This window comes from Lentzea sp. NPDC004782 (genome assembly GCF_040609115.1).
In the GTDB taxonomy this organism is placed as follows: domain Bacteria; phylum Actinomycetota; class Actinomycetes; order Mycobacteriales; family Pseudonocardiaceae; genus Lentzea.
The window spans coordinates 55112-96162 of sequence record NZ_JBEXJN010000037.1; the positions used below are offsets into that span (position 1 = coordinate 55112).

General features: G+C 69.8%; 39 protein-coding genes and 1 pseudogene (1 of these 40 cut by a window edge). 13 read left to right on the forward strand and 27 right to left on the reverse strand.

Annotated elements, in window-relative coordinates:
• Nucleotides 1-1411: the 5' portion of a tetratricopeptide repeat protein gene (locus ABZV40_RS29885; RefSeq protein WP_355448719.1), read on the reverse strand. It extends 1016 nt beyond the left edge of the window; only the first 1411 of its 2427 coding nucleotides appear in the window; the start codon lies at nt 1409-1411; its stop codon lies beyond the left edge, outside the window.
• A gap of 452 nt (nt 1412-1863) precedes the next feature.
• Between ABZV40_RS29885 and ABZV40_RS29890 the strand changes: the two genes are divergently transcribed.
• Entirely contained in the window at nt 1864-2508 is a 645-nt protein-coding gene (locus ABZV40_RS29890) for a transglycosylase family protein (RefSeq protein WP_355448722.1), read from the forward strand.
• A 90-nt stretch (nt 2509-2598) separates the two neighbouring features.
• Here ABZV40_RS29890 and ABZV40_RS29895 read toward each other — a convergent pair.
• The 4 genes and pseudogenes from ABZV40_RS29895 to ABZV40_RS29910 all read right to left on the reverse strand — a co-directional run bounded on the left by ABZV40_RS29895 (nt 2599) and on the right by ABZV40_RS29910 (nt 5751).
• Nucleotides 2599-3491 (reverse strand): annotated as a pseudogene (locus tag ABZV40_RS29895) (molybdenum cofactor biosynthesis protein MoaE).
• Nucleotides 3488-3961 (reverse strand): cyclic pyranopterin monophosphate synthase MoaC, encoded by a 474-nt coding sequence (gene moaC, locus ABZV40_RS29900; RefSeq protein ID WP_355448725.1) that lies wholly within the window; start codon nt 3959-3961, stop codon nt 3488-3490. The pseudogene ABZV40_RS29895 and the gene moaC overlap by 4 nt, the downstream one beginning before the upstream one ends.
• Nucleotides 3962-4009: 48 nt before the next feature.
• Nucleotides 4010-5392, reverse strand: a complete 1383-nt coding sequence (locus ABZV40_RS29905; protein ID WP_355448728.1) for an NAD-dependent malic enzyme — start codon at nt 5390-5392, stop codon at nt 4010-4012.
• 173 nt (nt 5393-5565) lie between these two features.
• A complete protein-coding gene (locus ABZV40_RS29910) occupies nt 5566-5751 on the reverse strand; it encodes a hypothetical protein (RefSeq protein ID WP_355448731.1) in 186 nt (61 codons plus the stop codon).
• A gap of 86 nt (nt 5752-5837) precedes the next feature.
• Between ABZV40_RS29910 and ABZV40_RS29915 the strand changes: the two genes are divergently transcribed.
• Nucleotides 5838-8090, forward strand: coding sequence for a helicase-associated domain-containing protein (locus ABZV40_RS29915; protein ID WP_355448734.1), 2253 nt, complete (start codon nt 5838-5840; stop codon nt 8088-8090).
• Nucleotides 8091-8207: 117 nt separating this feature from the next.
• A complete protein-coding gene (locus ABZV40_RS29920) occupies nt 8208-8828 on the forward strand; it encodes a hypothetical protein (protein WP_355448737.1) in 621 nt (206 codons plus the stop codon).
• Nucleotides 8829-8970: 142 nt separating this feature from the next.
• Here the strand turns inward: ABZV40_RS29920 and ABZV40_RS29925 are convergent, their stop codons facing one another.
• The 4 genes from ABZV40_RS29925 to ABZV40_RS29940 are packed head-to-tail and all read right to left on the reverse strand — an operon-like array spanning nt 8971 to nt 14100.
• On the reverse strand, nt 8971-9576 hold the full coding sequence (locus tag ABZV40_RS29925) for an ATP/GTP-binding protein (protein WP_030470877.1): 606 nt from the start codon (nt 9574-9576) through the stop codon (nt 8971-8973).
• Nucleotides 9557-10327: a DUF742 domain-containing protein gene (locus tag ABZV40_RS29930; protein ID WP_355448740.1), complete on the reverse strand. Its 771-nt coding sequence runs from the start codon at nt 10325-10327 to the stop codon at nt 9557-9559. Before ABZV40_RS29930 ends, ABZV40_RS29925 begins: the two co-directional genes overlap by 20 nt.
• A 30-nt stretch (nt 10328-10357) precedes the next feature.
• Complete coding sequence (locus ABZV40_RS29935) at nt 10358-10777, reverse strand: roadblock/LC7 domain-containing protein (RefSeq protein ID WP_030470879.1); 420 nt, start codon at nt 10775-10777, stop codon at nt 10358-10360.
• On the reverse strand, nt 10774-14100 hold the full coding sequence (locus tag ABZV40_RS29940) for a nitrate- and nitrite sensing domain-containing protein (RefSeq protein ID WP_355448743.1): 3327 nt from the start codon (nt 14098-14100) through the stop codon (nt 10774-10776). The genes ABZV40_RS29935 and ABZV40_RS29940 overlap by 4 nt, the downstream gene beginning before the upstream one ends.
• Nucleotides 14101-14691: 591 nt before the next feature.
• On the opposite strand from ABZV40_RS29940, the gene ABZV40_RS29945 reads away from it, so the two are divergent.
• A complete protein-coding gene (locus tag ABZV40_RS29945) occupies nt 14692-15561 on the forward strand; it encodes an ABC transporter substrate-binding protein (protein ID WP_355448746.1) in 870 nt (289 codons plus the stop codon).
• A gap of 52 nt (nt 15562-15613) precedes the next feature.
• Here the strand turns inward: ABZV40_RS29945 and ABZV40_RS29950 are convergent, their stop codons facing one another.
• The 4 genes from ABZV40_RS29950 to ABZV40_RS29965 form a co-directional block, all read right to left on the reverse strand.
• Nucleotides 15614-16384, reverse strand: a complete 771-nt coding sequence (locus ABZV40_RS29950; protein WP_355448749.1) for a hypothetical protein — start codon at nt 16382-16384, stop codon at nt 15614-15616.
• A gap of 221 nt (nt 16385-16605) precedes the next feature.
• On the reverse strand, nt 16606-17121 hold the full coding sequence (locus tag ABZV40_RS29955; protein ID WP_355448752.1) for a hypothetical protein: 516 nt from the start codon (nt 17119-17121) through the stop codon (nt 16606-16608).
• A 50-nt stretch (nt 17122-17171) separates the two neighbouring features.
• Nucleotides 17172-17651 (reverse strand): hypothetical protein, encoded by a 480-nt coding sequence (locus ABZV40_RS29960; RefSeq protein WP_355448755.1) that lies wholly within the window; start codon nt 17649-17651, stop codon nt 17172-17174.
• A 59-nt stretch (nt 17652-17710) separates the two neighbouring features.
• On the reverse strand, nt 17711-18364 hold the full coding sequence (locus ABZV40_RS29965) for a hypothetical protein (protein WP_355448758.1): 654 nt from the start codon (nt 18362-18364) through the stop codon (nt 17711-17713).
• 109 nt (nt 18365-18473) lie between these two features.
• On the opposite strand from ABZV40_RS29965, the gene ABZV40_RS29970 reads away from it, so the two are divergent.
• Together ABZV40_RS29970 and ABZV40_RS29975 are read left to right on the forward strand one after the other, a co-directional pair.
• Nucleotides 18474-20114: a DNA repair helicase XPB gene (locus ABZV40_RS29970; RefSeq protein ID WP_355448761.1), complete on the forward strand. Its 1641-nt coding sequence runs from the start codon at nt 18474-18476 to the stop codon at nt 20112-20114.
• Nucleotides 20111-20539, forward strand: coding sequence for a hypothetical protein (locus ABZV40_RS29975; RefSeq protein WP_355448764.1), 429 nt, complete (start codon nt 20111-20113; stop codon nt 20537-20539). Before ABZV40_RS29970 ends, ABZV40_RS29975 begins: the two co-directional genes overlap by 4 nt.
• On the opposite strand, the gene ABZV40_RS29980 is transcribed toward ABZV40_RS29975, so the two are convergent.
• Nucleotides 20536-21969, reverse strand: coding sequence for a trypsin-like serine protease (locus ABZV40_RS29980; protein WP_355448767.1), 1434 nt, complete (start codon nt 21967-21969; stop codon nt 20536-20538). The genes ABZV40_RS29975 and ABZV40_RS29980 overlap by 4 nt on opposite strands.
• 129 nt (nt 21970-22098) lie before the next feature.
• Between ABZV40_RS29980 and ABZV40_RS29985 the strand changes: the two genes are divergently transcribed.
• Genes ABZV40_RS29985 through ABZV40_RS30000 form a run of 4 tightly spaced genes read left to right on the forward strand, consistent with a single transcriptional unit; the run spans nt 22099 to nt 25590 of the window.
• Nucleotides 22099-22779, forward strand: coding sequence for a response regulator transcription factor (locus ABZV40_RS29985; protein ID WP_355448770.1), 681 nt, complete (start codon nt 22099-22101; stop codon nt 22777-22779).
• Nucleotides 22776-24149, forward strand: a complete 1374-nt coding sequence (locus ABZV40_RS29990; protein ID WP_355448773.1) for an ATP-binding protein — start codon at nt 22776-22778, stop codon at nt 24147-24149. The genes ABZV40_RS29985 and ABZV40_RS29990 overlap by 4 nt, the downstream gene beginning before the upstream one ends.
• Nucleotides 24146-24655: a hypothetical protein gene (locus tag ABZV40_RS29995; RefSeq protein WP_355448776.1), complete on the forward strand. Its 510-nt coding sequence runs from the start codon at nt 24146-24148 to the stop codon at nt 24653-24655. Before ABZV40_RS29990 ends, ABZV40_RS29995 begins: the two co-directional genes overlap by 4 nt.
• Before the next feature lie 8 nt (nt 24656-24663).
• Nucleotides 24664-25590 carry an o-succinylbenzoate synthase gene (locus ABZV40_RS30000; protein WP_355448779.1) on the forward strand — a complete coding sequence of 309 codons (927 nt, stop codon included), beginning with the start codon at nt 24664-24666 and terminating at the stop codon, nt 25588-25590.
• Here the strand turns inward: ABZV40_RS30000 and ABZV40_RS30005 are convergent.
• The 8 genes from ABZV40_RS30005 to ABZV40_RS30040 form a co-directional block, all read right to left on the reverse strand.
• Nucleotides 25580-26695, reverse strand: a complete 1116-nt coding sequence (locus tag ABZV40_RS30005; RefSeq protein ID WP_355448782.1) for a CapA family protein — start codon at nt 26693-26695, stop codon at nt 25580-25582. The two genes, ABZV40_RS30000 and ABZV40_RS30005, sit on opposite strands and share 11 nt — an antisense overlap.
• A gap of 5 nt (nt 26696-26700) precedes the next feature.
• Nucleotides 26701-27297, reverse strand: coding sequence for an SRPBCC family protein (locus ABZV40_RS30010; protein WP_355448785.1), 597 nt, complete (start codon nt 27295-27297; stop codon nt 26701-26703).
• A complete protein-coding gene (locus ABZV40_RS30015; protein ID WP_355448787.1) occupies nt 27294-28112 on the reverse strand; it encodes a xanthine dehydrogenase family protein subunit M in 819 nt (272 codons plus the stop codon). Before ABZV40_RS30015 ends, ABZV40_RS30010 begins: the two co-directional genes overlap by 4 nt.
• Nucleotides 28109-30535: a xanthine dehydrogenase family protein molybdopterin-binding subunit gene (locus ABZV40_RS30020; protein ID WP_355448790.1), complete on the reverse strand. Its 2427-nt coding sequence runs from the start codon at nt 30533-30535 to the stop codon at nt 28109-28111. Before ABZV40_RS30020 ends, ABZV40_RS30015 begins: the two co-directional genes overlap by 4 nt.
• Nucleotides 30532-31077, reverse strand: a complete 546-nt coding sequence (locus ABZV40_RS30025; RefSeq protein ID WP_355448834.1) for a (2Fe-2S)-binding protein — start codon at nt 31075-31077, stop codon at nt 30532-30534. The genes ABZV40_RS30020 and ABZV40_RS30025 overlap by 4 nt, the downstream gene beginning before the upstream one ends.
• A 78-nt stretch (nt 31078-31155) precedes the next feature.
• On the reverse strand, nt 31156-32247 hold the full coding sequence (locus tag ABZV40_RS30030; protein WP_355448793.1) for an XdhC/CoxI family protein: 1092 nt from the start codon (nt 32245-32247) through the stop codon (nt 31156-31158).
• Nucleotides 32240-33214 carry a VWA domain-containing protein gene (locus ABZV40_RS30035; RefSeq protein WP_355448796.1) on the reverse strand — a complete coding sequence of 325 codons (975 nt, stop codon included), beginning with the start codon at nt 33212-33214 and terminating at the stop codon, nt 32240-32242. The genes ABZV40_RS30030 and ABZV40_RS30035 overlap by 8 nt, the downstream gene beginning before the upstream one ends.
• Entirely contained in the window at nt 33211-34041 is an 831-nt protein-coding gene (locus ABZV40_RS30040) for a MoxR family ATPase (RefSeq protein ID WP_355448799.1), read from the reverse strand. Before ABZV40_RS30040 ends, ABZV40_RS30035 begins: the two co-directional genes overlap by 4 nt.
• A gap of 79 nt (nt 34042-34120) precedes the next feature.
• Here ABZV40_RS30040 and ABZV40_RS30045 point away from each other — a divergent pair, with 79 nt between their 5' ends.
• Complete coding sequence (locus ABZV40_RS30045; protein WP_355448802.1) at nt 34121-34351, forward strand: PspC domain-containing protein; 231 nt, start codon at nt 34121-34123, stop codon at nt 34349-34351.
• A 12-nt stretch (nt 34352-34363) separates the two neighbouring features.
• Here the strand turns inward: ABZV40_RS30045 and ABZV40_RS30050 are convergent, their stop codons facing one another.
• The 5 genes from ABZV40_RS30050 to ABZV40_RS30070 form a co-directional block, all read right to left on the reverse strand.
• Entirely contained in the window at nt 34364-35731 is a 1368-nt protein-coding gene (locus ABZV40_RS30050; protein WP_355448805.1) for a beta-N-acetylhexosaminidase, read from the reverse strand.
• The gene (locus ABZV40_RS30055) at nt 35728-36549 is read right to left on the reverse strand and encodes a carbohydrate ABC transporter permease (RefSeq protein WP_355448837.1); all 822 of its coding nucleotides are present in this window, start codon (nt 36547-36549) and stop codon (nt 35728-35730) included. The genes ABZV40_RS30050 and ABZV40_RS30055 overlap by 4 nt, the downstream gene beginning before the upstream one ends.
• A gap of 8 nt (nt 36550-36557) precedes the next feature.
• Nucleotides 36558-37442 carry a sugar ABC transporter permease gene (locus ABZV40_RS30060; protein ID WP_355448808.1) on the reverse strand — a complete coding sequence of 295 codons (885 nt, stop codon included), beginning with the start codon at nt 37440-37442 and terminating at the stop codon, nt 36558-36560.
• Nucleotides 37443-37444: 2 nt separating this feature from the next.
• Nucleotides 37445-38722: an extracellular solute-binding protein gene (locus ABZV40_RS30065; protein WP_355448810.1), complete on the reverse strand. Its 1278-nt coding sequence runs from the start codon at nt 38720-38722 to the stop codon at nt 37445-37447.
• 78 nt (nt 38723-38800) lie between these two features.
• Complete coding sequence (locus tag ABZV40_RS30070; RefSeq protein WP_355448813.1) at nt 38801-39460, reverse strand: copper homeostasis protein CutC; 660 nt, start codon at nt 39458-39460, stop codon at nt 38801-38803.
• A 332-nt stretch (nt 39461-39792) separates the two neighbouring features.
• Between ABZV40_RS30070 and ABZV40_RS30075 the strand changes: the two genes are divergently transcribed.
• Both ABZV40_RS30075 and ABZV40_RS30080 read left to right on the forward strand, forming a co-directional pair.
• Nucleotides 39793-40398, forward strand: a complete 606-nt coding sequence (locus tag ABZV40_RS30075) for a sigma-70 family RNA polymerase sigma factor (protein WP_355448816.1) — start codon at nt 39793-39795, stop codon at nt 40396-40398.
• Complete coding sequence (locus ABZV40_RS30080) at nt 40395-40880, forward strand: carboxypeptidase regulatory-like domain-containing protein (RefSeq protein ID WP_355448819.1); 486 nt, start codon at nt 40395-40397, stop codon at nt 40878-40880. Before ABZV40_RS30075 ends, ABZV40_RS30080 begins: the two co-directional genes overlap by 4 nt.
• The last annotated feature ends 171 nt before the right edge of the window (nt 40881-41051 follow it).

The following is a 41051-nucleotide window of genomic DNA, read 5'->3' on the forward strand; positions in this document are numbered from 1 at the left end:
GCCCGATCTGCGCCGTGGCGACCCAGTCGACCAGGTGGCTGTGGAAGTAGAAGTAGGCCCGCATGGCGTCCGCGAGCAGCCAGGCCACCGGTTCGCCGGGCGTCGCGAAGACCGCGGCCACGACACCGGCCCGTTCCGCGTCGAGCCACGCGAGGGCCTCCGGCGTGGCGCCGAGGTCGTGCCGGGGCACGCCGTCGGCGATCGGGGGCAGCGGCAGCCGGCGGAACTCCGGGTGCAGCGCACGGCCGGCCGCGTCCGCGTTGACCAGGTAGTAGTCGTACAGGCGGCCGAGCTCGGCGGTGCCGAGCCGCATCGCGTAGATGCGGAGCAGGTCGTGCAGCGAGTACCGGTCCCCCGCACGGTGCACGAGGTTCGCGTCGACCAGCTGCCCGAGCGCCGCCGTCGCGTCCTCGCCGAGCAACGCCGTCGCGCCCGCGGCCCCGAAGTCCGGGCCCGGCACGTGCCCGAGCAACCGGAACAACCGCCGCGCGGTCGCGGACTGCGCGCGGTAGGACAGCTCGAAGGTCGCCCACACCGCCGCGTCGCCCTCGATCTCCAGCGCGCCCAGCCGATCGTCGCCGCGCAGCTCGGTGAGGTAGTCGGGCAGGTGGCCCTCGGTGACGTTCGCGGCGGCGATGCGCAGCGCCAGCGGCAGGTGCCCGCAGAGCCTGGCGAGCTCGGCCCGCTCGAACCGGCTGCCGCCGATGCGCAGGTGCGCCAACAGGTCCTGCGCCTCGCCGTCGTCGAAGACGTCGACCTTGAGCTGCTCGTGCTCCGGCAGGTCGGTCCGGCTGGTGACGATCACCCGGCACGAGGGTCCGGCCGGCAGCAGCGGGCCGATCAGCTCGCGGGTGGCGTTGTCGATCACGACCAGCACCGCGAGGTCCGCGGTCATCCGCCGGTACAGCTCCGTTTGCGCGGCCAGGTCGACCGGGACGTCCGCGGCACCGAGCGCACGCAGGAACCGCGCCACGGCCTGTTCCGGCGTGACGGGCGCGCCCGGAGAGAAGGCGCGGAGGTTCACGTAGAGCTGGCCGTCGGGAAACCGCTCGCTCAACCGGTGCGCGAGGTGGACCGCCAGCGACGTCTTGCCGACACCGGGCGGACCGGTGATCGCGAGCACCGGCGCGGCCGAGTCGAGCGCGGCCTCGATCTCGGTCGTGCGGCCGACGAAGTCCGGGAGGTCCGCGGGCAGCTGGCGGGGCCCCGGCTTGCGCGGCACGAGCCGGTAGCCGGACGGTTCGGTGATCACCTGGTCGGTCACGCGCAGCCGTTGCACGAGATTGCGCAACGCACCCCGCGGGTTCGACGGCCGGTCGTCCCCCCAGACGGCCTCGATCAGCTCGTCGAACGACACCGGCTGGCCGGGCCTCGCCGCGAGCGCGGCGCGCAACACGTCGATCTTGGTCATCTGCCGCTTTCGGGTTTCTCGTGTCGTTGTCCCCCGGTCGAACGGTAGTCGCGGGAGCGTCCCTCGACCGTGAGGGGCGTGTCCCCGATGGCCCAACGCGCGTGAGCCACGCCTCACTTTGCGTGATAGATCTCGACCGATCTCAGAATGGAAACGGACCGATAACGACGGGTCTGAGCTGCTGTTTTGTAGGCTCTGCACAACGTTCCAAAACGTTACTGTGATGCGCCTCACACAGCCAGACGTTTGGTGGGCCCGCCGTCGGTTACGTACCGTCGCTCCTCGGCTGGCCCCGACCGGCCACGAGCTAGACCGGAGAACCGAGCACCGAACCCAGTCCGAGGGTTCTCCGGAACAACCCCGAGCGAGAGACACCGCCGGACTGGGACGCAGGGACGTACCGGGCCCCGAACCCGAGTCCCTGACCGCAGGTGCGGTGGACCGAGAGGCACATGGCTTTCAACCGAGGCAAGCAGGGCAAGCAGGGTTCCGCCGCTCGCACTATCGCCAAGGTCGCGGCTGTCGGCATCATCGCCGGCGCCCCTCTGGGCCTGGCCGTTGGCACCGCCAACGCCGCCCCTGGAATGGACTGGGACGCACTCGCACAGTGCGAGGCCAGTGGCAACTGGGGTGCCAACACCGGCAACGGCTTCTACGGCGGCCTGCAGTTCACGCAGGGCACCTGGAACGCCAACGGCGGTACTGGCAACCCGGCCAACGCCTCCCGCGAGGAGCAGATCCGCGTCGCAGAGAACGTGCTCCGCACGCAGGGCGCCAGGGCGTGGCCGGTCTGCAGCCAGCGCGTCGGCGCCTACGTGGGCAAGACCGCGCCGGCCCCGAAGCAGGCCCAGCCGCAGCGCAAGGCGCAGCCGCAGCAGCGCCAGGCCGCCGCGCCGGTGCAGCAGGCGCCGGCTGTCGTCCTCGCCGGTTCGACCTCGAACCCGAACGGCAACTACGAGATCAAGCCGGGCGACACCCTGTCGAAGATCGCCGACGAGAACAAGGTCGCCGGCGGCTGGCAGGCCATCGTGGAGAAGAACAAGGACTTCCTCACGAACCCGGACCTGATCTTCCCGGGCGCCAAGATCCTGATCTGATCGTGGTCGGCCCGTTCTCGGGCTGACGCAGGAACCAGGGATCTCACCGCTACCCCCCGGCGGTGAGGTCCCTGCCTGCGTTTTCGGGTGTCAGGGGCAGTTGACCCACTCGTCGTTGCCGTCCGAGAAGACCTGGCGCTTCCACACCGGAAGGCGGGCTTTGACCTCGTCGACGAGGTCTGCGCACAGCGAGAAGGCCTCCTTGCGGTGCTCGGCGGCCACGGCGCAGGCCAGGGCCACGTCGCCGATCTTCAGCGGACCCACGCGGTGGGAGACGGCGATGCCGTGCACGCCGGAGTAGCGGTCGGCCAGGGAGGCGACCACCTCGGCCACCACGTCCCCGGCGGACGGGTGCGAGTGGTATTCCAGCTCCAGGACCGAGCGGCCGCCGTCGTGGTCCCGGACCACGCCGGAGAAGGTGACCACGGCGCCTGCTCGGTCCGAGGTCACCAGGGCCGCGTGTTCTTCCACCGAGAGGGGGTCCTCGGTCACGACCGCCCTCAGCACGACACTCATTTGTGGTCACCTCCGCGCAACTGGTCCAGGGCATGCTCCACGACGGTGGCCAGGACGTCCAGGCCGTCTCGGACGCCGCCCGTCGAGCCCGGCAGGTTGACGATCAGGGTTCTGCCCGCGACACCGGCGACGCCTCGGGAGAGGACCGAGCCGGGGACGCGCGGCCAGCCGGACATGCGGATGGCGTCGGCCAGGCCTGGGACCTCGTAGTCCAGGACTGACCGGGTGGCTTCCGGGGTGCGGTCGGTCGGGTTGATGCCGGTGCCGCCGGTGGTGAGGACGAGGTCCGCACCCGACGCGACGGCGGAGACCAGTGCCTCGCGGACCGGATCACCGTCCGGCACGACCACCGGGTCCGAGACCTCGAAGCCGCGGTCCTGCAGCCAGGAGACGATCAAGGGGCCGCTGCGGTCGGGGTAGACGCCGGCGGCGGCTCGGTTGGAGGCGGTGACGACCACTGCCTTCACGGACGCTCCCACAGGCCCGACTTGCCGCCTTCCTTGCGTTCGACGCGGACGGCGTCCAGGGTGGCGGCCGGGTCCACGGACTTCACCATGTCGTGCAGGGTCAGGCCCGCCACGGAGACGGCGGTGAGGGCTTCCATCTCCACGCCGGTGCGGTCGGTGGTGCGGACCGTGGCCGTGATCAGGACCGAGTCCGAGGCCAGGGCCAGGTCCACCACCACCGACGACAGCGAGATCGGGTGGCACAACGGCACGAGCTCCCAGGTGCGCTTCGCGGCCATGATGCCCGCGATGCGGGCCGTGGCCAGGGCGTCGCCCTTGGGCAGGTCGTCGGTGCCCAGCAGCGCAACCACCTCGGCGGTCGTGTGCAGGATTCCGGTGGCCACGGCCGTCCGGGTGGTCTGCTCCTTGCCTGAGACGTCGACCATGCGGGCCGCGCCTTGTGAGTCCAGGTGGGTGAACTGCTTGGTCATACGGCGATCGTATGCCTGCCCACAGTGCGCGGCCCGTGCCGAAATCCCTTACGAAGTCGCCGCCTTGCGGACTGCTTCCGCCACGGCCGGAGCAACCGTGTTGTCGAAGACCGACGGGACGATGAACGACGCGTTCAGGCGGTCGCCGTCCACCACGTCGGCGATGGCCTGCGCGGCGGCCAGCAGCATCGCGTCGGTGATGGTGCGGGCGTGCGCGTCCAGCAGGCCGCGGAACACGCCGGGGAACGCCAGCACGTTGTTGATCTGGTTCGGGAAGTCCGAGCGGCCGGTCGCCACGACGGCGGCGTGCTGCTGGGCCTCCATCGGGTCGATCTCCGGGTCCGGGTTGGCCAGGGCGAACACGATGGCGTCCTTGGCCATGGTCGCGACCTGCTCCGCACCGAACAGGTTGGGCGCGGAGACGCCGATGAACACGTCGGAGCCGACCAGGGCGTCGTGCAGGCGGCCGGACTGGTTGTCCTTGTTGGTCGACGCGGCGATGGACTTGAGGTTCGAGTCCAGGCCGGGGCGGTCGCGGTGCACGATGCCGTCGACGTCCACGGCGATGATGTCGCCGGGCTCCTGCGCCAGCAGCAGGCGGATGATCGCGGAACCGGCCGCGCCGACGCCGCAGACCGTGATGCGGCAGTCCTTGATGTCCTTGCCGACGACGCGCAGGGCGTTGCGCAGCGCCGCGACGACGACGATCGCCGTGCCGTGCTGGTCGTCGTGGAAGACCGGGATGTCGAGCTTCTCGCGCAGGCGGGCCTCGATCTCGAAGCAGCGCGGCGCGGAGATGTCCTCGAGGTTGATGCCGCCGTACACGGGAGCGATGAGCTCGACCGCGCGGATGATCTCCTCGGTGTCCTGGGTGTCCAGGCAGACCGGCCAGGCGTCGACGCCCGCGAACTTCTTGAACAGGGCCGCCTTGCCCTCCATCACCGGCAGCGCGGCGGCGGGACCGAGGTTGCCCAGGCCCAGCACGGCCGAACCGTCGGTGACCACGGCGACGGTGTTGCGCTTGATCGTCAGGCGGCGCGCGTCGTCCGGGTTCTTGGCGATCGCCTCACACACACGCGCCACACCGGGCGTGTACGCGCGGGAGAGGTCGTCGCGGTTGCGCAGCGGCACCTTCGAGGAGATCTCGATCTTGCCGCCGAGGTGCACGAGGAACGTGCGGTCCGACACCTTGCGGACGACGATGCCGGGCAACGTCTCCAGGGTGTCGGTGATGTCCTTCGCGTGGTTCGCGGAAAGGGCGTTGCAGGTGAGGTCGATGACGACGCGGTCGTTGTGCGACTCCACGACGTCGAACGCCGTGATCACCCCGCCCGCGCGGCCGACGGCCGTCGTGAGGTCACCCGCGGCGCTCGCTGACGGCGGCGCCTCCAGGCGAACGGTGATCGAGTAACCAGGGCCGGGGACCGGCATCGTCTTCCTCCCACGAAGTGCAGCTCAAGCGGGAAGAGAGCCTATCCCCGGCTTCTTTGCGGTACTCATCCGACTCGACACTCTTAAGACCGCCCTGACAATGTGCACGCGGGGAGCTTTCGTTCACTCTGACCACACGAAAGGGCCCCGCGTGCGACAAAGCAAGCAGGGGGTCAGGACTTGTTGATCTCGGTGACCGGGTGCGTGTAGCCGAGGTCCTCGACCGGCAGCGGGAACGTCACCGAGCCGAACGGGGAGAGCGCACCCTGCGAGTCGCTGGTCAGTTCGGTGACGGGGTGGCCGCCGTCCGGGCCTTCCGGCCAGTGCGGGTCGACCCGTCCAGGGCGTCCTTTCGCCACGTTCTCCTCCTCGGTGGTGCCCAATGACGCGCACAAGTGTGACAGAGCACGATGAGATCTCCAGCGGCCCATATACCGTGGTGAGAATGTCCGGCATCACACTCGCCGACTGGCTGCGCGCCCGGGACGACGCCGCTCTCGTGGCACTGCTGCGCGCGCGTCCTGACCTGGCAACACCGCCACCTGCCGATATGTCCGTGCTCGCGACACGGGTCGGCACCAGGGCGTCGATCGCGCGTGCCTGCGAGGACCTCGACACGTTCACGCTGGCCGTGCTCGAAGGCCTGGTCGTGCAGGGTGCGGACACCGAGCCCGTGGCGTTGCCCACACTCGGCGCGGTGCTCGGGCCGGACGTGAAGCCGAAGCCGCTCAAGCAGGCCCTGGCGAAGCTGAGGTCCCTCGCGCTGGTGTGGGGTGACGACGACGCGTTGTCGGTCCCTCCGGTCACGCGGGAGGCGTTCGGCACGTATCCCGGCGGGCTCGGACGCGCGACCGGGCAGACGTACGACCTGCAGGGCATCACCGAGGGCGAGCAGCGGGTGCTGCAGAAGCTCGCCGCCGGGCCGCCCATCGGTGACACCAAGGACGCCTCACGGGTCGTGCCGCTCGACAAGGCGGAGACGCCCGTCCAACGGCTCCTCGCCCGCGGTCTGCTGCTGCGGCGCGATCCCGGCACCGTTGAGCTGCCACGAGAGATCGCGCTGCAGTTCCGCGGTGACAAACCACTCGGCCCGATCCAGGTCGCCGAACCGAAGCCGAAGACGAGCACCCTCCAGCAGTCAAGCATCGACGCCACCGGCGGCGGCGAGGCGCTGGAGCTCGTCCGGCACGTCGAGAACCTGATCACGAGCTGGTCGGCCGAACCGCCACCGGTGCTGCGGACCGGTGGCCTGGGCGTGCGCGAGCTGCGCAAGACCGCCAAGGACCTCGACGTCGACGAACGCCGCGCCGCGCTGCTGATCGAGCTGGTCGTCGGCGCCGACCTGGCCGCGAACACCGAGGCCGCCGAGCCGGAGTGGGTGCCGACGACGAAGGCCGACGTGTGGCTCGCCGCGACCGCCGAGGTCCGCTGGGCCACGCTCGCGCACGCCTGGCTGGAGCTGCCGCGGCTGCCCGCGCTGGTCGGCCGGCGCGACGAGAAGGACAGGCTCTTCACCCCGCTCGCGGACGAGATCCGCCGTGCGCAGGCACCCCGCGACCGTCGCTGGGTCCTGGAGGCGCTGGCCGCGTTCGGCAAGGGCACGGCGATCGCGGACCCCGCCGACCTGGCCGCGCTGCTCGGCTGGCGGGCGCCGCGCCGGGGCGGGCGGCAGCGCGACGAGCTGGTGCGCTGGACGGTCGAGGAGGGCACCGCGGTCGGCGTGCTCGCCCTCGGCGCGATCACCAGCGCGGGCCGCGTGCTGCTCGACGAGGGTCCCGGCCACGCCGCCAAGTCGCTCGGGGACGCCTTGCCGGCGCCGCTCGACCACGTGCTGGTGCAGGCCGACCTCACCGTCGTCGCGCCAGGCAGGCTCGAGCCCGAGCTCGCGGACGAGATGGCGCTCGTCGCGGACGTCGAGTCGGCGGGCAGCGCGACCGTCTACCGGATCAGCGAGGCCACGGTCCGCCGCGCCCTCGACGCCGGGCGCACCGCCGACGAGCTGCACGAACTGTTCAAGATCCGCTCACGCACGCCCGTTCCGCAGTCGTTGACCTACCTGATCGACGACGCCGCACGGCGCCATGGGAGGCTGCGCGGCGGCGCTGCCGGTTCGTTCCTGCGGTGCGACGACCCGGTGCTGATCAGCGAGGTCCTCGCGCACCCCGAGGCCGCTCGGCTGGAGCTGCGCCGGATCGCACCGACGGTGCTGGTCAGCCCGCTGCCGCTGGCGGACGTGCTGGACGGGCTGCGCTCGGCCGGGTTCGCCCCGGCGGCGGAGGGCCCGGACGGCCAGGTCCTCGACCTGCGACCGGGCGGCCGCCGGACCACGCCGCGGCAGCGGACCGCCCGAAAAGTGGCGTCACCCGCCGTGCCCGCCGACGAACGGTTGGGTGAACTCGTCCGGCTGGTCCGCGCGGGTGATCGTGCCGCCGCGACACCACGGGGTGAACGCGTGGCCGTCCCCGGACACCTCGGCGCCGGGCCGTCCGCCACCCTGTCGTTGCTCCAGCAGGCCGCGCGGGCGCGACGGAGAGTGCTGGTCGGGTTCGTCGACTCGCACGGCACGGCCGCACAGCGCGTGGTCGAGCCGCACGTGGTCGGCGGGGGTGTCCTCGAAGGCTACGACCACAGCTACGGAGAGGTGCTGAGGTTCCCCCTTCATCGCATCACGTCCGCCGCATTGGTTGACGAGGACTGACCGACCGTCATCCCCCGGTCGAACCGCACGTCCACCCTTGCGTGGCCAGAGCGCGACCTAGCGTCGAGTGGCGTGAGCGTTTCACGACGCTCGCTCGACGAAGGAGGAGCAGCGCAAATGGCCATCACCCGGTGGGCGCGTAGAGCCGTCCTCACCGCAACGGCACTGGCATTCGCCCTGCCGTTCACAACCGGAACAGCTCAGGCCGAACCGATCATCCAGGCCCTGGAAGACAACAACGTCAACGTCACGATCGGTCTCAGCAACAACAACGTCGACTCGGTGCCGGTCAGCCTGGGCACCCTGAACGTCCCGCTGTCCACCGGCGAGGGCTTCGACGTCAACGCCGGCGCACAGGCCGCGCTCGACATGGCGGCCGCGATGAAGGAAGCCATCCACTCCGGTCAGATCCCCGGCGTGAACATGGGCGCCGCGCACGTCCAGGCGGTCAAGGAGGTCGAGGCCGCGCCGCCACCGGCGGCTCCCGCCGTTGCCGCGCCACCGCCCGTTGCCGAAGTGGCGGCACCAGCGGCCGCACCGCAGGCCGCACCCGAGACCGCACCGGTCCTCGAGTCCGCCGTCACGGTCACCGACGAAACGGTGACGGTGACCGACGAGCCCAAGGGTGACGACGAAGGCGACGACGACGAAGCCGCCCCGTCGGGCTGCCCCAACATCACGGCCCTGGGCATCCTCAGCGTCTGCCTGCTGCCGAACCTGGTCCAGCTCCACATCTGACGAGCCGCACGCGGTGCCGGAAGGAGGTCATCACGACGGAGGCAACCCAGATCTGATCAGACCGCAACGACGAGGCGAGCGCCGCACCCGAAGGTGGCGCTCGCCTCGTCGCACGTTCTGCGGTTGTCCCGGCGAAGGGGTGTCAGCCGGCGCGGACGGACATCCACTGGCGCATCGCGTGCTCCACCAGTGTGATGAGCGTCTGCTTCGTCGACTGCCGGTTCCGGGCGTCACACGTCACGATCGGCACCGACTCGTCGATCGTCAACGCCTCACGCACGTCCTCCAGCCTGTGGTGCAGGAGGCCGTCGAAGCAGTTGACGCCCACGACGTACGGCAGCTGCCGGTCGTCGAAGAAGTCGATCGACGCGAACGCGTCCGCCAGCCTGCGGGTGTCGACCAGCACGATGGCGCCGATGGCACCCCGCACCAGGTCGTCCCACATGAACCAGAACCGGTGCTGACCCGGCGTACCGAAGAGGTACAGGATCAGGTCGCTGTCGAGCGACACGCGGCCGAAGTCCATCGCGACCGTCGTGGTGACCTTGTTCGGCGTGGCGGAGAGGTCGTCCACCCCCGCACTGGCCTCGGTCATCACCGCCTCGGTGGTCAACGGGACGATCTCGGACACCGAGCCGACGAACGTCGTCTTGCCAACACCGAAGCCACCCGCCACCACGATCTTGGCGGAGGTCGTCGGCTTCCGTGCGCCCTCGGCGCCCTGGGGACTAGAGCCTGCGAAGCCCACTGAGCACCCTCTCCAGGAATTCCATGGAAGGCCGGTCCCCCACGACCAGACCGCCCTGGTGAATCAAAACCAATCCCATGCTTGCCATGTCGCCGATCAACACCCGCACGACGCCAAGAGGCAAGCGTAGGAGTGCCGCGACCTCGGCCACCGACCGAGTGTCCACACACAGCCCGCAGATCGACCTGTGCTCGGGAAGCACCGCGGCGTCCCGTTCCAGGCCGCGCTCGCTCGTCGAGATCAGCGCCTCGATGGCGAGGTCGTAGTCGGGCCGTGTGCGTCCACCGGTGCGCGTGTAAGGCCGCACCAGTGAACCCGAGTCCGCAGAAGAATTCTCCTCCGGACGCACCACAGGCTGCGCACCGGTGCTGTACGCCGGCTGTGCACCGGTGGTGTACACCGGCTGGGGGCCGGTGGTGTACGGCAGCTGTTCCGGTACGGCATCCGGCATCTCGTGCTGGCCGAAGAGGTCCGCACCGGGGCCACCGAACAACCCGGTGCCGTAGCCGTCGATGTCGAACCGGTTCGGCACGTCGTCGTACGGATACGACGACGAGTCATCCACCTCACGCTGAGACATATCGCCTAGCCCTTGCCCTGTAACCCGCTCATCGTGGGGTGCGTCCTCGGCTTCCTCTGGTTCTTGGGGAATCGCGTCAGGCTCGTCGAACTGGAACCCACCAGCGGCCCACTCCTGGTAGTTGAAGTTCCTACCGAAGCCCCGGCCTCTAGCGCCAGATCTTCCAGCCATCTCTTCTCACCCCTGAACTGCCAGTGAGGTCTAGCGACGGACCACGCCCTGAAGCTGCGCGCGCAGCTCAGGGGTGAGTTGTTGACCGACTCTCTCCACCAAAAGCGTCATCTCGTAGGCCACCAGGCCGATGTCACAGTTTGGTGCCGCCAGGACGGCGAGGCACGAACCGTCACTGATCGACATGAGGAACAGGTAGCCCCGCTCCATCTCGACCACGGTCTGGTTGACCCCGCCTGCCTCGAAGCAGCGGGCAGCACCCTGTGTGAGGCTGACCAGCCCGGACGCGACAGCGGAGAGCTGCTCTGCACGGTCCCTGGGCAGGCCCTGGGACCCCGCGAGCAACAGCCCGTCCGCGGACACCACGACGGAATGTGCCACGCCGGGCACCCTCCGCACGAAGTCGGTGATAAGCCAACCAAAGCTGCCTGGCTGCGCTGCGGTCGTCACTCCTGCTCCTCGTTCTGCCGGCTCGACTGGTCACCAGCGTATGCCTCGATCAATGCGTGCCGGCCTCGCCGGACACCACTCTGAAGGCTCGACATCCGTCCGCGCACCGCGTCAGCGGAGCGTGGCGGCAGCGGGGGCCGCTGCGCGGTCTGTGTCACGGCCTGCGGCTTGGGTGCCGCAGATCCTGGCACGAGTTGGGCCTTCGGTGTCCGTTTCGGCAATCCTGCCGCTGTCTTCGACTCCGGCGTCTTGTTCAACAACGCCTGAGCCGCCTGCCATCCCTCGTCGGCAGGCGATTGCCAAGCCGACTCGGAAGTGGGTGCCGCCGCTGGAGTCTCCTCCACAACGGGCTCCGGTTCCACAACTCGCTCCTGCTCGGCGGGTGCGGTCACTTCTTCCTCGACCGCCTGCTTCACCCTGGAGCGCGGTTGGCGCACGGGCAGGCCGGCTGCCGACGTGGTGGTGGGTGCCACCGCCGGGACGGGCTTCGGGGTGCGGGTCGGCAGTTCCGGCTCGGGCCCGTCCGAGAGCGGAGGGGTCGTCACCGGCTCGTCGATGTAGTCGACGCCGGACTTGTCCGCCTTGTCCATGCCCAGGCCACCCGGCCTGGACTCGGCCCGTCCGTTGGCCTGCGCGGGTTCCGGGCTCTCGGCGGCCGGTGGGACCGGCGCCGCCGTGGACGCGGACGTCTCGCTGCCGACGGCCTGGAACCACTGCGACAGCACCGCCTCGTAGATCGGCAGGCGCTCGGTCGGTGCGTCCAGGTCGTGCTCGACCTGCTTGCGGGAGGCCTCCGAGGTGCCGTTGCGGTGCGCGAGCTCGGTGTCGACCGGGGCCCGCGAGACACCGTTGCTGGAGGCCGGTTCCGCGTCGATCGGGGGGATCGGCACGAACTGCGTGGTCTCGTAGCCGGGCTCGAAGGAGATCTCGCCGTCCTCTTCGTGCCGGTCCTCGTAGGCCGTGAAGAGGGTCGGTTCGCCGAAGGAGCCCTCCGGCTCCACGGCCGCCAGCTGGTCGCGCCGCCACCGCTCGGACGGCGTCGAGTCCTGCGCCGGAACCTCGTCGTGGGCGGACGTCTCGTTGTAGACGGGGACCGCCGTCGCGCCCGCACCGGTGTCGGTGAGCGGGCTCGGGACGAAGCTGACCGGGATGCTCGGGCTCGACTCGTCGATGCGCGGCACGGCGCCGGTGGCACCGCCGAACGCGCCCGCGATGCCGCTCGCCCTGGTGGCCGTCGTGCCGATCTCGGTGGTGAGCTCGGTGCCGGTCTGCGCGGGCGCCGACATGCCGAACGCCGAGGCCAGCGACCCGGAACCGGACGGAGGGGTCGAGGTCGCGGCACCGGGTGCCGCGACGAGCGTCTCCGGGACGATGACGAGTGCGGTCGTGCCGCCCTCGATGTCCTCGTTGCCGCGCAGGCGGACCTTGATGTCGTGGCGCTTGGCCAGCCGCGCGACCACGTACAGGCCCATTCGGCGGGAGACCGCGACGTCGACGTCCGGCGGGTCGGCCAGCCGCTCGTTGGCGTCGAGGATTTCCTGGTCGCCCATGCCCACGCCGCGGTCCTGGATCTCGATCGCCAGCTCGCCCTTGCGGGTCTTGGCCGTGCGAACGGTGACCTTGGTGACCGGGTCGGAGAACGCCGTGGCGTTGTCCAGCAGCTCGGCGATGAGGTGCACGAGGTCGTTGACCGCGCGGCCCTGGACGGTGAGGTCCGGGGTCTGGCCGACCTGCACGCGGGCGTACTGCTCGACCTCGGAGACCGCGGCGCCGAGGACCTCGGCGGCCGGGACGGGCCTGGTGAGCCGCCGCGAGAGGTCCGTGCCCGAGAGAACCAGCAGGTTCTCCGAGTTGCGGCGCATGCGGGTGGCGAGGTGGTCCAGCTCGAACAGCGAGGCCAGCTGGTCCGGGTCCTGCTCGTCCTGCTCCAGCCGGTCGATCAGGTTCAGCTGGCGTTCGACCAGGGCCTGCGAACGACGCGACAGGTTGACGAACATCGCGTTGACGTTGTCACGCAGGAGGGCCTGCTGGGCGGCCAGTCGCACCGCTTCACCGTGCACCGCGTCGAACGCGCGCGCCACCTGACCGACCTCTTCACGCGTGTGCACCGGCACCGGCTCGACGGCGGTCTTGGCCGCGTCCTCCGGGTTCGGGTCCGCGAGGATCCGCTCGACCGCGTCCGGGAGACCGTGGTCGGCGACGTCGAGGGCGGTGCGGCGCAGCGTGCGCAGCGGGTTGAGGATCGAGCGGGCGACGAACAGCGCCATCACCAGCGCGAGCGCGAGGAACGCGAGGACCAGGGCGGACGCGAGGTACGCCTGGGTCCTGGTGGCGCCGGCGAGGCTGTCGGTCTTGTTCTGCAGCTGCTCGACCAGCAGGTTCTCGACGTCACGGGTCAGGTTGACCGTCAGCGTGGCGGCGATGTCCCACTTCTCGGACGTCAGCTGCGTGAAGTCCTTCTTGCCGGCCTGCTGGTTGATCGCCGATTCCTGCATGTCGTTCGCGGTGTCGACGATGAGACCGGTGACGGTGTCGTCGTAGATCTTCGCCTGTTCGGGCGTCGCGGACTTGCGGAAGTCGTTGCGGGCGGCCGCCAGCTCGGCGTCGGCGGACTGCAGGGCGCGCAGCTGGGACGGCGTGAACGCCTTGCGCTGGAAGACGTCGAGCAGAATCGCCCGCTTGAGCGACTCCTGCTCCTTGATCCGCGCGATGGCGTTCGTGGTCAGGTGCAGTCGCACCAGCTCGGGGTCGTTGATCTCGGAGATCGTCTGCTCACCGAGGTTGATGAGCGTCTCGATCGACTCCGAGTAGGTGCGCTGGACGGCCTCGGCGGGGTACTGCGTGTCGCGCACCGAGTTGCGGAGGCTGTTCAGGCGGTTGAGCTGGTTGAACGCGACCTGGAAGCGTTCGACGGCCGCCGGGTTCAGGTCGGAGCTCAGTTCGGCGATCTTGTTGCTGAAGGCCTCGCTGGTGTCGTTCACCCGGCGCAGCTGGCGCTCCAGGACGACCCGGTCGACCTTCTTGTTCGACGCGACGTAGCTGACCGACAGGTCGCGCTCGCGCTGAAGCTGCTGCACCAGGTCCGCGACCGCGGTCTCCAGGCGGATCTGGTTCGCGAGGTTGTTGAGCTCCGTCGCCGCCTGGAGGTCGGTGCGCACGCGCAGACCACCCAGGACGAGCGCACAGACCGTCGGGATGAGCAGAACGGCTAGCAGCTTGGTCCGCAACCGCCAGTTGCGCAGCCGCCACCCCGCAGACCGGGCAGGTCCTGAACCGGGTCCGGCCGCGACGTCTGCTTTCACCGCGTTCGGTGTCACATTCATCGTGCCGTCACCCAGCGCAGCCAGTCCGTCACCCGATTCGGGCCTTTCGGAGCGTGTGGTGTCACCCACGCCAAACTGGCTGGGACCTCTCTCACGTCGGGCCACTCTGGGCTTCCTCTTCCAGCAGCAGTGTCCCGGTCTCTCCCCAGGACCGAGCATGGACTCGTCAAACGGGCCGAATTGCAGCACAGAGGTTGTTCGCCCGGTGAGGCGACCTACCCCGTCTGAAGACACGTCGGTCTACTACGACCTGTGCCACCCGGCGGGGAGCGTAATGGCCACCCCCTCCTCGGGGGAAGTCTCCAGAAGCACTCACCGTATCGAGATGGGGTGTCCTTTCATACGTTCAGGTGGTTAACATCCCCGGTCGTCGGCATGCCTCATGTCCGTCCGAACGCGCAGTTCGGACAGCGGACCACCTGGCCTGTGGCGACACTCACTGATCAACTCGATGCTACTCAAGGCCTACCGGCGAGAGGTGCCATGGCTACCCGAGCCAAAGCTCTGCGACTTGTCGCAGTGCTCATCACGTGTGTTCTGACCGCGAGCTGCAGCGTGTTCGGAAGTTCGTCGAACAGCGGCACTGCGGACGTGGAGCGCAACATCCTGCGCATCGGCGTGCTGCCGGTCGTCGACGTCGCCCCGCTGCGGATCGCGCTGACCGAGAAGCTGTTCGAGAAGGCCGGCTTGCAGGTCAACCTGGTCACGCAACCCAGCGAGGCCGAGGCCATCAAGCAGCTGGACACCACGCTGGACATCACGTGGGCCACGCACGTCAGCCTCTTCCGCTCCGTTGCCGAGGGCACCGAGCTGCAGCTGCAGGGCGAGGCCTACCAGGCAGGCCCGAACTCGATGGCACTGGTCACGTCCGCGACGTCGGACTACGACGACCCCGGCAAGAAGCCGAACCCGACCATCGCGGTGAACAGCGAGACCGACATCGGCGCGCTGACCACGCGTGCCGTGCTGGACACGGCCGCGGTCGAGAAGGGCAAGATCAGGTTCAAGCCGATGCCGTTCGCCGACATGGCGACCGCGCTGAAGGCGGGCCAGGTCGACGCGGCGTTCATGATCGAACCGTTCATCACGAAGGCGCAGCGCGACATCGGCGCGAAGATCCTCACCGACACCGCGCGCGGCCCGACACTGGACTTCCCGATGTCCGGCTACGCGTCGTCGAAGAAGTTCGCCGAGGCGAACCCCAAGACGCTCAAGGTGTTCCGCGACGTGCTCCGCGAGGCCCAGCAGCGCGCGCAGGCCAACAAGCTGGCCGTGCAGGACTCGCTGACCAGCTACGCGGACGTCGACCAGCCGACCGCGGCGCTCGTGTCCGTGGGCACGTTCCCGCTGTCGCTGAACCCGATCCGGCTCCAGCGGGTCGCCGACATGATGGACACCGAGGACGTGCTGTCCGGCCGTCTCGACGTGCAGCAGCTGTTGCCGCCGGGCACCACGAATTAGCTGTCACCGGACATGAAAAAGGCGGGCCGTTTTTTCGGCGGCCCGCCTTTTTTCACTTCCCGGACACGGCCGACACGCAGTAGGTGATTCCCGGCGCCGGTTCCGCGTACGAAACGGCGGTCGCCTCACCGCATTCGGCGGTCGCGGCCTTGACCATCTTTTCGATCTTGACGACCTTCTGGACGACGACCTCGTTGGCGCCCTTCGAGCAGTCGACGACCTTCATGCCCTCCATGTTGATCTTGACGAGCTCCTCCTCGTAGCACTTGCCCTCCTCGAGCTTCTCGACGAGGCAGAGCTTCATGCCGGAGCCGCGGCGGCCCTTCTCGGTGTACTCGGCGTAGTCCTGGCTGGGGCAGGCCTCCGAGGTGTTGTTCGAGGCCTTGGCGACGAAGTAGTTCGCCTCCGCCGCACCGCAGTCGACCTTCTTGTACTTCGGGCTGATCGTCGTGCCCGTGACGCTCGCGCAGTCGCCCGCCTTGGCCGACGGCTCGGTGATGGCGCTCAGGCCACCGCTGATCAGGACCTTCACCAGGATGCCGACGCCCACCAGCACGACGATGCCGACGATCGAGCCGATGGCCTTGCCGGCGCCGCTCTTCTTGGGCGGCGGCGCGTACGGCATGGGCTGGCCGGGCGGCATCTGACCGCCGGGCGGCGGGCCGTACGGGTCACCGGGAGGCGGACCGTACGGGCCGGGCTGACCCGGCTGTCCCTGCGGCGGCGCGTACGGGTTGGGCTGCTGACCGTACGGCTGCTGCGGCTGCCCACCGGGAGGCGGGCCGTACGGCCCTGGCTGCTGCGGGTAGTTGGGGGTGGTCACTGGATTCCTCTCCGATGGGACTTGCGAAAGACGGCGAAACCGGAGCCGTCGGGACGGGCTCCGGTTTCGGGATGCCTGACAGGCCGGTCCATTCGCGTGCGCACGCCTGCGCCGAACAGCCCACGCCCCCCGGCACGGCCGGAGGATGAGGTTGCCACGCAGGCGAGGAATCCGCCGGGGCTTTACGGAAACGTTACGGCCGCTTGGTAGTCGGGCGATCGCTATCGGCGACCGAGGCAGTAGGTCAGCTTCACCGCGGGGTAGGCGAGGGTCTTCTCCCCCGGCCCGCAGGCGGGCGCCGGCACGTCCCTGCTGATCTTGTTCACCCGGAACGCGTTCTGGTCGGCGCAGTCGGCGGTGGTGAGGTCGTAGCCGGACCTGGCGTCGCGGTAGCACTCGCCCTCCGCGTAGAGCGGGGCGAAGCAGAACCGGACGTTCGGGTCGATGCCCCGCGAGGGCACCCAGTCCCACGCGCTCGCGTCGGGGCACGCCGCCGACTTCGCGACCGTGCCCAGCGCCACGAAGTTCGCGGTGGAGGCGTCGCACTCGACGGCCTGGTAGCGGCCGTCCTTCGGGTTGCCGGTGAGGAACGCGCAGGCACCCTGCTTCGGCGGTTGCACCGGGGTCAGGAACTCGGAGAGGCCGTAGATCGCGATCGCGGCGACGATCACCGTCGCCGCGTAGGTCAGCACCCGCTTGCCCAGGCTCGTCCTGGGCACGGCCTCCTCGTTCATCACGCCGCAGAGAATCCCACGCGGACGCTCGGCGGCGGGCACTTACCGCGAGATCACTGCTTGCTGCCGCGTTCGAGGCAGAACGTGACGGCGGGTTCGGGGAAGACCGCCGCGCGGGCGTCTCCGCAGGCCGCGCGGTCGGTCTTGCCGCTGAGCACCTTGGCGACCTTCACCGAGTCCTTGGTGGCGCAGTCGACCTTGGCGATGCCGCTGTCCGGGTCCTGGCCGTAGCAGGCGCCCTCGACGAAGTTCGGCATGAGGCAGAGCGTGGACTCGCCCGTGAACGTCGAGTAGTCCATGCCGCCGGACGGGCACCGCTGCTCGTTCCACGGCAGGATCTTGGCGATCTTGACGGTCGCCTTCTCCGAGGCGCAGTCGAGGGCCTGGTACTTCGGGTTGTCGTGCGAGCCGGAGATGCGCGCGCAGTCGCCCACCCGTGCCGCCGTGGCCACGTCGCCGAGCTGGTTCAGCACGATCCCGCCGAGCAGGACGAGCGCGAGAACAACGGCGATACCCAGGCCGACCTTCTTCATGGCCTGGGTATCGGCGTCAGTCGATGATCAACTCAACCGAGTTCACCCGATCAGGACGATCAAGAGCCCTCGTGCACACCCATGCAGTAGACCGAGGCCGGTTCGCTGAAGCGCAGCTCGCTGGAGCCCTCCGGGCACGTCTTGCCCTCCTCCGGCAGGCCGTCGACCTTCTTCACGATCTTCACCGGCGACTCGGTGGTGCACGCCTCCTTCTTGAAGGCGCCGTCGTCACCGGAGGTGTAGCAGTTGCCCTCGGCGAGGTTCGGCATCAGGCACATCGAGTCGCCGCCGGACTTGACCGGCTCGTAGATGCCCTCGTCCGGGCACGGCTCGTCGGAGCTCTTCAGCACCTTGGCGACCCGGTGCGTGGCCTTCGCGTCGCCGCAGCTCTGCGACGAGACGTTCCACTCGCCGTCCGGCTTGTCGACGTCCTTCGGCGAGGCGCTGACGCAGTCGCCGACCTTGGTGCCGTTGAGGGCGGTGAACGCCCACACGCCGCCACCGATCAGCACGACCGCCAGCACGGCCACGATGACGGGCTTCAGCCAGTTGTTCTTCTTGGGCGACTCGTCGGTCTCGGTCTCCGCTGCGGTCACGGCCGGGGCCTCGGCCTCGGCCTCAGCCGCGGGCTCGGCCTCGACGGGCTCGGCCTCCGCGGCCGCCGGTTCCACCGCGGCCGGTGGCTCGACGGGATCAGTCGACTCGGTGCTCATGCGCGAGAACGTACGACACGGCGTGTTGGCTGGGTGTGTCGCCTCTCACTTCTCGTCGCCAGTTGACGCAGGTCGAACGCATTTGGCGTCGTCAGGGAGACTTGTACGCGTGACCGATGGCCCCCTGATCGTCCAGTCGGACAAGACGCTGCTGCTCGAGGTCGACCACCCGCTCGCGGACGACGCGCGGACCTCGATCGCGCCGTTCGCCGAGCTGGAGCGCGCGCCCGAGCACGTGCACACGTACCGCGTGACGCCGCTGGCCTTGTGGAACGCCCGCGCGGCCGGGCACGACGCCGAGCAGGTGGTGGACGCACTGGTGCGGTTCAGCCGCTACCCGGTGCCGCAGCCGTTGCTGGTGGACGTGGTCGACACGATGAGCCGGTTCGGCAGGCTCGTGCTCACCAACAACCCGGCGCACGGCCTGGTGCTCAGCTCGAACGACCGCGCGGTGCTCGAGGAGGTGCTGCGCAACAAGAAGATCGCGCCGATGTTCGGGGCGCGGATCGACGACGACACGGTCGTCGTGCACCCCAGCGAGCGCGGCCGGCTCAAGCAGCTGCTGCTCAAGGTCGGCTGGCCGGCCGAGGACCACGCCGGGTACGTCGACGGCGAGGCGCACCCGATCGAGCTGGAGGAGAACGACTGGAAGCTGCGCGACTACCAGCGGCTCGCGGCGCAGGCGTTCTGGGCGGGTGGCTCCGGGGTCGTCGTGCTGCCGTGCGGCGCGGGCAAGACGCTCGTGGGCGCGGCGGCGATGGCCGAGGCGCAGGCGACCACGTTGATCCTGGTCACCAACACCGTGGCGGGCCGGCAGTGGAAGCGGGAGCTGATCGCGCGGACGTCGCTGACCGAGGACGAGATCGGCGAGTACTCCGGTGAGCGCAAGGAGATCCGGCCGGTCACGATCGCGACCTACCAGGTGATCACCCGCAAGTCGAAGGGCGAGTACAAGCACCTGGAGCTGTTCGACTCGCGCGACTGGGGCCTGATCGTCTACGACGAGGTCCACCTGCTGCCCGCGCCGGTGTTCCGGATGACCGCCGACCTGCAGAGCCGTCGCCGCCTGGGGCTGACGGCGACCTTGGTGCGCGAGGACGGGCAGGAGGGCGACGTCTTCTCGTTGATCGGCCCCAAGCGGTACGACGTGCCGTGGCGCGACATCGAGGCGCAGGGCTGGATCGCGCCCGCCGAGTGCACCGAGGTCCGCGTGACGCTGACGGACAACGAGCGGCTGCAGTACGCGACGGCCGAGCCGGAGGAGCGCTACAAGCTCTGCTCGACCGCGCGGACCAAGATCCCGGTGGTCAGAAGGGTGCTCGACCAGCATCCCGACGAGCCGGCTCTGGTGATCGGTGCTTATCTGGAGCAGCTCGACGAGCTGGGTGAGGAGCTGGGGGCGCCGGTGATCAAGGGATCGACGAAGAACAAGGAGCGCGAGGAGCTGTTCGACCAGTTCCGCCGCGGTGAGCTGCGCACGCTCGTCGTGTCGAAGGTCGCGAACTTCTCCATCGACCTGCCGGAGGCGTCGGTGGCCATCCAGGTGTCGGGCACGTTCGGCTCGCGTCAGGAGGAGGCCCAGCGGCTCGGCCGGATCCTGCGTCCCAAGGGTGACGGGCGGCAGGCGCACTTCTACTCGGTCGTCGCGCGGGACACGCTCGACACCGAGTACGCGGCGCACCGGCAGCGGTTCCTGGCCGAGCAGGGCTACGCGTACAAGATCGTCGACGCGGACGACCTGGTCGGATGACGTTCTGGTGGATGTGGGACCCGGCGGGGACGGTGCCGGTGCGCCGGTTCCGGTCGGAGGAGTCGCTCGCCCGGTCGGCGCCCGACGCGCAGGTGGTCCGGTCGACCGACTTCACGTGTCCTGACCAGCGCCGCCGGGCCACGGCGGTGCGCTCGGACTTCCTGCGGGTGACCGGTGACCCGGTGCAGGTGGCGCTGGTCGAGCAGCGGCTGTGGACGTTGCTCGTGGCGCTGCGCCGGGCTCAGCCGCTGCGGGACGCGCTGGCGACCGCCGTGCCCAGGGCGGGACGGGCGGCGCTGGTGGCGGAACCGTCGCGCGAGCTGGCCGAGTTCGACCGCCGGTTCGACCGGTTCGCGGCCGCGCTGAGCGTGCTGGTGGCGGACCCGACGCCCGAACAGCTCCGCCACACCGCCGCTCTGGACTAGATGCGTGAGCCGTAGCGGACGCCCTGGTGCACCGACACCGTGCCGTCCGCCGCGACCTCGCACGGGTTGTTGGCCGTGCACTGCTCGCCGTTGTCGTTGCCGGTGCTGTGCACGCCGACGACCGTGACGCCGTCGCGCAGCACGATCGGTGAACCCGAACCGCCGTGCGAGGGCTTGCACTCCGGGTCGTACCGGTAGGCGTCGTCCTGCGTGTAGCCCTCTTCGCGCAGGTGCGGCACGACAGCTTCGATCGTGCACCGGAAGCGGTCGCCGTTGCCCGCCGAGACGATGTCGACCTGCTCGCCCGGCCTGGCGGAACGGCCGGCCAGCCGGAAGATCTTCACGCCCTTCGCGCGGAGCTGGGCGTAGGTCTGGTCCAGGCGGTAGAGCGCGGTGTCGGTGCCGGTCATGGTGGCGTGGACCAGCGTGGTGGTCCTGGCCTTGGCCTGCGGGTAGCCCTGCCGGTCGCCGATGGTCACCGGGACGTCGACGGGCACGTCCGTCAGCGTCTGGCCGGGGGCCGGGCGTTGCGGGACGCAGTGGCCGTTGGTGAGCAGGAGCGCCGGGTCGCCGGGCCGCGTGCGATCGGTCCTGACCACGGACGCCGAGCAGACACCGCCGACGATCGCGCCGCCTTCGAGGTTCGGCACCGGGGTGTCCGGCGGGTCGATCTTGCCCGTGACGACGTCGTTGATCCACGCCTTGAAGTAGCTGAGATCCGTGTACATCACCGGCCGGTCGTCACCTCCGGAGCCGCTCACCACCCCGGCGATCAGCCAGCCGTCGCCGTCGCGGACGAGCCCCGGCCCGCCGGAGTCCATGTTGGTCGCGGCGACGCTGCCGTCGAGCGCCCCGACGCAGAGCTCGCGTTCGGCGTGGATGCCGTCGCAGGCCTGCACGGGCTGCATCACGGTGTCCGCCTCGCGCAGCTTCTTCGGATAACACTCGGGCGCCCGCCGGTCGCAGGTCATGCCCCAGCCCAGGATCCGCACCCGCGTGCCCTCGGCCGGCCGGGCCGACGGCAGTGCGACGGGCTTGGTCTTCGCGGGTTTCTTCAGCTTCAGCAGTCCGACATCGCCTTCGTGGACCGGGTACGGCGAGTAGGTGATGAACCGTTCGACGGCGATCACCTCGCCACCGCTGCCCGCGTCGGTGGTGCCGAGGCGGACCGTCCAGTCCTTCGGCCTGCCGACCTGCGCACCGCTGGGGTTGTTCTTGGTGCAGTGGCCCGCGGTGACGGCCCAGCTCGGGGCGATCAACGTGACGCCGCAGGTGTGACCGTCGTCGCGCGGGGAGTCGGGCCGCTGCAGCGAACCCGAGAACGCGTACGGCGCGGGCGCTTCGACACCGCCGCGGATGGCCTGCGCGGGCACGACGGCGGTGATCGTCGCGACGACCGCGAGGCTCGTCGTCAGTAGCACTTTTCGCATGCCGCAGAGGTTTTCGGTCGCATGTCCGCGTTCGGTGATGGCTGGGCAACAACCGCGCACGGATGGTCGTTACGCAACGATGACGCGCCAAGGACGTCCTCATGAGACCCGTCGGGAAGGCTGGAGGGCATGCCGCGCGTACTGCTGATCGAGGACGACGAGGCGGTCCGGGAGGGACTGTCGCTCGCCCTGACCTACCAGGGACACACCGTGGACGCGGTGCGCACGGGCGAGGAGGGTCTCGAGCTGCTGATGAGCGTCGCGCCGGACGTGGTCGTGCTGGACCTGATGCTGCCGGGCGTGGACGGGTTCGAGGTGTGCCGCCGGATCCGCGCGTCCGGCGACCTGCCGATCATCATGCTGACCGCGCGCAACGACGACATCGACGTGGTGGCCGGGCTGGAGGCCGGTGCCGACGACTACGTGGCCAAGCCGGCGCAGGCCCGCGTGCTGGAGGCCAGGATCCGCGCGGTGCTGCGGCGGTCGTCCGTCCCCGCGCCCGAGGTCGTGACCGAACGCCACGGGAGTCTGACGATCGACCGCGAAGGGCTCGTGGTGACACGGCTCGGCCAGCCGGTCTCGCTGGCACCGACGGAACTGCGGTTGCTGCTGGAGCTGTCCTCGTCGCCGGGCCGGGTGATGTCCCGGCAGCAGCTGCTGGAGTCCGTGTGGGACCAGGGCTACCTCGGCGACTCGCGGCTGGTCGACGCGTGCGTGCAGCGGCTGCGGTCGAAGATCGAGGACGACCCGGCGGCGCCGCGGTACGTGCAGACCGTGCGCGGCTTCGGTTACCGCTTCGGACCGCTGTGACGCTGCGTCTGCGGCTGCTGCTCGCCTTCGCGCTCGTGAGCGTCGTGACCGCGGTGGCCGTGGCGGGTGCCGGGTACGTGCGGGCGCGGGACGCGATCGTGCAACGGGCGCAGGACAACGCGGTGATCGAGACGACCAACCGGGTGGAGCAGCTGTACCCGTTGCCCGCCCGTCCGGCGGACACGGCGGCCCTCGAACGGATCGCGGGGCGGGTGTCCGGACGCGAGGGCCAGGCATTGGCCTCGGCGAACGGGTTGTCGGCCGGTGGCATGGATCCCTCGGTGATCACGCAGGAACTGCGCGCGCTGGTGTCGACCGGACGTGTCGGCTGGCAGCGCGTGCCGTACGCGGGCGGGGTGTGGCTCGTCGTGGGCATGCAGCTGCGGGTGTCCGAAGGCGGGTCGTCCGGCATCGAGGTGTTCGTGCTGCGGCCGTTCACCTCGGAGATCGAGGTCGTCGACGAGCTCGCGCGCAACGCGTGGCTGATCGGCGGTGCGGGCCTGCTGCTGGCGCTGGGAATGGCGTTCCTCGCGGCACGCGGGGTGCTGCGACCCGTCCGCGACCTGCGGATGGCGGCTTTCCGGCTGGGACAGGGCGACCTGGCCGCGCGGGTGCCGGTGCGCGGGCGCGACGAGCTCGCCGCCGTGGCCACCACGTTCAACAGCACGGCCGCCTCGCTGGAACACCACGTCGGTGAGCTGCGGCGGATGGAAGCCGACGCACGGCGGTTCGTCGCGGACGTGTCGCACGAGCTGCGCACGCCACTGGCGGCCATGACCGCGGTGACGGACGTGCTGGACGCCGAGACCGCTGCCCTGCCGGGCGTCGCCGGGCAGGCCGCGCGGCTGGTGAACCGGGAGACGCAGAACCTGGCGCGGCTGGTCAACGACCTGATCGAGGTGACGCGGTTCGACTCGGGGACGGCGGCGCTGGCGCTGGACGACGTCGACGTCGCGGAGGTGGTGGCGCGGACGCTGCGGATGCGCGGGTTCGACGTGACGGCCTCGCTGCCCGAGGGCGTGCGGGCCCGGCTGGATCCGCGACGGCTGGACGTGATCGTGGCGAACCTGGTCGGCAACGCGTTGCGGCACGGCACCCCGCCGGTGACCGTGTCGCTCTCGGTCGCGGACTCGTCGCTGGTGATCGAGGTGGCGGACGCGGGACCGGGGCTGCCGGCGGACGTGCTGCCGCACGTGTTCGCGCGCTTCTACAAGGCGGACTCGGCGCGCGGGCGGTCGGAGGGGTCCGGGCTGGGGCTCGCGATCGCGTGGGAGAACGCCCGGCTGCACGGTGGCACGCTGGTCGCCGCCAACCGTCCGGGTGGCGGGGCGTTGTTCACGTTGCGGCTGCCGCTGGGAGGTGAGCGGTGAGGCCGAAAATTGTCGGTGCTGCCTGGGAGAATGGTTTTAGGGGGACCCCCTGGAGGGGACCCCTGCGCAAGCTCGCCCTCGGCCTGGTCCTCTTCGTGTCGGCGTGCGGGATCCGGCCGACCGACCCCATCCCCGGCCTCGAAGCACCGAGCGGACCGGTCGAGAACACCTCGCCCGCGCTGTACTGGGTGTCCGGAGGCTCGGTCGTCCCGGTCAAGCGGTCGCAGGGCAGTCTGAGCGGCTACGACGTCGTCGCCCTGCTCGCCCAGGGCCCCACCACTTCCGAGCAGAACCGCGGCCTGGCCACCGAGGTCCCGTTCGACGCCGCCCCCGCCACCGTCGACCGCGTGGCCGACGGCCTCGACGTCACGATCTCCACCGACGTCTCGCTGCTCAGCAAGGCCGCCGTTCAGCAGATCGTGTGCACGTTGCTCGGCCTGCAGAACGTCGGCGCGGTCAACCTGCGCGGCGGCGGTCATTCGCTGGAGCTGCAGAAGTGCGCTTGAATCGGCGCGTGCACGTCTACTCCATCCCGATGCGCGCCCGGTTCCGCGGCATCACCCGGCGCACCGGACTGCTGTTCGAGGGACCGGCCGGGTGGGGCGAGTTCTGCCCGTTCGAGGAGTACGACGACGACGAAGCCATGCCGTGGCTCGCCTGCGCGTTGGAGGCCGCCAACGACGGCTGGCCGGCACCGGTGCGCTCCCGGATCCCGGTCAACTGCACCGTTCCGGTCGTCGGGCCGGAGAAGGCGCACGAGATCGTGGCGCGGTCGGGCTGCTCGACGGCCAAGGTGAAGGTCGCCGAGTCCACGCTCGCGGAGGACTGCGCGCGGCTCGAAGCCGTCCGGGACGCGTTGGGGCCGACCGGGTTCGTGCGGGTCGACGCGAACATGATGTGGGACGTCGACACGGCCGTGACCGCGATCAAGGCCATGGACCGGGCGGCCGGTGGCCTCCAGTACGTGGAACAGCCGTGCCACACGCTGGACGAGCTGGCCGAGGTCCGCAGACGCGTCACCGTGCCGATCGCCGCGGACGAGTCGATCCGCAAGGCCGAGGACCCGCTCGAGGTCGCCGTGTCCGGTGCCGCGGACATCGCCGTGATCAAGGTGGCGCCGCTCGGCGGCGTCCGCAAGGCGCTGGAGGTGGCCGAAGCGTGCGGGCTGCCGTGCGTCGTCTCGTCGGCGCTGGAGACGTCAATCGGCATGGCGGCCGGGGTCGCGCTGGCGGCGGCACTGCCCGAGCTCGACTACGCGTGCGGGCTCGCGACGCTGCAGCTGCTGGACGGTGACGTCACGAGCGACTCGCTCGTGCCGGTCGACGGGTACCTGCCGGTGCTCGCCGAGCCGCCGGTACCGGACCGCATGACGCAGTTCGAGAGCGCGGACCCGGCGTGGATCGCGAGGTACGAACGGGTGCTGGCCAAGCTCAGGGCTTAGCCCTGGTCAAGCCCTGCCCGTTCGCGCCCATGCTGAACACCACGCCCTCGGTCCGGTTGATCGCCTCGGTCCGCCGCGCCGTGGCGGGCACCCGGGTCAGGTCCACCAGCCGGATCGGCGGTCCCAGCTCGACCAGCGTCGGCGTGTAGGACGCCTCGACGACCGACCAGCCCTCCGGCCCCTGCTCGAACTTGAACCGCGCGATCAGGCCCTCCTCGGTGACTCCGCGCGGCTCCGAGTGGCGGGCGACCTCGTTGCCCATGCCGTACACGACCCACTTCTTGCCGATCTTCTCGAACGGCTGCACCACGTGCACGTGCGTGCCGATGATCAGGTCCAGCGCCGGGTCGGCGAGCAGCTGGCGGGCCAGGGCCTTCTGCTCCTCGGTCGCCTCGTGCTGGTACTCGTTGCCCCAGTGGATCGACAGCACGACGACCTCGGCGCCCGCCTCGCGGGCCTTGCGCGCGTCGGCGAGGATCTTGGCGACGTTGATCTGGTTCGCGCGCCACGGGTCGGGCAGCGGGATGCCGTTGAAGCCGTAGGTGAACGACAGCTGGGCCACCTTCACGCCGCCCGCGTCGAGGATCAGCGGTGCGGCGGCCTCCTCCGGCGTGCGGAACGAGCCGGTGTGCTTGAGGCCGACGGCGTCCAGCGCGTCCAGCGTCGTCTGGATCGCGCCGACACCGCGGTCCAGCGTGTGGTTGGACGCGGTCGAGCACGAGTCGTACCCCACGTCGACGAGCGCCTTGGCCACCTCGGGCGGGGCGATGAAGGCCGGGTAGCCGAAGAACGGCCCGTCCTTCGTGCCCAGCGGGATTTCCAGGTGGCAGATGGAGAGATCGGACTTCAGGGTGTCCTTGATGCCCGCCAGGAGCGGCAGGAAGTTCCGGCCGGCGGCACCGCCGTCCGCGACGGCCTGGTCGGTCAGCGCCGGGTGGATCAGGATGTCGCCGCCCGCGGTCAGCGTGAACGACCGCGCCGGAGGCGGGCCCGACGAGGTGGTCGACGACGGCGTGGGGGCCGCGGTGGTGACGACCACCGGCGAGCCCGTGCACCCGGCCAGCGCGAGGCCGGTGGCCAGCACGAACGCCGGCCACCGGACCACACGCCTCAGCGCTGCCGCCTGCGTCGCAGGACCACGAACAGCACGACGGCCAGCACGACGGCCGCGATGGGCAGCACGCGCTTCAACACCGGAACGCCTGCTGTGTCGATCAGGTCGATCGGCTCGTCGGGAACCACTCGGAGATGCTGCTGTTGCGCCACCTCGTCAGGATCCACTGAACCCAGCGTGCCCGCCAGGCATTCCGCGAACTGGGCGACGAGCTTGCCGCTGACCTCGGCGATCAGGCCGCGACCGAGCTGGGCCGGGCGGCCCGTCACGCTCAGGTCCGTCTCGATCTCGACCGTGTCGCCCACCTGGAACGTCACCAGAGCCGACGCCGTGCCGTTGCCGCGGGTGTCCTTGCCCGCGGCTTTCAGGACCGCTCTGCGCAGCACCGGGTCGATCTCCACGAACTCGCCGCTGCCCCGGTACAGCAGCTGCACCGGGCCGAGCTTCACCTTCACCTCCCCGCTGAACGTCTTGTCGTCGACCGAGGTCAGCGTGGCGCCCGGCAGGCACGGCGCCACGCGTTCGGGGTCGAGCAGTGCCTCCCAGACCTCCTCGGCCGGGGCGGGCGCGACGAACGAGTGCGTCAGCTTCATCCCGTGACCGCCGCCGTCAGCGCACGGCCGGTCAGCACCCGAGCCAGGTTGTCCTTGTAGCCGTCACCGGTGGACGCCCACCGGGCCGCCTCGGCGATCGCCGACACGGGCTGCCCGACCAGTGCCGATTCCACGTCGACCGCGCGCACCGGCCCGGACCCCACGTTCGTCAGGCCGATCCGAGCGGCGGCGATCGTGCCGTCGCGGACCTGCACGGCCGCCGCGACCGCGACGATCGCCCACGCCTGCGCGACCCGGTTGAGCTTCTCGTAGTGCGCGCCCCACCCGGTGTACTTCGGCACCCGGACGTCGATCAGGATCTCGTTCGGAGCCAGTGCCGTTTCGAAGTAGTCGACGAAGAACTCCGACGCGGGCACCTCACGACGGCCGTCAGGCCCGGCGATGATCATCACCGCGTCCAGCGCCAGCACGGGTGCGAGCAGGTCGCCCGCCGGGTCCGCGTGACACAGCGAGCCGCCGAACGTGCCGCGGTGGCGGACCTGCGGATCTGCCACTGTGTCCGTGACCAGCTTCAGCAACAACGCGTGGTCCTGGATCAGATGGTCGCGCTGCACCTCGTAGTGCGTGGTCATGGCACCGATGAGCAACGAGTCGCCGTCGTCCCGCACGCCCGTCAGCTCGGTCAGCCCGCCGATGTCGATCAACGCCGTGGGTGCCGCGAGCCGCATGCGCAGCACCGGCACGAGCGACTGGCCGCCCGCGATGATCTTCGCGTCCTCGCCCTCCTCTGCGAGCATCCGCACGGCTTCGTCCACAGAGGACGGTGTGAGGTACCGGAACTCCGCGGGGATCACGACTGTCCTCCCTGCGCGTCGATGGAGCCGAGACCACCGGCGGCCACGTCGCCCGAACCGTCGGCCGACCGGCCTTGCAGCGCGTTCCACACCCGTTCCGGCGACAACGGCATCTCGATGTCCTTCACACCCAGGTGCCGCACGGCGTCCAGCACGCCGTTCACCACCGCGGGCGTCGAGGCGATCGTGCCCGCCTCACCGACTCCCTTGGCGCCCAACGGGTTCGAGGTCGCCGGTGTCGAGGTGCGCGCCGTGATGAACGCGGGCAGGTCCGCCGCGGACGGCACCAGGTAGTCCGCGAACGTGGCCGTCGTCAGCGTGCCCGTCTCGTCGTGGACCGCCTCTTCGTACAACGCCTGCGCGATGCCCTGAGCCAGTCCGCCGTGCACCTGACCGTCGACGATCAACGGGTTCACGACCGTGCCGACGTCGTCCACCGCGACGTAGGACCGGATCCGGACCACACCTGTCTCCGTGTCGACTTCCGTTGCGCACAAATGGGTTCCGTGCGGGAACGAGAAGTTGTCGGGGTCGAACGTGGCGTCTGCGTCCATGCCGGGTTCCATGCCCTCGGGCAGGTCGTGCGCCACGTGCGCGGCCAGCACGACATCGCCCAGCGACCGGACCGTCGAAGTGCCGCGCACGGAGAACGACCCGGACGCGAACTCCACGTCCGCCTCGTCGCACTCCATCATGTGCGCGGCCAGCCGCCGGGCCTTGGCGAGCACCTTGTCCGCCGCGTGCACGAGGGCGGTGCCGCCGACGGCCAGCGAACGCGAGCCGTAGGAGTCCATGCCCTTGTGCGACGAGGCCGTGTCGCCGTGCAGCACCTCGACGTCCTCGAACGGCACGCCGAGCTTGTCGGCGACGATCTGCGACCACACCGTCTCGTGGCCCTGCCCGTGCGGCGAGGTCCCGGTGATCACCTCGACCTTGCCGGTGGGCAGCATGCGGATCGACGCGGTCTCCCATCCTCCCGCGCCGTACCGCAGAGCGCCGAGCACGCGGGACGGCGCCAGGCCGCACATCTCGGTGTAGGTGGAGATCCCGATGCCGAGCTGCACCGGGTCACCCGAGGCACGGCGGCGTTGCTGCTCCTCGCGCAACGACTCGTAGTCGAACAGCTCCAGTGCGCGGGCCGTCGCGGCCTCGTAGTCGCCGGAGTCGTAGGTGAGACCGGCGACCGTGGTGAACGGGAACTCGTCGTGCCTGATCCAGTTCTGCTCGCGGATCTTCAGCGGGTCCACGCCCAGCTCGGCCGCGAGCTCGTCCATCATCCGCTCGATCGCGAACGTGGCCTCCGGCCGTCCGGCACCGCGATAGGCGTCCGTGGGCACCTTGTTCGTGAACACGTTGGTGCACACGAACCGGTAGGCCGCGAACTTGTAGATCGCGTTGAACATGAACGCGCCCAGGATCGGGATGCCCGGCGTCACCAGCCGCAGGTACGCGCCCATGTCGGCGAGCAGCTCGACCTTCAGCCCGGTCACCGTGCCGTCGCGGCGGGCGGCCAGCGTGATCTTCTGGAGCTGGTCGCGGCCGTGGTGGCCCGACAGCATCGACTCGGTGCGCGACTCCGTCCACTTCACCGGACGGCCCATCCGCCGCGCCGCCAGCAGGCAGAGCAGCTCCTCCGGCGTGACCTGGAGCTTGCCGCCGAACCCGCCACCGACGTCCGGCGCGATCACCCGGATCCTGTGCTCGGCGATGCCCGTGACGGCCGAGAGCATCCAGCGCAGGATGTGCGGGATCTGCGTCGCGGACCAGACGGTGAACATGCCGGCGCTCGGGTCGACGACGACCGACCGCGGTTCCATGAACGCCGGGATCAGCCGCTGCTGCCGGAACGTTCGTTCCAGCACGACCTCGGCGGCGGCGATCTCGTCCTCGACGTCGGTGCCGCTGCCCGCCTCCGCGGAGTCGTAGACCCACGTGGCGCACTTGTTGGTACCGAGGTCCGGGTGCACCAGGTCGCGGTCCCGCAAGGCTTCTTCCAGGTCGAGCACGACCGGCAGCTCGTCGTAGTCGACGTCGATCGCGGCCAGCGCGTCGGCGGCGCGGTAGGCGTTGTCGGCGATCACCAGCGCGACCGCCTCACCGGCGAAGTTGACCTGGTCGACGGCCAGCGCGGGTGCCGGCGGTGACTTCATGTCCTCGGTGATCGGCCACGCGCACGGCAGCGAGCCCTGCTCGGCGGCGAAGTCCTGACCGGTCAGCACGATCGCCACGCCGGGCATCGCGGTGGCGCGGCTGCAGTCGATGTTGCGGATTCGGGCGTGCGCGACGGGACTGCGTAGCACGGCCATGTGCAGCATGCCGGTCAGCTGCAGGTTGTCGGTCCACCTGGTCTGACCGGTGATCAGGCGGGCGTCTTCCTTGCGGAGCCGGGCCTTGCCGACCTCCGGCTCCGCGGTGGCGGTCATTCGCCACCTACCGGTTGTTCGGCCACAACGGATTCATCCCGAAGAGAGTCGCTGTGTTGTTCCATCTTCGGACCGGCGCCGGGCCGCATCCGGTGCGCGGCGTCCTGGACCGCGCGGACGATGTTCTGGTAGCCCGTGCAGCGGCAGAGGTTGCCCTCCAGGCCTTTTCGCACGGTCTCGTCGTCGGGATCCGGCTCGTCGGCGAGCAGGTCGATGGCCTGCATGATCATGCCGGGCGTGCAGAAACCGCACTGCAGAGCGTGGTTGTTGCGGAACGCCTCCTGCACCGGGTGCAGCTTGCCGTCGCGGGCGAGGCCTTCGATCGTGGTGATCTCGTGTCCGTTCGCCTGGACGGCGAACATCTGGCACGACTTGACGCTGTGACCGTCCAGATGCACCGTGCAGGCCCCGCAGTTGCCGGTGTCGCAGCCGACGACGGTGCCGGTCTTGGCCAAACGTTCCCGCAGGTAATGGACGAGCAGGAGCCGGGGTTCGACTTCGTCGGCGTACGTCACTCCGTCGACGTTGACCGAGATGTGCATGAACCCTCCCAGGGGTGGGGACAGCATGTGACGAGGGCCACCCCAGCCTCCTCCCCTGTTCGGCGTTCAACAACCCGATCAGTGGTGGATCGGTTCACCAAGATCGACCAACCGGCGACCGCTTCCCTTCCACCGCAAGGAAATGATCTCGGCGGCGATCGACACCGCGGTCTCCTCCGGCGTCCTGGCGCCCAGGTCCAGGCCGATCGGCGAGGCCAAAGCCCCCAGCTCGCTCTCGGTCAAACCCGCTTCCCGCAACCGTTGCAGCCGATCTTCGTGCGTACGGCGGGACCCCATCGCACCCACGTAGCCGACCTTCAGTCGCAACGCGACCTCCAGCAGCGGCACGTCGAACTTCGGGTCGTGGGTCAGCACCGCGATCACCGTCCGCTCGTCCAGTTTGGACGCTTCGCCTTCGAGATACCTGTGCGGCCAGGCCACGACGACCTCGTCGGCCTCGGGAAACCGGCTGCGGGTGGCGAACACCGGCCGTGCGTCGCAGACGGTCACGCGGTAGCCGAGGAACGCGCCGAGCCGGGCCATCGCGGCCGCGAAGTCGATCGCGCCGAACACGAGCATGCGCGGCGGCGGTTCGAACGAGTTCACGAACACGCTCATGCCCTCGCCGCGCCGCTGACCGTCCGGCCCGTACCGCAGCACGCCGCTGCGCCCGGAAGCCAGCATGCCGCGCGCGTCGTCCGTGACGGCGTCGTCGGCACGCGCGGAACCGAGGGTCCCCGCCCGTCGATCCGGCCAGACCACCAGACGGCGGCCGATGCCGTCCGGGTGCTCGATCACCGTCGCGACGGCCACCGGCTGCTCGGCCCTGACCGTCTCCACGACCTCGCCGAGCTGCGGAAACGTCTCGGCGTTGATCTTCTCGACGTAGATGTCGATGATCCCGCCGCAGGTCAGCCCGACCGCGAACGCGTCGTCGTCGCTCACCCCGTACCGCTGCAGCACCGGCGCATCGATCTCCTGCGCCAGGTCGTAGACGGCACCCTCGACGCACCCGCCGGACACGCTGCCGACCGCCTCGCCGTCCTGCGTCACCAGCATCGCGGCGCCCGCCGGCCGCGGTGCCGAGCTGAAGGTCGCGACCACGGTGCCGACACCGACCGTCTCGCCGTTCGCCACCCGTTCCGCGAGCTCGAACAGGACGTCACGCACGACGCACCTCCTTCAGCAGTTCCTCCAGCGCGTGCACGCTGTGCCCGGCCACCATCCTGTCGACGTGCGGCAGCGCGGCCACCACACCCTGCTGGACCGGCCGGTAACCGGGTTTGCCGGCGTGCGGGTTGGCCCAGATGACCTGGTGACTCACCCGTTTCAGCCTCGCCATCTCCGCGGCCAGCAGCGCCGGGTCGCCGCGTTCCCAGCCGTCGCTGAACAGCACGACCACCGCACCCCGTTGCCGCCACTGCTGGTTGAACCGCCGCAGCGCCTCGCCCAGCCTGGTGCCGCCCTCGTAGTCCGGGATGGCCCGCCCGGCGGCCCGCAACGCCCGTTCGGGATCGCGTTCGCGCAGCTGTCGGGTCACGCGGGTGAGCCGGGTGCCGATCGTGCGGACCTCGACGGGCATCGCGTGCGCGATCACGTGCGCGAACCGCAGCAACGCGTCCGAATACGCCGCCATCGAGCCGGAAACGTCGATCAACAGCACCAGCCGGCGGGCTTTCTCGCCCCGCCGGCGGTGGCGTGGCCGGGCGATCTCGCCGCCCGTCTCGATCATCGCGCGGACCGTTCTGGCCAGGTCGATGCGGCCGCGGCGGGCCTTGCGGAGCCTGCGGGACCGCCGGCGCGGCGGGACCGGTTTCAGGCGCTGAATCAGCGGTGCCGCGTTGAACTCGGAGATGTCCTTGTGGCGCAGCACTTCCACTTCGGAGGCCGCGACACCGACCGACACCGATTCGAGCTCGATCGACGTGCGCGGCCGTGGTGGTGTGCCACCGAAGTACGCCCGGTAGGCGGCGTCGTAGCGCGGCAGGTCGTCCGGATCGGAACAAAGCGTGAGGCGCCCGGCCCAGTAGAGGTCGACGTGCGCGGTGGCCCGCAGATAGGCCTGGACGCGATCGGGGCCGCACGCGAGCCCGGCGCCCCGCAGGACGCGCGTGAACCCCACGCAGGCTTCCGTCACCCCACGATTGTGCTCCCGATCACCCGTTCCGCGTCTTCCCGGTACTTCAGCACGGCACCGAGCGTCGCCACGTCCGGCTCGGTGCGCCCCAACGCCTGCAACGCCCGCGCCCAGTCCAGCGACTCGGCGACACCGGGCGGCTTCAGCAGGTCGAGCCCGCGCATCTTCCGCACGGCCTCCGCGACCTGCCGCGCGAGCCGTTCGTCGAGACCGGGCAGGGTGCGGCGGAGGATCGCGACCTCCCGTTCCAGACCGGGGTGTTCGAGCCAGTGGTAGAGGCAGCGGCGCTTCAACGCGTCGTGCACCTCGCGGGTCCGGTTCGAGGTCAGCACGGTCAACGGCGGCGTCGAGGCCCTGATCTCACCGAACTCCGGGATGCTGACCGCGTTCTCGGACAGCACCTCCAGCAGGAACGCCTCGAACTCGTCGTCGGCCCGGTCGATCTCGTCCACGAGCAGCACGCACGGCGCGTTCTCCAACGCCTGCAGCAACGGCCTGGCCAGCAGGAACCGCCGGGTGTAGAGGGAGGCCTCGTCGGCCTCACCGCGGGTCTCCAGCACCCGCAGGTGCATGAGCTGGCGCGGGTAGTCCCAGTCGTACAGGGCCTGGGTGGCGTCGATGCCCTCGTGGCACTGGAGCCTGATCAACGGCACGTCCAGCGCCTTGGCCAGCGCCAGCGCGAGCGAGGTCTTGCCGGTGCCGGGTTCACCTTCGAGGAACAGCGGCCGTCCCATCGCGACCGCGAGGAACGCCGCCGTGGCGATCCCGTCGTCCGGCAGGTACCCGGCGCGGTCGAGCCCTGACGCCAGTTCCTCAGGGGACTCCATGACCCTCAGCCTACGACTCAGGGTCGGATTCCGGGTGGTCACCGATGTGCCGAGCCCTCGAAACGACGACTCTTGAGCCATGACGAACAACGTGTTCAACGAAGCCACTGACCAGGTCAAGAAGCTCCGCCGCAGCCGGAGCGACAAGATGGTCGCCGGCGTCTGCGGCGGTGTCGCCAAGATGATCGGTGTCGACGCCGCGATCCTGCGGATCATCCTCGTGGCGGCCACGCTGCTGGGCTTCGGCGCCGGCGCGGTCCTCTACCTCGCCGCGTGGATCATCATGCCCGAGGAAGACGCTGCCGTGTGATCCGGGACGTGATCACCGTGGGAAACCGGGAACGCCAGGTAGCCGTTGCCAGGGGTGGGGACCGCTGAGGGGTCGGTACTCCACCCCCAGAGCATCGAGCCTGGGCAGGTGATGTTCCGCCAGCCGTTGCACGAAACCGGGATCCTTCTCCGCCGGGGACCACATGACCTCGGCGAACGCGGCCAGCCTCGGAAACGCCGCGTAGTCCACCCGCCGGGCCGAGTCGAGGTGCTCGGTCCAGATGTTCGCCTGCGCCCCCAGCAACCGGCCGGGCTCCGCGCCGGTCAGCCCGGCAGGCACCGGATCCCACGCGTAGACGTCCTCCAGCGTCGTCACCGTCCCCACCGGAATCGGCTCGTCCGGCGAGTCGCTCTGCCGGTAGTCCAGGTACACGTGCTGCTCGGGGCACATCACCACGTCGTGGCCCTCGCGCATCGCCGTGACGCCGCCCTCGACACCGCGCCACGACGCGACGATCGTGCCCACCGGCAGCGGACCGGACTCCAGGATCTCGTCCCACCCGTACGGTCGCCGGCCGTTGCGCACGACGTGCCTGGCAACGGCCCGCACCAGTTCACCGTCGTGGCCGGGAGCCTCGTCACCGCCGATTCCGATGATCTCGCCCGGGAACACGTCCATCAGCTCGTCGAACACGTTCCGATAGAAGTCCACAGTGGACTCCTCGGTGTTCAGCACGCGTTCGTTGATGCCCCAGTCCGTCCACACGCCGCCGCCGTGCACACCCAGTTCCGGGTAGGCCGCTATCGCCGCCTGCGAGTGACCGGGGAGGTCGATCTCGGGAATCACGACGATGTGCCTGGCCAGCGCGTACTCGACGATCTCCCGCAGGTCGTCCTGCGAGTAGAAACCGCCGTGCGGACGGCCTTTCATGCCCGCCGAGCGCCGGTCGCCGAACCGCGAGTCCTCCCGCCACGACCCGATCTCGGTGAGCTTCGGGTAGCGCCTGGACTCGAACCGCCAGCCCTGGTCGTCGGTCAGGTGCAGGTGCAGGACGTTGAGCTTGTGCGCGGACAGCAGTTCCACCCACCGCAGCACCTCCCGTTTGGGCAGGAAATGCCGTGCCACGTCGAGCATGACGCCGCGCCACGGGAACCGCGGGTGGTCGACGATCTCGCACGCGGGGATGACCGCCGGCCTCTCCCCCGCCATCCGGAACGCCCGCGGCCCGAGCAGCTGCCGCAGGGTCTGCAACGCGTTCATCTCACCGGCCGCGTCGTGCGCCTCGATCAGCACGCCGTCGTCGGACGAGATCAACCGGTAGCCGCCGGGCGGCCCGTCGACGAGAACCGCTTCCCAGCCCTTGTACTCGCACAGTCTTCCGCCATCCACATAGGACACCGGGCGCGGGAGGAGGTTCATCCCTTCACCGCCCCGGCCAGTCCGGACACCAGACGGCGCTGCACGAGCACGAAGAAGATCAGCACAGGGATGGTCATCAGGGTGGAGCCCGCCATGATCGCGCCCCAATCGTTCTGGTCGGGTTTGACGAACACCTGGAGAGCCAGCGGCAGGGTCTGGTTCTCCACGGCCGAGATGATGAACGTCTTGGCGAACAGGAAGTCGTTCCAGGCGTGGATGAACGACAGCACCGACGTGGCGACGAGCCCCGGCGCCACCAGTGGGAACAGCACCTGCCACAGGAACCGGAACCGCGAGGCGCCGTCGAGGGTCGCGGCCTCCTCCAGTTCCACCGGCACCGCCGCGACGAACCCGCGCAGCATCCAGATCGCGAACGGCAGGCTGAACGCGAGGTGCACCAGCACGAGCGAGCCCAGGTGGTTCAGGCCGAACGCGGGCACCGAGTCACCGACCGACCGCATCAGGAAGAACAGCGGCACGGTCAACGCCTCGACCGGCACCATCTGCACGACCAGCAGCATGATCAGCAACGTGGTGCGGCTGCGGAACCGGAAGCGGGTCAGCGCCGTGGCCGCCAGGAACGAGATGAGAATGCTCAGCGCCACCACGATCAGGGCGACGATGAGGCTGTTCCCCAGGTAGCGCCCGAAGTTCGCGACCGTGAGCGCCCGCGTGAAGCTCGCGAGCGTCGGCCTCGTCGTCCACGGCACCGGATCGGCCGAGATGATCTCGTCCTCCGGTTTGAAGGCGCTGAGAACCATCCAGAACAGCGGGAACGCCACGACCGCGGCGATCACGAGGACGAGCGCCTCGGTCATCCATCGCCTCACAGCGCCTCCCCGGATCGGCGCAGCGCGCGCAGGTAGAACAACGTGATCACCAGCAGCAGCACGGTCATCACGACACCGATCGCCGCGCCGAGCCCGTACTCCGACGCCGCGAACGCCTGCTGGTAGGCGTAGACGTTGAGCACGAGGTTGCGCCCGGCGATGCCACCGCCGTTCGTCATCACGTAGATCTGCGTGAAGATCTTGAAGTCCCAGATGATCGACTGGATCGTCACCACGAGGATGATCGGCCGCAGCAACGGCAGCGTGACGCTCCACGCCGTGCGGAACGCCGACGCGCCGTCCAGTGCCGCCGCCTCCAGCACCTCGCCCGGAATCGCCTTGATGCCCGCGTAGAGCGTCACCATGACGAACGGGAACGAGCACCAGATCACCTGTGCCGCAACGAGTCCGAACGCCGTCCACTTGTCGAACGTCCAGGAGAAGCCCTCCAGGCCGAGCACCTCGTTGACGAACCCGAAGTTCGCGTCGAAGAGGAACAGCCAGATCGTCGACCCGGCGACGGCGGGCGTGGACCACGCGCCGAGCGCCGCCAGGAACAACGTCATCCGCACCCACGTCCGCACGCGGGTCGCGAGGATCGCGAGGAACGCGCCCACCAGCAACGTGCCGGCCACGCAGACCGCCGCGAACGCGACGGTCTGCCCGAGCACCGTCCAGAACTGCCGGTCCCCCAACAGCTTCCGGTAGTTCCGCAGGCCCAGGAAGTGCAGCGGCGCACCACCGCTGACCTGCTCCTGGCCGTAGTCGTAGAGCGAGATGAGCACCAGCTGGTAGATCGGGTAGGCCAGCAGGCCCGCCAGCACCAGCAGCGCCGGTGTCAGGTAGGCGAACGCGGTCCGCCCCTGACCTCTGGCCGTCATGCTCACGACGCGAAGGCCGCGTTCATCGCCTGGGCGGCACCGGCGGTGGCCGCGTCGACGTTCTTCGCGCCGGTGGCGACCTCCTGGATCATCGTCGGCAGCACGGCCTGCGCGTCGATCTTCGCCCACGCCGGGGTGACCGGGACGAACCTCGTACCGGCCTGCAGGGTCCTGGTGAACGGCTCCAGGAACTTGTCCGAGTCGCCGACCTGCTTCTGCACGTCGGTGAACGTCGGCAGGTTGCCCATCGCCGTGTACATCTTCTGCTGGTACTTCTTCGACGCGAGCAGCTGCACGAACTCGTTCGCGAGCGTCCTGCGCTGGGTGCCCTTGAGCACGCCGAGCAGGTTGCCGCCGGCGAACGCGGGTGCGATCGAGCCCGCGGTCTTTCCGGGCAACGGCACCACGCCGTACTTGCCCGCGGCACTCGACGCGTCCACGGACTTGCGGTTGAAGTCGCCGCCGATGGTCATCGCGGCCTTGCCCGCGCGGAACTGCTCGACGCTCGCGTCACCACCGTTGCCGGCGCAGGTGGCGGGCGGGCAGATGTCGTCCTTGATCAGCTCGGTGTACTTGGCGACACCGGCCTTGGCCTCCGCGCTCTCGATGGCGGCGGTGTACTTGCCGCCGTCCTGCTCGGCGATGTCACCGCCCTGCGCCCAGATGAACGGCAGCGCGGCGAACACGTACTTGCCGCCGACCGAGATGCCGAGCAGTTCCGGTTTCTTCTGCCGGATCTCGCGCGCCGTCGTGGCGATCTCGTCGAGCGTCGTCGGCGGCTTCAGGCCGAGCTCGGTGAAGACGTCGGTGCGGTAGTAGAGCGCGCGGACGCCGACGAACCACGGCACGCCGTAGGTCTTCCCGCCGACCTTGGCCGTGTCGAGGATCGTCGGGACCAGGTCCCTGGACTCGGCCCACCCGCTCAGGTCGAGCTCGGAGAAGCCACCGGCGGAGACGTAGCCCGCGAGGTCGGTGTTGCCGAACTCGGCGACGTCCGGCGCGCTCTTGGGGTCGCTGAAGGCGGCCTTGAAGCGTTCCGCCCGGCTGGCCACCTGGATGTACTGGACGTCGACGGTGACGCCGCTGTGCCTGCCCTGGAACTCGGAGATCGCCTCCTTCACCACGGCTTCCTTGGGACCGCGGTTGACCTCGTCGAACAGCCACACCCGCAGCTGCCCGGACTGCTCGTCCGTGCCCGAGGTGGTCGGTCCGGACTGCACCGGTGCGCAGGCGACCACCGCGCCCACACCCAGCACGGCCACGAGTGCCTTCAGCCTCATCGCGCCCTCCGATTGCACATGTTGCAACGGCTATTTCACAGGAAGCAACGTGACTGTAGAACGGTCCGGGTCAAGGGTCTAGACCAGCCGGTCGACCCATTCCCGAACCGATGCGCTGTCGACCGGCCCGTCCCACCCGCCGGGCCGCACCGCACTGCCGACGTGGAAGCCGGTCACGCCCGCTGCCAGCAGTTCCGCGACGTGGCGTTGCTGGAGGCCGCCGCCGACGAGCAGCGCGGGAGGCGCCTGGGCGACGAGCTTCTTCAGGTTGTCGAGACCGTCCTCGACCCCCTTGGCGCTGCCCGCGGCGAGCACCGTGTCGCAGCCGAGCCCCTGAACGGCCGCCCACGAGCGGAAGACGTCGTTGGAGTTGTCGAGCGCGCGGTGGAACGTCCAGGCCGCGCCTTCCAGCTCGGCGACCAGGTTCAGCGTGACGCCCTCGTCGATCTCGCCGCCGGCGTCGAGGAAGCCCAGGACGAACTCGGTCGCGCCCGCTTCCCCGAGGTCGCGGGCCTGACGGCGGAGCTCCTTGAGGTTGCCGGGCGCGAAACCCGTGGCGTCCCTGAGCATCACGCGGACCGGGAGGTCGACCGCACTGCGCACCTCCTTGAAGGTGGCGACGGACGGAGTGAGGCCGTCGGAGGCCATGTCCGCGACCAGTTCCAGCCGGTGCGCGCCGCCCGCCTGCGCGGCCTCGGCGTCCCGTGCGTCCAGTGCGATCACTTCGAGAATAGGCATGGTCTAGACCATAACGCCGACGGAACCCGCGGCGGCAGTTTGTGCGTCAGAGGTGTATCTGCTCGCCGGAGTTCCGCTCTTTCCGAGTAAGCGCTCTGTTCAGTCGTGGAGCACGCGTCGGCCGGTTCGAGGGGTGCCGGCCGACGCGACTCCCACCATGGCGGCCCGTGATGCGGAGGGGGAATCACGGGCCGTCGGCGTACCCAGGGAAAGATGAAGGCGGCTGCGGCGGTGACACTGCTCCAATCGAGTGAATTTTGTATCTACCGCCCAGTCAGCCCTTCATGAGTTGGCGGACGGCGCTGACTGGGGCGGCCGATCGGAGGTGCTGCGTGGACGAGCTGCACACGGCGGATGACCGTCCGCCGTGGGACGGACTTGAAGGCACCGAACGGCACGCGGTGTGTGTGGCCGCCGCGCGCGAGGGCAACCGCGACGCACTGGACGTCCTGGTGACCGAGCTGAACCCGCTCCTGTGGCACGTGGCCCGAGGTCAGGGCCTGGACCGAGCCGCCGCGGAAGACGTCGTCCAGACCGTGTGGCTCGCGTTCTTGAAGAACATCGAGAACATCAACGAGCCGAAAGCCCTGGTCGGCTACCTGGTGGTCACGACGAGGCGTGAAGCACGCCGAACGTGGACACCCAACAAGCGTGAGACCCACCTGTCCGACGAATTCGCCGAGCAGCTCGAGTCCAACACCGGCCTGCCCGAGGACGTGACGCTGATGGACGACCGCGACCGCAGGCTGTGGCTCGCGTTCGGCCGCCTGACCACGAGGTGCCAGGAACTGCTCCGACTCACCGTGCTCGCGGGGCGCGCCGAGTACCGAGCGGTCGCCGAGGCACTCGCCATGCCCCACGGCAGCATCGGTCCGACCAGGGGACGGTGCCTGAACCTGCTGCGCAACTACCTGGAAACGGAAGGAGGATCGCGGTGAACGAGATCGACCCGCGCGACGACCGCAGGGGCCTTGAGGACACCGCCGTCCTCTCCGAACTGAATCGCCTGGTCGACGAACTCGACCCGCCACCCGCCGATCTGGTGGACCGGGTGAAGTTCGCGATCGCTCTGGAATCCCTGGACGTCGAGGTCGCACGCTGGGAGCGGGCCGGATCGTTCGCCGGCGTGCGTGGGGGGCAGACCGGCACCATCACGTTCACCGTGGACAACCTGACCCTGATGGTGAACTTCACCTCCACCGGGTCGCGCCACCGGATCGACGGCTGGCTGGTGCCTGCCGGAGAGCACACGGTCGAGGTGCGAGTGGCCGATCATCAGTCTTCCTGCACGCGGGCTGATGACGGCGGGCGGTTCGTGCTGCCGGACGTGCCTGCCGGGACCACCCAGATTCTGGTGCACCTGGTGAACTCGCGCGGGGAGCCTGGGCGGACAGTGGTGACACCGACGATCATGCTGTGACTTGTTGACTGGGGTTCTGGGGTTTGGTTGCGATGGATGACGAGACGGGTCATTTCATCGCCGCTTCGCGACGATAGCGATCGGGGCTTGACTTCGAGCCTCTGGCGAGATGCTTGTCGGCCTTCAAAAGCCGGGCACAGTAGCATCTCGCACTCAAAGTCAAGCCCCAAT

Bases quoted from the DNA above. Each gene is read 5' to 3' on its own strand.
- ABZV40_RS30050 (WP_355448805.1), bottom strand. From the start codon at position 35,731: ATGAACCTCCTCCCGCGCCCGGTGTCCTATGTGGATGGCGGAAGACTG.
- ABZV40_RS29985 (WP_355448770.1), top strand. From the start codon at position 22,099: ATGCCGCGCGTACTGCTGATCGAGGACGACGAGGCGGTCCGGGAGGGA.
- ABZV40_RS29980 (WP_355448767.1), bottom strand. From the start codon at position 21,969: ATGCGAAAAGTGCTACTGACGACGAGCCTCGCGGTCGTCGCGACGATC.
- moaC (WP_355448725.1), bottom strand. From the start codon at position 3,961: ATGACCAAGCAGTTCACCCACCTGGACTCACAAGGCGCGGCCCGCATG.
- ABZV40_RS30020 (WP_355448790.1), bottom strand. From the start codon at position 30,535: ATGACCGCCACCGCGGAGCCGGAGGTCGGCAAGGCCCGGCTCCGCAAG.
- ABZV40_RS30010 (WP_355448785.1), bottom strand. From the start codon at position 27,297: ATGAAGCTGACGCACTCGTTCGTCGCGCCCGCCCCGGCCGAGGAGGTC.
- ABZV40_RS30070 (WP_355448813.1), bottom strand. From the start codon at position 39,460: ATGCCTATTCTCGAAGTGATCGCACTGGACGCACGGGACGCCGAGGCC.
- ABZV40_RS30025 (WP_355448834.1), bottom strand. From the start codon at position 31,077: ATGCACATCTCGGTCAACGTCGACGGAGTGACGTACGCCGACGAAGTC.
- ABZV40_RS29940 (WP_355448743.1), bottom strand. From the start codon at position 14,100: ATGAATGTGACACCGAACGCGGTGAAAGCAGACGTCGCGGCCGGACCC.
- ABZV40_RS29930 (WP_355448740.1), bottom strand. From the start codon at position 10,327: ATGGCTGGAAGATCTGGCGCTAGAGGCCGGGGCTTCGGTAGGAACTTC.
- ABZV40_RS30045 (WP_355448802.1), top strand. From the start codon at position 34,121: ATGACGAACAACGTGTTCAACGAAGCCACTGACCAGGTCAAGAAGCTC.
- ABZV40_RS30065 (WP_355448810.1), bottom strand. From the start codon at position 38,722: ATGAGGCTGAAGGCACTCGTGGCCGTGCTGGGTGTGGGCGCGGTGGTC.
- ABZV40_RS29905 (WP_355448728.1), bottom strand. From the start codon at position 5,392: ATGCCGGTCCCCGGCCCTGGTTACTCGATCACCGTTCGCCTGGAGGCG.
- ABZV40_RS29915 (WP_355448734.1), top strand. From the start codon at position 5,838: ATGTCCGGCATCACACTCGCCGACTGGCTGCGCGCCCGGGACGACGCC.
- ABZV40_RS29960 (WP_355448755.1), bottom strand. From the start codon at position 17,651: ATGAAGAAGGTCGGCCTGGGTATCGCCGTTGTTCTCGCGCTCGTCCTG.
- ABZV40_RS30060 (WP_355448808.1), bottom strand. From the start codon at position 37,442: ATGACGGCCAGAGGTCAGGGGCGGACCGCGTTCGCCTACCTGACACCG.
- ABZV40_RS29920 (WP_355448737.1), top strand. From the start codon at position 8,208: ATGGCCATCACCCGGTGGGCGCGTAGAGCCGTCCTCACCGCAACGGCA.
- ABZV40_RS29890 (WP_355448722.1), top strand. From the start codon at position 1,864: ATGGCTTTCAACCGAGGCAAGCAGGGCAAGCAGGGTTCCGCCGCTCGC.
- ABZV40_RS30040 (WP_355448799.1), bottom strand. From the start codon at position 34,041: ATGGAGTCCCCTGAGGAACTGGCGTCAGGGCTCGACCGCGCCGGGTAC.
- ABZV40_RS29975 (WP_355448764.1), top strand. From the start codon at position 20,111: ATGACGTTCTGGTGGATGTGGGACCCGGCGGGGACGGTGCCGGTGCGC.
- ABZV40_RS30055 (WP_355448837.1), bottom strand. From the start codon at position 36,549: ATGACCGAGGCGCTCGTCCTCGTGATCGCCGCGGTCGTGGCGTTCCCG.
- ABZV40_RS29965 (WP_355448758.1), bottom strand. From the start codon at position 18,364: ATGAGCACCGAGTCGACTGATCCCGTCGAGCCACCGGCCGCGGTGGAA.